Genomic DNA, 43,294 nt, shown 5'->3' with positions numbered 1-43,294 from the left:
TCCCTCTTGCGAGGCCTTTTTAACGACGCGGCAGGATTCACTTTATGTTACGGCCTGGCATGTTGCTTGCCCTGTCTCTGACAGGTACTTCCGTCGATGCGCTTCTACGTACTGCTTTCGCTATACGTAGGCATCCTAGCTACGCGGGGGCTTGGTCCCTCCCGCGACCGGACTTTCACCGGCAAGAAGATGCGTGCCTCTGGGCACGCTCAACGCAAAAAGCCCGCAGGAATGCGGGCCCAGATTGATGAGAAACCCGAATATATCGAAAAATGCAAAAGGTAGTAGGTGAGGTATCCCCTGTAGGAGCGATAGCGCCCGCCTTTGTTATCGGAAAATGACCGCTGCATAGCGAATTAATTGAAAATTTTCCGAGAACAACAGCGGCCGGAAGGGGATACCCCACCGTTGTACCAAGGCAGATTTCTCTATTTTATGGGTTTCTCTACAGCATGAGCCCGCAGGAATGCGGGCCGGGCGGCTCAAACCGGGATTATTGCGCACAAAGGTTAAATCACGTAATCCAGCGCCTGCTCATACGGAACATATTTTCGCGAGGCGGACATTCGGGGTGCATAGAGATGGAACGAGATCATCCGCTTCATGGACGGGTTCACCATTTGATGAATTTGTCCGCGGGGCGCAATAAGAAATTCCCCTTCGCGAACCTCATATTCTCCCGCCTCTTCTGGATAACCGTACCCGTCCAACCGGAAGATCCGGTTGAGCATCCGCCCCTCCAGCACCCGGGCGCAGCCGATCGAGGCGCCATGGTCATGAATATGCGTCGCCGCCCCTCCGGGCAAATGAATCAGCACCGCCTCCACGCCTTCCTCCAGGTATAGCGAGGTCCGGCCATACGGCAGCCGCTGCGGCTCGGCGACCCAGGGAGCGGCAACCTCAGCGGTAATCCTAAGCTTTCGAATCCGTTCCATCAGTTCGGCGGGAGAGTACGTCCGTAGCCCGCTTAACGTTTGCCCGACAGCATCACACAAGTTCATAAGATTTCCTCCGTTTGGTTATCAAGTTTATTGAAGAACCCGATAAGTTTTTGTTATAAAATCCGTCTACCCACTATGTATTCGCCCACCGGGCCCGGCGTGACGGATGCCTAAAAATTAGGCTTATCCCTCCATAATTAAGAATCCTTTAAGATCTGAAGCGGGGCCTTGTTAAGATTCCCCGGCTATACTGGGGTCATCGTCCACGGAAGCAGTACGTTTCCTAGGGATTCCCGAGCTTCAGACTTGGTCGTGCTGACCTCCCATGTTATGATTTTTGGAGTATGCTTTCACGAAGGAGGCCTGCCGTTATGGCCCAATATACGGTCCTTCTGGTCGACGACGAGAAGGAAATCATCGATTTGCTCGAAATTTATTTAAAAAACGAAGGATTCCGGCTCCTGCGGGCCGCGAACGGAATCGAAGCGCTTCGCCTATTGGAAAAAGAACACGTCGATCTCATCGGTCTCGACATTATGATGCCGCATATGGACGGGATCGAGGCCTGCATGAAGATCCACGAGAACAGGAACATGCCGCTTATTATGCTCTCGGCGAAGAGCCAGGACATGGACAAAATACTAGGACTCAGCACGGGGGCCGACGATTATATGAGCAAGCCGTTCAATCCGCTGGAGCTGATCGCCCGGATCAAATCGCAGCTGCGCCGCTACACCCGGCTGAACGTGCCTCAGCCGAGCAAGGAGCATGAGATCGAGGTCGACGAGCTCACCATCAATACGTCGACGCACGAGGTGAAGGTGGACGGGCGCGAGGTCAAGCTGACGCCGCGGGAGTTCGCCATTCTCGAGCTGCTGGCCCGTCATCGGGGACACGTATGGAGCATCGAGAAAATCTATGAGGCCGTCTGGAAGGAAGCTTACTTCGACGCGGACAACACCGTCATGGTGCACATCCTTAAAATCCGCGAGAAAATCGAGGAGCAGCCTCGCAAGCCGAAATTTATCAAAACCGTCTGGGGAGTGGGATATAAAGTTGAGTAAACTAGAGAAAGCGCCTCGTCCGCGGAAGCCTTTCCTGCAGCGGGTTCCATTCAGTTGGTTTCCCTTCACCCTGCTGCGCAGCATGATCCTGTTCTTCATCGACCTGTACCGCATGGGACGCCGCTCCGTCGAACGCAGCATCCGGCTGCAGTTGGTGCTCACCTTTGCGATTTGCCTGGGCGCCTCCACGATCGTATACGCCTTTTCCTCCGCGATCTTCGGCCAAATCAACAAGGGCACCCACATCGATTACTCGATGGGCGTCGAACGGATCGACGCCGACGCGCGGGAGCTCGTCCGCCTGTTGGAGCCGGTATCGAATAAGCCTCCCGTCCCGGGCAATGTCCAGGACAACGCCGATCCGTCCGGGGCTGCGACCGGCAGCGCACAAAGACGCCAGCAGGGCCTGTTTGAAGGGCATACGGTGGCGTCGGTTCCGGCCATTCCGCAGCAGCAGCGCAGACAGCAAGCAGAGGAAGGAAAGCAGCGTCAATTCAACGAAACCGTCAACCGGCTGACCGCGAATGAAAAATATAAAATTCTGATCACCGATCTCGAATGACAAGTCATTTACAAGAACGAGACCACGCCGGAGACGAACGTGGATGTGCACAATATTATCCGCAATGCCATGAACTCGCGGAACGGCATGGACTCCCGCAGGGAATTCTCGAGCTTCTACCCCGTTACCTTCAACAATCAGAAGTCATACCTCATCGTCACGGGAATTCCGCAGCCGGTCATTACGTACGTCAAAGGCCAGAGTCCGCTGTCCCTGCTGTCCGCGCTTGCCGCCTTCATCTTCCTCTTCTATTATCTGACGCAGAAAAAAATGAGCTACGTCGAGGAGCTCGCCTCCGGTCTGCGGATCATCGCCACCGGCAACCTGGATTACCGGGTGCTGGAGCGTTCCCAGGACGAACTCGGTTCGCTCGCGCGGGACATGAACCTGATGGTAAGCGATCTGCAGCGGAAGATCGAGGAGGAACGAAGGTCCGAGCGGCTCAAGAACGAGCTCGTTACCAACGTGTCGCACGATTTGCGAACGCCGCTAACCCTCATCATAGGCTATCCGCGGCTGCTGCATGACCGCAATTACGAGACGCCCGAGCAGGCCGCCGGCTACCTGAGCATCGCCTACAACAAATCGGAGAAGCTCAAATCGCTGATCGACGATCTGTTTGAGTACACCAAGCTGTCCCACCAGGACGTGCCTCTCTACAAGCGGGGCGTTATCATTAACGAGGTGCTGGAGCAGCTTCTGGAGGAATATGTAACGATCGGCGAAGAACAGAACCTGACGTTTATCCGCAGCATTCCGCCGGACAAGATCACGGTAAATATCGATGTGGACAAAATGATCCGCGTGTTCGAGAACCTGCTTGGCAACGCGGTCAAATACAGTCCGAAGCCCGGCGCCGTCTCGGTCGGCATGGCCAGGGAGCGCGGGCAGGTGATCATCCGCATCAGCAACAAGGCCGATGCGCTCACCCGCGACGAGCTCGAGCAGCTGTTCGACCGGTTCTATCGGGTCGATTCGGCCCGAACGTCCGAGACGGGGGGCTCGGGACTCGGACTCGCGATCGCGAAAAGCATCGTCGATTCGCACGGCGGCCGCATCTGGGCGGAGTCGGATAACGGGGAAATTCATTTCTACGTTCAGCTCAGGGTGGAGAACGGGAGATGACACCAGGATAAACGGCTGCGCGGTCCTTGTCTTACAAGGACCAGCGCGTTTATCAAGGTTGATTCGAAGCTATAATCTGTAAAAATTTATAAAGTTTTATCAACTGAGAAAAGCCGCGAATGCCGGTTGAATGATACCGGCATTCGCGGCTTTTTCGCTAAAGCGCAGGCTACTTCGCTCTCGAAGCGTCATGAAATTCGGCTGCCTTGTGGGCCCCGGTACAGAACGGCCTGTTGGTCGAATGACCGCACCGACACAGGAAGTACGGGTCCTTCACTTCATAGACGTTCCCGTCGGGATCGAGCAGCGGCACGCCGCCTTGAACCTAAAGCGGGCCGTTGTCGAGCTTCGTAATTTTGCCATCGGACATAAGTAACACCTCCTTCAGGTGCTAGTATATCCCCTTTTCACAGGAAAACACTTCCATCCAGCAAATCTCACGCTATAGACGTTCGGAGACCACCTTGGCTTGGGTAAACAGTAGCAAATAATCCCGGCCTCCAGCCTTGGAATCGGTGCCCGACATGTTGAAGCCGCCGAACGGATGGGCGCCGACGAGCGCTCCCGTACATTTCCGGTTGAAGTACAGGTTGCCAACGTGGAACTGCTCTCTCGCCTGCTCCAGACGGGCCCGGCTGCGCGAGATGACGGCGCCGGTCAAGCCGAATTCCGTATCGTTGGCTGTCGCCAGCGCTTCGTCGAACGAAGAGGCCTTCAGGAAGGCAACGACAGGCCCGAAGATTTCCTCCTGCGCGATTCGAGTATCCGGCCGCACGTCAGCAATAATCGTAGGCTCGATAAAATAGCCGCGCGGGTCACCTGCCTTTCCCCCGCACACAAGCCGTCCTTCGGCGGCTCCGATCCCGATGTACTCCATAATTTTGGCGTGCGCCTTCTGATCGATGACGGGTCCCATATACGTAGCCGGATCCTCCGGTGAACCTACGGTAAGCCGGCTCGCTCTCTCGGCAACCCTCCCCAGCAGCTCGTCGTACACCTTCCCAAGCGCAACGACCCGCGAGCAGGCCGAGCATTTTTGGCCGGAAAACCCGAAGGCGGATAACGTGATCGCCTCCGCCGCCAGCTCCAAGTCGGCGTCATCGTCCACGACGATCGTATCCTTGCCGCCCATCTCGGCTATTACCCGTTTGATCCATTTCTGGCCGGGCTGCGTCCTCGCCGCACGTTCATTGATGCGGAGTCCTACCTCCTTGGAGCCGGTGAAGCTGATGAAGCGCGTCAGGGGATGATCGACAAGATAGTCGCCGATTTCCGAACCGGGCCCCGGCAAAAAGTTGACGACGCCCTCCGGTACGCCGGCCTCTTCGAGAAGCGCGGCGAACCGTGCCGCGATCACCTGTGTCGGGGAGGCCGGCTTCAGCACGACCGTATTGCCGGCGACGATCGCGGAGGCCGTCATGCCGGCCATAATCGCCAGCGGGAAATTCCAAGGGGGGATAATGACGCCGACCCCCAGCGGGATATAGGTGAGCTCATTGTCTTCACCCGGGACGCTCGTCAGAGGCTGCTTGTCGCCGAGCCGTTCCATTTCTCTTCCGTAGAACTCCAGGAAGTCGATCGCTTCGGCGGTGTCGACGTCGGCCTCGGTCCAGCTCTTCCCCGCTTCCATGACCATCCATGCGGAGAATTCGTGCTTCCGCCGGCGGAGAATCGCAGCGGCCTTATACAAGCAGCGGGCCCGGGCGGAGGGCGGGACGCGCCTCCAGATCCCAAAGGCGGCGGCGGCGGTTTGGACGGCCCGTTCCGCAAGCGCCCGGTCCGCCTGGCAGACGATGCCGATAACGGACTGAGTATCCGACGGATTCAAGGACGGCTGGCGCAGCTCCGTAGCGATCCGCTCTCCTCCGATCACCGGCCCGTACTCCCGGCCGAGCTCCGATTTCACCTGCTGAAGCGCCTTGGCAAAGGCAGCCCGGCTGCCGTCCTCCGTGAAGTTCGTAAACGGTTCATTGCGGTAGGCTTCCCTCATGATCGTTTCCTCCTATTCGCCTTCAGCTGCTCTCGAATCGATTATCCGGCTTCCTGCTTTCAGTCAAACAATGTGCATGGGCATCACGGCTTTGACTATCGGCATCCTTCTACTGCAAGCCTATGAGCGCAAGCCATGAATCTTGCTTATTTCCTGGGTAATGGCAGCAACTTTCGTAAGACGGAAGCACCTTCCGCGAGACTTGAGCTTGGCCCTGGACGGCCACTTTTGCTACAATACGATAAATAACGTATGCCACTGCCCGGAGCGGCTGCGGCTTTATCGATGGAGAGGAGCAAGAGCACGAATATGACCGGATTTTTGCTTGATTTGGACGGCACGCTATATCATGGGGACCGGCCGATTCCGTATGCGGCGGACTTTATCCGAACGCTGCGCGAACGGGGCAATCCTTTTTTATTTGTGACCAACAATTCGTCCCGTACGCCTGAGCAAGTGGCGGAGCATTTGAGAAAGACGGGCATTGAAGCGTCGCCGGAGGAGGTGCTGACCTCGGCCCAGGCGGCAGCGATGTATTTGCGGGACAGCGGAATCGGGCCGGGGCCAATTTATTGCATCGGAGAGGAAGGTCTGCGGCTGGCGCTGCAGGAAGCAGACTTCGAGCTGACGGATGACGGGGACGCTGAGGTAAGCGCCGTCGTGCAGGGCATCGACCGCAGCTTCGATTACAATAAACTGCTGCTGGCCGTACGTCATATCCGCCGCGGGGCACGGTTCGTGCTGACGAACCCGGACCATCTGCTGCCTTGGAACGGAGAACTCACGCCGGCCGCCGGCTCCATCGCCGCGAGCATCGAGAGGGCTGCGGAGTGTCAGCCCGTCATTATCGGCAAGCCGTCTCCGATCATTATGAAATATGCCGTCGAGAAGCTTGGGCTTCAGGCATCCGACATTTGGGCCGTCGGAGACAACCTGGCAACGGACATCCGAGGCGGCCGGTATGCGGGGTGCCGCACGGCGCTGGTCTTGACCGGTCTTGCGATGGCGGGCAATGTACAGGAGCAGATCTCGCGCACGGGCGTGAAGCCGGACCTCATATCCGAGCACCTGATGGTGCTGGCTGAGAAGCTCGGTTAATTACGGAAACTTCGTTTCCACAGAGGTGATCTGTGGGAATAGGCCATTGGAGCTAAACGGTGATGGCTATGGAACATCCGGACGTTTCTAACGGGACCCGGAGGTTTAATGAAGTCCATATACCGGATGGCGTCCTGGAAATGACTAAGATTGCCAAATTCCAAAAATCAAAGGAGTGTGCACTCCTTGGCCAAAGATTTCTTAACCGCAATACGGGAGCGTCGATCCCTTTATGCCATCAGCAAAGAATCCCCTATTCCCGATCAGCGGATCAAGGAGATCATCGAGGAAGCCCTGAAGCATACGCCTTCGGCCTTCAACTCCCAAAGCACCCGCCTCGTGCTCCTGCTCGGGGAACAGCATAACAAGCTGTGGGATTTGACCACGCAAATTTTGAAAAGCATCGTGCCGGAGGACCGGTTCGAATCGACCCGGCAGCGGATGGAAGGCTTCCGCAGCGGCTACGGAACGATTCTGTTCTTCGAGGATCAATCCGTCATTGAGGAGTTCCAGCAGAAGTTTCCTACCTATCAGGAAAATTTCCCGATCTGGTCGCACCATACGAACGCGATGCATCAATTGGTCATTTGGACTGCGCTGGAAACGGAAGGGCTCGGCGCGAACCTGCAGCACTATAATCCGCTCATCGACGAACGGGTCAAAGCCGAGTGGAAGCTGCCGGAAACCTGGAATCTGTTGGCCCAAATGCCGTTCGGCAAGCCGACCGCCCCTGCCGGGGAGAAGCAGTTCGCCCCGCTCGGCGAGCGTTTCAAGTCGTTCGATTGGCAAGCTATCACTCCTGTGGGGGATACCCCACCCAAGGATAAACGGCTACGCCGTCCTTGTCTTACAAGGACCAGTGCGTTTACCAAGGTTGATGCGAAGCTATAAGCTACGAAAACTATAGCTTCACATCAACATCGAGTAGGAGGGGGCGACTAGCCCCCGTCCTCTCACACCACCGTACATGCGGGTCCGCATACGGCGGTTCCAAAAGGTTAACAAAGCTCCAGGTAACGAGAAAGCAAACTTTTCAGCCCATTCACTTCCCAGTAGGAAGTTGGAAGGGCGTTATTTGTGTTCCGGGACATTTCCCACGCTCCCCGCCGGGAATTCGCCATCATGAACGCGACCCAATCCGGCACTCCAAGCGCTCGGAGTTCGCGGATACGGGTACGTACCCGTTTCCACTGTTTCCAGAGACACATGCGCAGCCTTCTGCGAATCCACCCATCGAATTTCTCGCAGTGCTTCTTTGCCGAAGCCAGCCGGAAATAGCCAATCCATCCCATAAGATAGCGGTTAAGGCGTGTTATGCGGTCCTCCATCGACATCGAGCGGGTTCGGTTCGTTAGCTCCCGGATCTTCTCCTTGAACCGGGAGATTGTCTTTGGCGCCAGACGTACCGTTGCCTGCTTATTCGACAGAAAGCTGAAACCAAGGAACTTTCGGTTCCATGGCCGGTCTACCGCACTTTTATCTCGGTTCACTTTCAGTTTGAGTTTTCCTTCCACAAAGCGAATCACCGATTCCATGACTCGCTCGCCGGCGCGTCTGCTCGCGACAAAGATATTGCAATCGTCCGCATACCGGACGAACCGCAACCCTCGTTTGGTTAATTCTTTATCCAGATCGTCTAGCAAAATGTTCGCCAAGAGCGGGCTTAAAGGACCACCTTGTGGCGTACCTTCCTCCGTTCGCTCCAGCGCTCCATCTACCATCACCCCAGCATTTAGATAGCCACGTATCAGCTTCAAGACGCGCTTGTCCGTCACTTTCCGCGCTACCCTCGCCATTAGCATGTCGTGGTTTACCCGGTCAAAGAATTTCTCCAAATCCATATCCACGACCCATCTCAGGCCACTTTGGATGTTGCGCTGTGCTTGTCTCACCGCGTCATGCGCGCGTTTTCCCGGCCGAAAGCCGTAGCTGTACCAGGAGAAATGAGCATCGAAAATCGGATTCATCACTTGCAGAAGCGCTTGCTGAAGAAGGCGGTCCATTACGGTCGGGATGCCAAGCAGCCGCACGCCGCCTCCGGGTTTGGGGATTTCCACCCGTTTGACTGGCGCCGGTCTGTACGCTCCCGCGAGGAGTTCGGTTTTCACCGTTTCCCAGTGTGTTTTCAGGTAAGCTTGTAGCTCGGCTACCGTTACACCATCCACGCCGGGAGCTCCTCCGTTTTGAATCACCCGCTTGTAGGCGAGCCGAAGGTTGTTTCCTTCGAGCATCTTTTCCAGCAGGTCGTTCTCCGCTTCGCGAGAGGAAGGGGCGACTTGTGCCGGCGAAGAGCTCGGCGCTCCGGCATACCCTGACGGCTTCACCGCTTCTCTTTGCCGCAAGCTCTCTTGCGAGATATTCTGCTGTCTCTGCTCTTCGCTCGAACGCATCGGTTTCCTCTCTCCTTTCGGTTCGGCCCTTCCGCTTTCCGGCGTCCCGTACTTGTGTACTATGGCCTCTGTTGACTCCTGCGGATTCAGCGCGGCTTTCCAGCCGCGGTTACGAAGATACTTCGCATATTCCGCAGGCCTCCCCAGATAAGAACGTCATCTGTCTGCCCGCGACCACCCAAGTATACAGGACTAGCCCTTGGCGGCTCTGGATTTCGTTGTGTTTAGGCAACTCATCCGACTAGCCCTGCCTCAAATTGGGTTCGTGTACCTTGGCCCGTGCATTTGCCTCCGGCTTCCTTCAGATTCCGCCTCACGGCGGACACCCTTGCCCTTGGCTAACGGTAGGCGCTCGCCAGCCCCCGTTCGGGACTTGCACCCTAGAGATGACGCCCATGCTGGGCGTACTAAAAAAAGGCATAACGGACATGTTCTCCGTTATGCCTTTTCCTTATTTCCTTGATTTACGCTTTCGATGCCGCAGCCTTGTTGCCGCCGAACAGCGGCTTGCTCTCATACGTATCCAGCTCGTCGTCCGCATCGTTATAGAACGCTTCGCGGTCGAATTCCTTCTCCGATGCAGCGACAACCAGCGAGCTCACCGTAGTGCCCGTTGCGTTGATTGCCGTACGCGCCATATCGAGAATCGCGTCGATCCCGAGCACGAGCGCCATCCCTTCGATCGGCAGGCCTGCGCTGGTCAGCACGACCGTGGTCGAGATCGAAGCGGGGCCGGGTACGCCGGCTACGCCGACGGACGCCACGACAGCGGAGCCGACAATGAGGATATAATGCATCATCGTAAGCTCGATGCCGAATACTTTGGCCACGAAGATCGCAACGATCGCCGGGTACAGCCCGCCGCAGCCGTTCATGTTAATCGTCGCTCCGAGCGGCGCCACGAAGCTGGCGATCCGATCGGATACTTTCAATCGCTTCGTAATGACTTCAAGGTTAACCGGCAAGGTCGCATAGCTGCTTCGAGTGGTGAAGGCTACGGCGATGACCGGATAAATCTTTTTGAGAAAACGGAACGGATTCACGCGCGCTACGAAAGTGACGAGCGTACCGAAGGTCAGGACGAAATGAAGCAGGCACGCGATATATACCGCGATGATGACCTTGCCGAGCGGCAGCAGCGAGGAGAGGCCGTATTTGGCCGCCATCGTCGTCATCAGCCCGAACACGCCGTAAGGCGTCAGCCTGATGATCAGCTTCGTTACGCGGAACATGATTTGCGTGAACGAATCGATCAAATCTTTTACCGGCTTCACCCGCTCCGGCTTGCGGCTGCCTTCAATCGTAATGGCCACCCCGACGAACATGGCGAATATAATAACCGGTACGACTTTGCCCGTCGACATCTCGTTGACCGGGTTTGACGGCACGAGGTCCATCAGCACTTTCATGAAGGTCGGAATCTCGCGCGCTTTAAAGGAAGCGTCCTTCGCATAAGAAATGCCCGCGCCCGGATCCAGCACTAGAGCAACGATCAAACCGATCACCGCCGCGATACCGGTCGTTAACAAAAACAGCCCGATCGTCTTCGTTCCGACCTTCTTCAGCATGCCGGGGTCGGTGACCGACGTGATACTGGAAATGATGGTTGCAATAACGAGCGGCATGACGATCATTTTAATCAGACTGACATAAATGTTGCCTACGATGCCGACGTCCGCAGCCTGGTCCTTGAAGACCGCTCCGACTACGACGCCCAGCAGCATGGCCGCCAGGACCCGGGTACCGAAACCAACTTTCTTCTTGGCCGCAAATATTAAAGCGGCAATGACCACAATCGCTGCGGCCCAACTGACTAAGTACAAGAGATTCAAACCAATGCGCCTCCTCGTGACGTTAACGGACTGGAAAATAATAATTCCCATCTGGTTAGTTGGTATTCTAAAACCAAACCTCCTTTCTGTCAATACATTTTCAATGCTCTCCTATAAAAAACTAAGGAGCGAGGCTTCAGTTCGCCGCACTCCTCGCTATACCTTATTTCAGCGCGCTGGGCCATAGAACAAGAGACCCGCGGTCCGCTTCGGCACCGAGCTCCCGCAAGGCTTCTTCCGCCGCCGACCCGATCACCGGCTGCTTGTTCCACGCTTCGACGACCACCTTCCGTCCTCCGGACAACGAAAGAATGTGCCGCAGCCCCGTACGAAGCAGCTCTTCCAGCTCCCCGGCCCGAAGCGGCCGCTTCTCCCAGTCCGGCATCGTATAGAGTCGTTTCCCGTTGTTTTCCATCCAGAGCAGCCAGCATCCGTCCTTCACGAGCAAATAATTGCCCGCCTTTCTGGCAAACGCGATCCCTTCCGCCGCCGGCCATCGAACGGAGAGGCCGTAAGGATTGGCCGGATCCAGGGAGGGGAGAACCGTCACGCCGGTTAAACCGCTCCGGTCCGTTTCGCGCAGCCGTTCGACCGTCTCTTTCTGCGCGAACTGCAGCGCCCCAATATCCCGCACCCAGAGACCCCGGGTCAGCACGCCCCACGCTTCCAGCTGCTTCAATGCGCCGTATACCGCATCCCACGACCATGGAAGCATTTGGGACGCAATATCCTTGGTCAGCAGGCCGTACCCGTTCAGCAGCTGCTTCGCCCAAGCCATGACGGATGACGCGAGAGCGGCACCGTCCTCTGAAGGCGCGGCCGATTCCGGCTCCAGCGCATACCATCGGCCAAGTCCCGATTGGAAGCCCGCGCGGCCAGGTCTTCCCTGCTTCGGCGCGGCGGGACGTTTGCCCGAACCGTGCAGCCGCAGGGGGGCGAATTGATCGTTGGAGACGCGACCGTCCCAGGCAAGCTCCAGCAAGTCGGCGAGCACCTCCGAAGGCGCCCGGCCGCTGTCCCGGCTGAGCGCCGTCAGAAAGCTCGCCCCCTTAGCGGAGAGCAGCTCCAGCAGCCCGGTATGGCGCTGCGCCGGCTGACCGCTCAGGAACGGCCGCAGCAGCTCCTTCGACTCCGCCAGGAAGAAGGCGACCCGCCCTTCCTTCTCCTCCGGCGCTTTCCGGCCAATCCAGACAACCTCTCCTTCGGCGCAGAGACCGTCCAGCGTTTCCTTGCGGTAATCGGTCAGGCGTATCGGAAACACCTGGCTCTCCCATTGGGACAGCGGAAGGAAGGTGCCCTGCAGGACGCCGATCACCCGCAGAAGCCCGTCCGGGCCGCTCAGCCGCTCTCCCGGCACGGCGTGCTGAAGCTGCAGAAGTCTTCCTAAATAGACGGCCGGCTCCACCGCATCCCGGTTCCCCCGGAGCGCGCCTGCCGTCTGCCGCGCCCGGCGCTCCGCAAGCGCCCGGTTCAGCCACCGCTCGCGCCCCTCTGCATCCGGCGCCGGCTCCAGCTTGCCCCGGGCTTCTTCCCGGCGCAGAAAGCCGCGCGCCATACCAGGCTCGAGCGCATATCGCTGCGCCAGCTCGTCCGCTGTAACATAGAGCCGGCCGCTCGTAAAACGGCCAAGGATCAGCACCCTTGCATCCTCGACTTCCCCGGCTTTCCGATCCTCCTGCAGCCGGCCGTAGGCCGCGAGCTCATCGGCGCAGATCCAGCGGCTCGTACCGGCTAACGGCACCTGCGCAATGCGGCCTTCCGAAGCCAGCGTCTGCAGCAGCGGCGCCACCCGTTCTCCGCCCGGAAGGGCTGCAAGCTCCGCCTCCGACAGGTCCCCCTGCTCCTTCAGCAGCCGGTAAAGCTCTTCGGCGGTCCGGACCGAGCGTTCCGGCTTGACCTCAGCTTCCTCCTGCCGGGCGCTGCCGCCGAAGATCCGTCCTGCCGCCGCCCGGTTTAATCCGATGAGCTGCTGCTGAATATCCGTTCCTACCGCATCGGACTCGTAGAGCTGGGTCTGTACGTAATCGGCCAAATAAAGCGCGGCGAATGGGGATGGAAAAGCGTTCCGGAGCACGACCGTCTCGATCGCCCCGCTCTCCATCTCCCGAAGGACCCGCTTCACCTGCGGTGCATTCAGCTCCTCGTTCAGGCACAGACGCATCGCCTCCGCAATGAACGGGAAACGCTCCGCATACGGCAGCGCTTCCCGCAGCAGCTCCTGGCTGCGCAGCCGTCTCTGCCAGGCGGGCCTACGCGTAAAGCTGCGGGACAGCAGCAGCGACGTCTCCGCCAGCTGCCGGAAGGCGGCTCCGAACATCAGCGACCCGGGGACGGACTCGAGCAGCAGCGTCTCTACATTCGCGGACCTCACTCCGCGTATGAGCTCAATATAATCGGAAGCGCCCGCCTCGCCCCCGGGAAACACCAGCTCGATGCCGTTATCCTTCGCATTCGCGTAGAACCGGTACGGCAGCTTCGCCTCCAGCTGCCGTTGAATGGCCAGCAGCCAGGTCCGGTTGAACGTGCGGCCATACCAGCAGTGGATGACCACATGATGCTGCTTCTGATCGTCCTGGAACTGCTCCATGACGATACGGCGGTCCGTCGGCACCGCCGATACCGCCTTCTGGGCATGCAGCAGGGAGGCGATCTGATCCGACGCCACCGCATCCAGCAAATATTCGCTCATGAACCAATCCGTCATCTCCGCCCCGCTCCGGCTGCCCATACGCGATTCGATCTCGGCAAGAAACCCGCCGATCTCCAGCGAGCTTTCCATCGTCCGGCCTTGGCCCTCGCCGCGCCAGAACGGGATTTCGCTGAACGTATTCCCGGTTTCGACCACATACACGCGGTCGCTGCCGATGGATTGAATTTTCCAGGAGGACGTCCCCAGCTGGAATACATCTCCGACCCGGCTCTCGTGAATGTACTCCTCATCCAGCTCGCCGAGATGAATCCGGCTCTCCGCGTGATGCACCGGGTAGGCGCTGCTCTGCGGGATCGTGCCCGCCCCCATGATCGCCGCCATCATCGTGTTGGACCGGGCCGCAACCCGTTCCGCATCCCGGTCCCAATCGATGAGCGGCCGGACGAACGGATAATACCCGGACAGCACCTCCAGGACCGCGATGAACCGCTCGGAGCTCAGTCCGCGGTAAGCATAGCTTCGCTGGAATACGGCTTGCAGCTCCGGCAGCGTCCAATCGCCCGAAGCCGCCATCGCCACGATCTGCTGGCAGAGGACGCCGAGCTCGTGCCGCGGGATGAGGATCGGCTCGATCGACCGGGTGGCGATGCGCTTCGCCAGCACCGCGCACTCCGGCAGCTGCCCCCGGCTGCGCGCGATAATTAAGCCGCGGCTCTCCCCGCCGACGGCATGTCCCGCGCGGCCGATCCGCTGAATGCCGGCCGCGGCGCTCTTGGGTGAATCGATCTGGAGCACCAAATCGATCGAGCCGACGTCGATGCCGAGTTCCAGCGACGCCGTAGCGACCAGGCAGCGGAGCTCGCCGGCCTTCAGCGCCCGTTCCACCTCAAGGCGCTGCTCGCGGGCGACGCTGCCGTGGTGGGAGCGGGCGATCTCATAGCCCGCCCGTTCGTTCAGGCGCAGCGTCAGCCGTTCACATAACCGGCGATTATTGACGAATACTAAGACGGAGCGGGCTCCTTCCATCCGTTCCAATATCTGCTCCGTCAGAGGCCCCCAGACGGCTTCCTGCCGGTCCGCCGTGATGAAGCCTCCATAAGGCATTGTGACGCCGAGCCGAATTCGCTTGTCCATCCGGCTCTCGATGACGGCCACGGGCCTCGCGGGCGAGTCCGGCGCTTCCGAGCTCCAGCCGCCCAAGAAGCGGGCCACCTCGGCGATCGGATTCTGCGTGGCCGACACGCCGATCCGCTGCAACAGCCCCCCTGTCCAGGCGGCCAGCCGTTCCAGGGTAACGGACAGATGGCTGCCTCTGCGGTCTCCGGCCAGATCATGGATCTCATCTACGATGACCTGTGTTACCGTGCGAAGCGTTCTTCTGCCCTTGGCGGAGGTCAGCAGCAAATAGAGCGATTCCGGCGTCGTCACCAGCACATCCGGAGGCCGGCGCAGCATGGCGGCGCGAACGCCCGGCTTCGTATCGCCGGTCCGCACGCCAACGGTCAGCCCCTCCCAGGGCATTCCCTGCTCCGCGGCGCATTGCTCCAGCTCCTGAACATAGGCGGCGGCGTGGTGGTGAATATCGTTATTGAGCGCCTTTAACGGCGTAATGTACAGCAGCTTGACGCCTGCCGGACTTTCCGGGTCCCTTTCTTTCTCCGTCATTATCCGGTTCAAGCAGGGCAGCAGCGCGGCTAACGTTTTGCCGGAACCGGTTGGAGCTGCGACCAAGGCGTGCTTGCCGGCCAGGATCGCCTCCCATGCCTGACGCTGGACGTCCGTCGGTTCGCCGTACCGGCGCCCGAACCAGTTCGACAGCAGCGGATGATAACCAAACGCTTCCGTTAATTTCATGCAGGCAGCGCTCCTTCGCTTTAATAAGCCATCGAATAAGGGTTTCACCTTGGAATATCATACCAAAATGCAGATGCGGTCAAAAGACTTCTTGACATGCGGCGGCTCTGTAACTACAATATGATTAAATAATTTAAATTTTATATAATTTAATTACTATACTTCAAAGCAAAACGGAGGAATTCCATTGTCCCCTACTCGTGCAGAAATCGAACGATTCGAGAAAGCCTTTTTCCTGCTGTTCCGCCGTATCGGTCCCGGCCTCGGACTGCCTCCGGAGCTGCCCATAACCGGCCAGCAAATTATGATGCTGTATCAGATTGTCAGCCTGAAGCCCTGTACCGTTACTATGCTTGCCCATAAGCTGGATGTCAAACCGAGCGCGATTACCGTGATGATCGACCGGCTCGTCCAGCACGGCTATGTGTCGCGGACGCACGATGAGAAGGACCGCAGGGTCGTCCTGCTGGAGCTGACGGAGGAAGGCGTTGCCGTACTGCAGCGCGTCCGCAAGATCCGCACCGATACGCTGGAAGGATATATGTCCCGTCTGGAGCCGGAGGAATGGGATTCCTTCTTGCGTATATTCGAGAAGCTGGTGCAGGACATCGAAGATTAGACCCCATGAAGGAGGAATACCTATATGGAACACTTTCAAGAAAACCAAGCGGCCGCTCCACCGGGAGAGCGTCATGATGCTTCCCGCGGCCTGCTGATTACCGGACTCATCATTGCGATGCTCTTCGCTTCGCTGGACAATACGATTGTAGGAACCGCCATGCCGCGGATTGTCGGGGACCTCGGCGGGCTCAGCCTGATGACTTGGCTGACGACGGCTTACATGCTCAGCTCCACCTCCGTCGTGCCGATTGCCGGCAAGCTCGCCGACCTGCTGGGACGCCGAACCGTTTATTTGACGGGATTGATCGTCTTCATGATCGGCTCCGTCCTGTGCGGCATGTCCCAGACGATGGGCCAGCTCATTTGGTTCCGTGCGCTGCAGGGGATCGGCGGCGGTGTGATGATGCCGATGGCCATGATTATTATCGGTGATTTGTTCACAGGCAAAGAACGTGCCAAATGGCAGGGCGTCTTCGGTGCGGTATTCGGTCTCTCCTCGGTCATCGGACCGCAGGTCGGGGGCTGGATCGTCGATTCCATCAACTGGCATTGGGTGTTCTACATCAACCTGCCGGTCGGAATCCTTGCAACGGTGTTTATCGCTCTCGGCCTGCGGGACGGACGCCGCGAAGGCCGAGTACAGTTCGACTTCGGCGGCATGGTGACGATGATCGTCGGCGTCGTGTCTCTCCTGCTAGGCCTGACCTTCGGAGGGAAGGAATATGCCTGGACCTCGTGGCAAATCATAGGGTTGTTCGTTATTGCGGTCATTTCGCTCGTTTCCTTCGTCCTGATCGAATCGCGGACGGCCGAGCCGATTTTGCCGGTAGAACTGTTCAAGAACCGTACCTTTACGCTGATCAACGGCATCGGCTTTCTTATGAGCGTCGGGATGTTCGGGGCCATCATGTTCGTGCCGCTGTTCATGCAGGGCATCGTCGGCATCAGCGCTTCCGCATCGGGAACCGTCATGACGCCGATGATGATCGTCATGATTCTGACGAGCATTGCCGGAGGCTGGCTCGTACAGAAGCTCGGCATGCGCACTCAGATGATTGCCGGAATGATCATCATGTCCGCAGGCTTCCTGCTGCTGACCACGATGGACATTGACACCAGCCGCTGGACCGCCACAGGCTACATGATGGTCATGGGTGTCGGGATGGGCCTGGTGATGCCGCTTCTGACGCTAGCGCTGCAGGAGACGTTCCCGAAATCGGAGCTCGGCGTCGTCACCTCTTCCAGCCAGTTCTTCCGCCAGATCGGCGGCACGTTCGGCATGACCGTTCTGGGAGTTATTATGAACCACAAGTCCGACCGCCAGCTGACCGAAACGCTGGTGCCGCTCCTGAAGCAGCTCCCTGCGGGGCGACATGGTTCATAAAATTACGGATATGGTGCACACGAACCCGCAAGGCCTCTATTCCATGCTGCTGAATCCGCAGACGCTCGCGGGGTTCCCGAAGCCGCTCCTGGACCAGATGGTGCCGGTGATCAAGAGCGCGCTCGTCAGCTCGCTTCATTCAGTCTTCCTTTTCGGGCTCATCTTTGTCCTTCTCGGCGCAGTGATTGCCCCGTTCCTCGGGAACATCAAAATCACGGACAGCCGCAAGAAGCCTAGAGCATCCGAAGGCGAGGGAGCGGTCTAAATATAAAAATGCAGCTCTCGCTTCCGCGGGGCTGCATTTCTATTTTCGGGGGATCAATCTGATGCTAATCTTCCAGCGGCTTGCCGCGTTCCTTGAGCCGCCCCGCCGCCGCATCGGCGGCCAGCCGTTCGAGGAAATGCAGCTCCGTCTCGGCGTGCTCCCAGCGCCCCTTCATCATATGAAGTACGCTGCGCGGCACGATAGGAATATGCTCGTAATACACCTGCTTGAGCAGATCTACAACCTCGCGCTGCTGCCGCGCTTTCTCTTCCACAATGGCGCGAATGCGCTCCTGGTCTCCGCAGTAGGCGAATGCCAGCGCCGCATACATCGGATGATAGATCATCTTGGTATCGGCGAACTGCTCCATCAGCAGCTCCTCGAACAGAACCTTCCCGCTCGGCGTAATCCGGTAAATCGTCCGGTCCGGCCGGCCGCTGTCCTTAACCGTTTCCGCCGCTTCCACGTAGCCGTCCTTGCACAGTGTATCGATGGCATAATACAGCGAGCCTTCCTGCATCTTGATATAATGCAGCATCGAGCGTTCTTTCATCTTGTGCCGCAATTCGTAGGGATGGCTGTCGCCCTCCATGAGCAGCCCAAGAATGACAAGCTTCATGGACATTCGTCGTCACCCGCCCTAATCTTGCGGTCTGACCTGAGGCGATGGCGCCTGGGCTCCGCCCGGACGGCCCGTTCCCTGCTGTGGCCCCCTGGCTGCCGGAATTTCCAGCTTGGCCTTGCCCATCAGCAGTACGAAGATGAACGCGATAACAGCCATAATAATCGTCACTTGGAACACGAAGCCGATGGAATCGGCAAGTCCCGTAACGAGCTTCTGCATGATCTCCTTTGGAATATGCGCCTGAAATTCCGGCGAGAGCAGCGCCCGCGGATCCGCCGGCGTTTGCGCTCCTCCTCCGCCGGGCAGCAGCTCCGCGAGCCGGTTCTTCAGCGCGCTGGCCTGCACGGTCCCGAGGACCGTGACGCCGACGGTCGAGCCGATCGAACGGAAGAATGCGACCAGCGACGTAACGACACCGCGGAAGCGGGGATCGACCTGGTGCAGCGCCGACATCGAGGTAACCGGGAAGGAGGTGCCGATCCCCAGACCCATCATGATCATATAAAGCGTCACCAGCCAGCGCGGCGTATTGACGGATACCGTACCGAGCAGCGAGGTCGCTACCAGCAGCAGCAGCGCGGAGAAGATAAGTATGTTTCGGTAAGAAAGCTTGCCCAGGAAGCGCCCGCCCAGCGCGCTGCTGGCGACGACCCCGAGCATCATCGGCGTCAATACGAGGCCGGCGCTCGTCGCCGAGCCTTGGTACACCCCTTGCACGAAGAGCGGAATATACGTTGCTGCGGACAACATCAGCGCGCCGTAGAAAAAACATACGCCCATGGATGTGGTGAACAGCCGGTTGCCGAACAGCTTGAGCGGAACGATCGGCGAAGCCGCCTTGCTCTCAATGAAAACGAACAGCGCGAGAAGCACCGCAGCCGCCGCCAGCAGGCCGATAATTTGCCCGGAGCCCCAAGCGTACTCCTTGCCTCCGAGCTCCAGCCCGAACATCAAGCACAGCATGGAAGCCGCGAATACGACCGTTCCGAGCCAATCGATCTTCTGGTTCGGATTGTTCGGCAGCACCGGATGGTAGAATAAAGCGATCAGAATGAGCGACACGACGCCGAGCGGCAGGTTGATGTAAAAAATCCAGGTCCAGTTCACATGGTCCGTGAAGTAAGCCCCGGCCAGCGGCCCGAGTACGCTGGATATGCCGAATACGGCGCCGAAGAGGCCCTGCATTTTGCCCCGTTTCTCTGGAGGAAAGATATCGAAAATAATGGTGAACACGATCGGCATCAATGCACCGCCGCCGATGCCCTGAATGGCCCGGTATACGATGAGCTGCGTCATGGTCGTCGAGGTGCCGCACAGCGCGGAGCCGATCATGAACACCGCGATGCCGAGCAGGAAAAACAGCTTGCGTCCGTACATGTCTCCCAGCTTGCCGAAGACCGGCATCGATACGACGTTCGCAATCAAATAAGCGGAAAAGACCCATACATATTTATCGAGCCCTCCCAATTTACCGATGATCGTCGGCATCGCCGTAGATACGATCGTCTGGTCGAGCGAAGCCAGCAGCAGCCCGAGCATAAGTCCGACGACGGTCCACGTCGTATTGGACTTCTTTTGCGTCATGGATATTCATCTCCTTAAACAGTTGTTTAGTTCACTCTCGTTATTATACTCAAATTTGAGTAATTGACAAGACGAACAAACACAATTTTACAAACTTTATATTTATGCTCCTCAGCCAGCTCCGTTTGCCCTCCGGATTCAAGTATCATATAATGGTACTATTCAAGAAAAACCATTTATATTTTTGCCAAAAACGATAAAAATTACTTATTCTGGATAAACGGACTTAGGCTTGTTTAACCGGAAGTGACCGAGTACGCACGTTCATACCTCGGGAGAAGGAGGAACGACGTGAATTTAAATCAATTGGAAACCCTAATTACCATCTCGAAAACGATGAGCTTCCGCAAGGCGGGCGAGGTGCTGAATCTGACGCAGCCGGCGGTCTCGGCCCAGATCAAGAGTCTGGAGGACGAGTTCAAGACGACGCTGATCGACCGGAACCAGCCCGTCACGCTGACCGACAGCGGCAAGGTGTTTCTGGAGCATGCGGAAATGATCCTGCAGACGGTGGAAGACTTGAAGCAGCGGCTCGCCGACTTGAGCCAGACGCCGCAAGGCCACATTCACCTGGGCACGACGACGTCGATCGCCATCATGATCCTGCCGCGGGTGCTGTCCTACTTTCAGAATCAGTTCCCGCTGATCAAGACGACGATTCATTCGATGACGACCTCGCAAATTATGCACAGCGTCGAGAACGGCTCGATCGACATCGGCATCACTTATTTGTTCGACAAGCATCCGGCGCTTGAGAGCTCGGTGCTGTATTATGACACGTTCGAGCTGGTCGTCTCGCCGCTCCATCCGCTGGCCCGCTACGGACATGTGCCGATCGAGCGGCTGCAGAATCTGCCGCTCATCATGCTCTCGCCGGAGACGGCCGGACGGCGGTTCGTCGATCAAATTTTCAAGCAGCTGTCGATTATGCCGAATGTCGTGATGGAGCTGTCCAGCAGCGAGGAAGTGAAGCGGATGGTCGAGCTCAACCTCGGCGCGGCGATCATCTCCAAGCTGTCGATTCAAAACGAGCTGAAGCTCGGAACGCTGAAGATGGTCAAAGTCAACGAGCTGGAGATCAGCCACCCCGTCGGCGTCGTATACAAATCGGGACGCTATTTAAGCTCGGCGCTGCATCAGTTTTTGCAGGATCTCAAGGGCATGCAGGAAACGCAGTTCATCGGTTCGGAATGAGACCGGCGGACCCTGGACGCCTAGCGGCGATTCTAAGGGCAAGCTGCCGGGGACATCTGCTGAAAGGAAGGGATCTCGCATGAAATTCGATTTGCATACCCATCATGAGCGGTGCGGCCACGCGATCGGCACGATCCGCGATTATGTGGAGGCCGGCATCCGGCACGGGCTGCAGGTGATCGGGATCTCCGATCATTCGCCTTATTTTGCAAGCAGCAAGGACCGGGAGCAGCCCGGCATCGCGATGGCGAAGAGCGAGTTTGCGCGTTATGTAGAAGAAGTGCTGAAGCTCAAGGAGGAATACCGGGACCGCATCGATGTCCTGCTCGGCGTGGAGTCGGATTTCTTCCCCGAGCATGCGGAGGTATACCGCAAGGTGTACGAGAACTATCCGTTCGACTATATTATCGGCTCCGTTCATTTGTCGGGCGGCGTCAGCATCTTTAACCGGAAGCGCTGGAACGGACTAACCGAGAAGCAGAAGGTCGAGCAGAAGGAAATCTATTACGACCTGATCTCCCAGTCCGCCCGCAGCGGCATGTTTCAAATTCTCGGGCATATCGACGCCATGCGCGGCTTCTACCCGGCATTCTCGGATATTCAGACGGAAGCGGTCGACCATACCCTGAAGCTGATCGGGGAGCAGGGCGTTGCGATCGAGATCAATACTTCGGGCAAAACGAAGGACTGCGGCGGCTGGTATCCGATCGACGCAATTCTCGAGCGGGCGCTGCATTACGGCGTGAAGGTGACCTTCGGCTCCGACGCCCACAAGCCCGAGCGGGTCGGGGACGACTGGGAGCTCGTCGCGAAGCGGCTGAAGGAAATCGGTTTCCGCGAGTGGGTTTATTTTAAGGAGAAGCGTCCGCAGACGGTTCCGCTGTAAGACGAAAGCCGCAAGGTGAGACCCGGATCGCGCCCGGAGCAACAAAAAACCGGAAAAGCTTAAACCGCTTTTCCGGTTTTTTTGCCGCTTGCGCTGCGCCGCAGCTGCGGCGCCCGCCCGCCTGACGCGCTCGCCGTGCGCGCCTTCGGCGCCGCCGCGCTGCTGCGGCTGCGTGCGCTTGCTCCGGCCGCCGGGGCCGTTCGCTTGCGTCCCCTCGCGCCGCCGGCCTTGCGGCTCGGCAAGCTGGCCGTGGCCGCCTTCGCGCCTCCGCCTCCGCCTCCGAAGCCGAAGCCTCCGAAGCTGCCGAACATTTTGAAGATCGGTCCGAACTGGCGGATGATCGTGAACATCTTCTGGACCTTCCCCATCGTCGAAATGATGCCATCCAGTCCGCCTACCTTGTTGTACAAGGCGCCGAAACCTAGGCCTGCCCCTCCGGAGCCCGCAGCCGCTTCGGTCGCTGCAACTCCCGGACCGGCTGCGGCTGCGGCTCCGCCTGCCGTCGTGCTGAAGCCAAACGGACTGAAGCCTCCGAACGGATTGAACAACCCTCGAATCTCCGCCGTATTCAGATGCGGCGGATAGGCACCCCCCTGTGCGGAACGGCGCGGAGCCTTCCTGGTGGCTGCTTGGCGTCTCGTCTTCATTCGCACCCTATCCTTCCCGCCGGTTTCCCTGCCGACCACCCGAGCCTGTTCCTATCGCTTTAGGAGAATGAACCGTACTCTCACAGACCCGAGCCCATGCAGTGAAACGGACACTGTCCATTATTTGTTAATTTAAGCTATGTCGATTTCACACAAACGGATTGGGTGGATGAACCGTCAGGACATAAATTGGGTCTTAGCACGTCTTTTAATCCTTCCGGGTTCAAATTTAGTTGAGCAACAATTTTGTTTATGTCCAATTGGATCGGTCCGGAACTTTTCTTCAGCATGATGCCCTCCGTTTCTCCATTATCGCATATGTCAGCTCTCGGCTCCGCCCTTGTTTCCATCCGGGGTGAGACGCCGAAGCCTGTTACGCTGCAGACGTAATTCTATAAAATATAGTTCCATATACCTATCACCTTGTTTAATTCTACCATAAGATCCAAAATCCAAGCTATGAAAAGTAAACATAAATCAAATAAAATTAAATTTAGATTCCTATTATTTGGTATTGGAGACCTATATGCCTTCCATCCCTGCCTATATAATGGAATCATGAAACCGGACGGCTTCGGAAGGGCGTTCGGGAAAAGGAGGCTCGTTCATGCGAATGGCGTATACGCTGACCGACAGCGGGAACAGCGGCAAGGCGCGCTGCGAGATCGGCTGGAATTGGCGGCCCGCGCCGCTCGCGGATTACGATTTATGGTGCGTGCTGTCGGGCAGCGGGAAGATGGTTCTCGGCGGCCGGACGTATCCGCTTCGTCCCGGAGCCTGCTTCGTGTTGCATCCGGGAGACCAGCCGGCGGCGGAGCAGGATGCCGAAGACCGGCTGACGGTCGTCTATATTCATTTTGGACTCATTCCCCTGCCCGGCTGTGCGGCGGAACCCAAGGGAGACCTGCTGCCGGAGCGCGTCGTTTACGTCGAGGAACGCGGCGAGCTGGAACGGCTGCTGCATCAGGCGCTCGGGATCCGCTTCAGGCAAGATGCATGGACGGAGCAGGAATTCGACGGCGTGCTGAAGCAAATCCTGATCCGGCTGTACCGCTGCCGGGAGGAGCCGGAACCGGCTTCGGCGCTGTCGCGGAAGCAGCGGCAGGCGGTTGCGCGTGTGCTGCACCGCCTCCATGAGGAGGCCGGAAGAAGGCTGCCTCACGAGGAGCTGGCCGAGCTGGTCGGCCTGACGCCCGCTTATTTGAATCGGCTCTTCAAGAAGGCGACGGGCTCGCCGCTCAAAGAAAATGTCACGCGCATTCGTCTGCAGCGGGCCAAGCATTTACTGAGCGAAACGACGATGAACGTATCCCAGGTGGCGGATGCGCTCGGTTATGCGTCCGTGTTCCTTTTCAGCAAGCAGTTCAAGAAGCATTACGGCGTACCGCCGTCGGCCTACCTGCTGGAGACGGACCCGCCGAAGCCGCACGGCTGACGGATAAGAGCATCCTCCATTCCGGGCGGAGGATCGCCGGGTAAGTACAAATCCTCGCAGCCTCAGGCCATGTTCACGAAACCTTCCCATCCCGTATGATAGAGGCAAGCAAACGAACTCGTGAGGAGGGTGAACAACCGTCATGCCGGAGGAAAAGAAGACGCTGTACGCTTACGAGAACGAGGACGAATGGGAGCTCGCGCAATCGGTTGCCTCCCGGTTATACCGCTATGATCGGCTGGCTCAAGCCAGCGCGGCTAGTCTGGAAGAGATCACGGAAGCCCACGTGAAGCAGTTCTGGGAGCAAGGTTACCTGGTGGTGGAGCAGGCATTGATTGAATCGGAGGTGCGCTCGTCCCTGGAGGCTATCATGGATATCTTGTCCGGAGCTTCGACCGGTGCGAAAATCCAATTCGTGAAGCCGCGAAGCGAGCTCCGTACGATGGAGGAGATCGAACTTGCTGCCCGGAAGGTAAGCGATTACATCGAACATGAGCCGCGGCTGCATGCGATCGCGCACCATCCGTCCATTGCCGCAGCTTTGGAGAAGCTGTTCGGCGAAAAAGCCAAGGTCGCCCAGGACCAGGCTATCCTGAAGCCGCCGACGGGCGGCGCGGAGAAGCCGTGGCACCAGGACATGGCGTATGGTCCGCTGGCGTTCGACAAGTCCGTTATCGGCTTCTGGATCGCGCTGGACCCGGCGGAGCTCGACAATGGCTGCATGCATGTGATCCCCTGCTCCCACCGGGAGGGTGCGGTACCGCACTATGCCGAGCGGGACTGGCAGCTCTGCGACGCGGCCGTGCAGGTGGAGCGCGATGTCGCCGTTCCGCTCAAGCCGGGTGGTCTGCTGATCTTCTCAGGCTTGCTCCATCACGGGACGCCGCCGAACTTTTCCGCCAAGCGCCGCCGTGCCCTTCAGATTCACTACGCCCCGGTATCCGCGAAGAAACTGACGCCGCAGGAATACAAGCGGATGTTTACGAACGAAATGACCGGTGCGGAATGCTAGATTCCGCAAAAAGGGTCTTATCCGCAGGATGGCGATGCCATCCTCGAATAAGACCCTGTTGTCCGTTAAACGGCGGAATGCGTTTCACAGCACGTCACTAGCCTTAAGCGGCTCAAAGGGCTTCCGCCGCCGCCGACAGGTTCCATCCCCCGCCTCAGGAGGTCGCCTCATCGAAGATCCGGTAGCCTACGCCTCTGACGGTAGCGATATAGCGCGGTACCTTCGGATTATCGCCAAGCTTCTGGCGCAAGCTCTTCAAATGGACGTCCACCGTATTGCTCCCGCCAAAGTAATGCTCGCCCCACACATGATCCATCAGCTCCTGCCGAGTAAGCACCGTCCCGGACGCATCCAGCAGGTGGCGCAGCAGCTCGAACTCCGTCTTCGTCAGCTCGATCCGCGAGCCGCCGCGGTATACGGCCATCCGCTTGACGTCGACGGTCAGATCCTTGAGCCGCTTCTGTCCGTCGACCCGGCTGGCACTGCCCGGATTCAGCTGCGTCAGGCGGCGGATGTGTCCGACCATCTCGGCCACCGGAACCGGCCAGTTCAAATAAAAATCGTTATACGCATCCGGCCGTCTCCCCGCGTTCTCGGCTAGAAGATGCAGCGTCGGCAGGAAGGACGAAGCCCCCGCCGGGTCCTCCGGCGCTTCCCCGTCATGCGTCCGGTCAACGATAACCAGCTCGGTCCTCAGGCTGCGGATCGTCTCCGGATCCGGGCGGTGCAGCACCAACACGTCGTAGCATCGGGCCGTCAGCTCGCGGATGAGCTCATGCAGGGCAGCCGGCGTTGGGCTGATGATGACGACACGCTGCGTCAGACGGCAGCAGCTGGGACCTTCCTGCTCTTCATGCAGCATCCCGTTCAGCGCCGGTCCGCTGCTTAATTCACCGGCCGACCCGTAGCTCTGCATGAGGCGCACACTCCTTTGAACAAGAATTGTTCTTTATGGATCGAATAGCCCGTCTCTTCGGCTACGGATTGAATCCATGAAGCGGGGGCCTCGGTGAATACCTCATCCACCCGGCCGCACTCCACGCACACGATGTGCTGGTGCTCCTCGGTCCGCGCATCGTAACGCGCGGCGTCCCCCTCAAGCTTCAGCTCCTGCACCATGCCCGTATCCGTCAAATACCGGAGCGAGTTGTACACGGTGCCGTAAGCGAAGCTGAGCCCCTGTTCCTTCAGCCGTTCGATCACATCCGCCGCAGTCGGATGGTCCGGCGAGTTCACGATGATATCGTAGATCGTTTTCCGTTGAACGGTCAGCTGTCCTTTCTTTTTCATAGATGACCCTCCAATTTTTATATTTAGATTAAGTCTAAACCTAAATCGACCATTCGTCAAGGCAACCCTGACCGCCCGCAGGCCGATCGCAAGTGCCTTCACTGATATCGTGCTTTGCAAATAAATTTAGATAAGGTTACCTCCAAACGGTCATTTCCGATTCGTATAGTACCTGATCCTAAATGTCACAAGATTGTCACCTGATTTTGCTTTGAAAACGTTCTACGAAAGGAATAATCATGAAACGATTTTCATAAATTAAATCATTACAGTAAACGACAAAACCTCTTATTTTACCCCCGTAGTTTTCCCGTCGTTTCTGATGTAAAATAATTCCTCATAAGACAAACTATAGCGACTGAAGGGAAGATCAAAACCGTCTATGAATGTCTTAACGCGTGAAAAACTGCTCTTTATCGAAAGCCAATGCGTCAACCCGCAAGATGCCATCATCATTCGTCTGCTTATGGAAGGAATCGAGGTTCACGAGCTGGTCTACTTAACGCAGGACGCCCTTAATGAAACGACCCGGATACTGACCATTGAATCTCCGTTCGGAACCTCGAGGAAAATTCAGGTCAGCAAACGGTGCGCGGAGCTGTTCCAGCATGCGGCGGAACAAACGAAGTATATTCTGGAGAACGGCTATAATCCGACCAAGCAGAATTCGGTCAATCTCCGGCACAGCCCCTTCCTCATCAAAGTGAGCATCCACGATTACATCGCCAACGAAAGCATGATTATGGAGCTCGATTCCGTCATCCTGAGGACCATTTATATGCGGCTGAAAAAGCTGGCGGCCTTCTTTTCCCTGCCGGAGCTTGTCCACCTGACTACCGTCCGATTGGAACCGGAAGAGAAAGCTTACGCCTGAAGTGCCTGTTCCGAACCTGACCCTAACCCCAAGATAAACGGCTGCGCCTTCCTTGTCTTACAAGATCCAGCGCGTATATCAAGGCCCAAGCGAAAAGCCGTCCGCCCCAATCGGGGCGAACGGCTTTGACCGCTTCTTCCGGGAAGCAGGCCCCGGTCCTGTTATTCCGGCAGCGGGGCATATTCGAACCAATCGAAATCCGCCGCGTTGCCGCTTGCCCCGCCGTTGCTGCTGGCGAACAAGCCGATATAGGCGCCGACAAAGCCTCCGGCCACATCGCTGCTCAGCAGCGTCCCGTCCGCTCCGCCGTGCAGCAAGCTCCAAGCTTCGGCTTGACGCCCGTAATAGAAATCGATCGACTGACCGACCGCCTCCACCTTAAAGTATACTTTCCCCGCATCCAGCGCTTCCTCCGCCAGCACCGCTTCAACCCCGGCCCGCCGCTCGACAAGACGGATCCGCTTGCCCCGGAGTCCGAATCCGACTTCGCAGCGGAGCTGAAAGTCATGATTCTGCAGCAGCGCCAGCCCCGCCTCTTCGCCTTCCCTTTCCGGTTCGAACTCCATGACCGTGCGTACGGTAAAGCTCTGATGCTGCTGCCGCCGTCCAAGAAAGCTCGGGTTGACCGGCTCGCTGAGCGCCTCCGGCTTGAGCCGCAGACGAAGGTGGCCCGGCCGTTCGGTCAAGCTCCAGAATTCGCGACGCGGCGTCCGGATGAAATTCCACCGGAGATCCAGCTCCGCCCGCTCGAAGTGCTCGCAAGCCGGCAGTGTCGGCCAGCGGTGCTCCGGCAGCGCGGGACGCCGCATCTCCAGCTCCACGATTCCTTTCCCGGGATTCACGACCGGCCATCCCTGCTCCCAACGGAAAGGAACGAGGAAGGTCTCCCTGCCCATATTGCGGTAATGTCCTCCATACGGCCGCGAGCCGAGACAGACCATCCACCATTCGCCGTCCGGCGTATCCACGATATCCGCATGACCGACGTTCACGATCTCATAATCGCGCCCCAAGTGGCGGTGGGTCAGAATCGGATTCGTCAGGCATACCTCATAAGGGCCCGTAATCCGCTTGCTGCGCGCTATGGTGGCCGAATGGGTGTGGCCTGTACCGCCTTCGGCGATCAACAGGTAGTAATACCCGTCGATTTTGTACAAATGAGGCCCTTCCTGGGCGTGCACCTGCTTGAGCGCTCCGTCCCAGAGGCTGAATTTCGGCCCTACCAGCTGCTTCGTCTCCAAATCCAGCTCCTGCATATAAATTTCCATATGCTTCGGATACTGCTGACCGGCCGGAGGCCTGCGGTTCGCCGTGAAATACACCTTGCCGTCGTCGTCGAAGAAGAGGGACGAATCGATACCCGGCGCATCCTTCAGCCAGTACGGATCGGACCAGGGCCCCGCCGGGTTCTCGGCCGTCACATAGAAGTTGCGCCGCTCGCCTTCCGCGCTGACGACAAACGTCGTGATCATGTAGAACAAGCCGTCGTGATAGCGCAGAGTGGCGGCGTAAATGCCTTTGGAGCACGGCGTGCCGTCCAGGTTCAGCTGCGACGGGCGGTCCAGCACGTGGCCGAGCTGGCGCCAATTCACGAGATCCCTGCTGTGAAAGATGGGCACCCCGGGGTAATATTCAAACGTCGAGGTGACCATATAATAGTCATTCCCTACGCGGCAGATGGAAGGATCCGGATAAAATCCAGGCAATATCGGATTGCGAAACGTATTCATTGCGGAGTCTCCTTTATGTCGAAAATAGATTAGGGCTGTAAACCGGCCATGCCCCCTATCTTCCTCCTCCGCCTCATAACAGTCTATAGTCCGAATTTAACCGCTTCGATCCAGGATAAACGGCTACGCCGTCCTTGTCTTACAAGGACCAGCGCGTTTATCAAGGTTGATGCGAAGCTATAAGTTGCGAAAACTTATAAAGTCTTATCAACCGCGCAAAAGCCCGCAAGCCCCCGATCGCCCGGGCTTGCGGGCCTTACGCAATGTGCTTCAGTTAACTCCGTGTGCCGCCTATACCGCGTTCTGAGCGGCAGCTATTTCCTTTCGATCATTTGATCCCTCCGCGGCCCTACGGAGATGCGGCGAATCGGCACGCCGATCCGTTCTTCCAAGAAGAGGACATAGCGCCGGGCTTGCTCAGGCAGCTCGTCGAACTCGCGGATGCCGGACACGTCGCACTTCCAGCCCGGGAGCATCTCCAGCAGGGGAACGGCTTCATCCAGCTCCGCCGAGACGGGAAACGCCTCCGTTGCCGTACCGTTCAACAGATAGGCCGTGCACACCGGAATTTCATCCAAATAACCGAGCACGTCAAGATTGGTGAGCGCGGCCTCGGTAGCACCTTGAAGGCTGCATCCGTACCTCGCGGCTACCGCGTCGAACCAGCCCATCCGGCGGGGACGGCCCGTCGTGGCCCCGTATTCTCCGGCGTCTCCGCCTCTCTCCCTCAGCTTTGCTGCAGCATCGCCGTGAATTTCCGTAACGAACGGCCCCGCTCCGACGCAGCTGGAATAAGCCTTGACGACGGCGATGACGTTCCGGATGGCGTAAGGCGGAATGCCCGCACCGACGGGAGCGAACCCGGCCAATGTGGAGGCTGAGGTCGTAAAAGGATAAATCCCGTGATCCGGATCCCTCAGCGCTCCCAGCTGCCCTTCCAGCAGAATCGGCTGGCCGTCCGCAACCGCTTGCTGCAGCAGAGCCGACGTATCGCACACGAACGGTTTCAAGGCTTCCGCCTGCCCGAGCAGCTCATGAACCAGCTCTTCTTCCCGTAGTCCGGGCATACCGTACAGATGCTGAAGCAGCACGTTCTTTGTCTCAAGCGAAGCGCCGATCCTCTCCCTCAATCTTCGTTCATGAAATAAATCCGCTACCTGCACGCCCAGCTTCAAATATTTATCGGCATAGAAGGGCGCGATGCCGCTCCGGGTCGATCCGAACCTCCGTGCCCCGAGCCGCTCTTCTTCCAAGGCGTCAAACTGCTTATGGTACGGCATGACGACCTGGGCCCGGTCCGACACGCGAAGAACCGGTTCAGGAACGCCCCGGGCCAGCAGACTCTCCCGCTCGCGCAGGAAATCACCCGGGTGGAAGGCAACGCCCGGACCGATGACATTGACGACACCGGGATAAAACACACCCGACGGAAGCAAATGCAGCGCGAATTTCCCGTAATCGTTGATGATCGTATGCCCCGCGTTGCTGCCGCCCTGATACCTCACTACATATCGCGATTCCGCCGCCAGTGCGTCTGTCAGCTTCCCTTTGCCCTCGTCTCCCCAGTTTGCCCCTACTATCGCCGTTACCGTCATATTCCCTCTCCTTTACGATCCGTCTTGCTTTCAGTATAATCGGATCAATGGCATAAAAATAATTAATATTAATAATACCTGATATAAGGTGAGATAATATGCAACCGGGTAATTTAGAGGCATACCGGGTATTCTACGTCATCGCGAAGACGGGCAGTCTGACCAAAGCCGCAGAGGAGCTATACATTACGCAGCCCGCAGTAACCCAGTCGCTGAAGCAGCTGGAAGCAAGGCTCGGAGGGGCCTTATTTTTCCGTACCTCCAAGGGCGTCAAGCTGACGGCGGAAGGGGAGGTGCTGTTCAAATATATCGAGCAGGCGTACCAGTTTATCGTGAACGGAGAGCGCAAGCTTGCCGAGATGCATCAGTTCCTCAGCGGCGATATCAAGATCGGCGCCGGTGACACGCTGTGCAAGCATTTTTTGCTGCCCTATCTCAAGCGCTTCCATGAAGCTTATCCTAACATTAAAATCGGCGTCACCAACCGGACGACTCCCGAAACGGTGAAGCTGCTCAAGGAAGGCGCCATCGATCTCGGCATCGTGAATCTGCCCGTTCCACAGGACAAGCAGCTTCACGTGCGGGAAAGCCTGACAATCCGGGACGGCTTCGTGGCCGGCGCGAAATACGGCTTCCTTGCGGAGAAGCCGGTCTCCTTGGAGGAGCTCAGCGGCTATCCGCTCATTCTGCTGGAGAAGGGAAGCAGCAGCCGGGCCTACTTCGACGCCGTCGCCCTCGAACGCGGCGTGGCCGTTAAGCCCGAGATCGAGCTGGGCAGCCTGGACCTGCTCGTCGAATTTGCCCGGAACGGACTCGGCATCGCTTGCGTCATCCGAAGCTTTGTCGAGAACGAGCTTGCTTCTTCCGATCTGGTAGAGGTCCGGCTCGAGCCCCCGCTCCCGCCGCGCAGCATCGGGATCGTCACCTTGAAGGACGTCCCGCTGTCCGCTTCCTCCAAGAAATTTCTGGAGCTGCTCCCCTAGCCTCTCTCTGCCTCCGAGCAAGTGTAAAAAAGCCGCCCCCGCTGAAGCGGGAACGGCTTGATACCTCATTTTATCGATTCTCCATCTCGGCGCAGGCCAGGATGAAAGCCCCGACGCCCTTCTGATCGTTCGTAACAATAGGCTCGCTGATGTAATATTCGAACGTGCCGTCACGCTTCGTCTTGCCGCCGAGTCCGGCTACCGCGCATACCTTGTTCAGGTTCACAAGCCCCTCGGCCGTTACGGTAACGAACTCCCCGATGATGCCGTCGTACGTTTTCCTGGCGGTATCCTGCAGCGATGCAGGCAAGTAGCCCTTGCGAATGCCTTTGGCCAAGGCGTAGAGGATCATGCAGGAAGCGGAGGCCTCCAGGTAATTACCCTTGCGCTGCGGAAGATCCAACACTTGATACCATAAGCCTGTCGCAGGGTCCTGCACTTTCAGCAGCGCGTCGATGGTTTCATTCAGGATTCGGATGATCTGCGGGCGGTCCTTGTGCTCAGCCGGAATATAATCCAGCACGTCCACAAGCGCCATCACGAACCAGCCGACGGAGCGTCCCCAGAAGTTCTGCGAGAAGCCGGTTTCTTTGTCCGCCCAGTGCATCGACTTGGTCTCGTCCCAGGCGTGATACAGAAGACCGGTCTTCGCATCCTTCGTATGCTTCTCGCAGATCAAGAACTGCTTCGTCACATCGTCGAACTCGCTTGCTTCGCCGAATTCCCGAATGAACTCCGCATAGAACGGCGAGCCCATGTACAGCCCGTCCAACCAAATTTGATACGGATAAATTTGCTTGTGCCAGAACGCCCCTTCGCTCGTCCGAGGATGATTCCGGAGCTGCTCCCGCAGCAAGTACGCCGCTTTCTTATATCGCTCGTCCCCGGTTTCACGGTACAGCGGGAACAGCAGCTTGCCGTTGTTGACATGGTCGATATTGTACTCGGTCACGGAATACCGCTGAATGTTGCCGGTTTCGTCGACGAAGAAATCGAGATTTTTCTTGATATAGTCAACATATTTCCGGTCCCCGGTATGCTTCCATACGAGCTCCATCCCTTTATAGATGACCCCGTTGTCATATTCCCACTTTTCCTTAAACTCCGGCGTGCGCTTCATCACCGAGTCCGACATGCGGACAGCCCAATTTGACATGATCGTTCCCCCATTCGCTTGAACCATTGCCTTCTAATCATAACAACGGCGATGCGGAAGCAGCAATAATCCCAAGCTCATATGTTTGCGGACATCCGGAGGTGAGCTGCCGATTCGGCACGCGTCGATTACTTGGGGAATACTTCCTTTTCCAATGCTCCATGAAGTGATTTCCTATTAAATGTTGTTGTTTTTCCGTTATTTGTGTTGACTTTTGTGTGTTTTTGTTGCAAATTAGTATTAGACATCTGGAGAGGACGGAGTGCGCAATGTCTAATATAAAAGCTATCATTTTTGATCTGGACAATACTTTACTATGGGATGAAAAAAGTATTAACGAAGCGTTTCAAGCCACTTGCCGAATGGCCGCGGATAAGGCATCTCTCCAACCCGCCGTTTTGGAAAAAAACGTACGTGAAGCGGCTCAAGAGCTGTTCGCCTCCATGGAAATCTATGAATGGGCCAATATGATTGAAGTGACTTACTTGGAGGCGCTTTGGGGGCGGTTTAACTCCGGGCATCATCCCGCTTTTCACAAGCTGGAACAATGGGCTCCCGTTTATCAGAAGGAATCCTGGACCTGTGGATTGCAAAAGACGGGCATCGACGATCCGGCATTCGGACAACGGCTTGCCGAACGTTTTGCCGAAGAACGAAGAAATCACCCATTGGTATACGATGATACTTTCCATGTGTTGGACCATCTGCATAAGCAATACCCGCTCCTCCTTCTGACCAACGGAGCACCTGACCTGCAGCAAGAAAAAATCGACAGCATTCTCGGCTTGGCGGACTACTTCGATCATATTATCATTTCAGGTACGTTCGGCGCCGGAAAGCCGGCTCCTTCCATTTTTCAACATGCGATGGAGCTGCTTGGAATTTCTCCCGAGGAAGGAATGATGGTCGGCGACAATTTGGACACCGATATTAAGGGAGCCGGCGGAATCGGCATGCGAAGCGTTTGGATTAACCACGAAGGAAGAACCGCGCCTGCCGGTAATCTGCCTACTTATGAAATTGGGCGGCTCTCGGAACTGCTGGACATCTTGCAGCCTGCACTCCTGCAGCAAAAAAGGTTCGGATAGGGTTATCGCCCTACTCGAACCTTTATTTGTTGATAAGAATTTATAAGTTTTTCGCGGGCTTATAGCTTCGCATCAACCTTGATAAACGCGCTGGTCCTTGTAAGACAAGGACAGCGTAGCCGTTTATCCTGGATTATTCGCAAGTTATCCAATAAATGCCTTTTTTCTCAAGCAGATCTTTCCAATCCTTCGGATGCTCCTGATCCGACACTACAATGTCGACATCGTCCAGAGGTATGATCTGAGTAAACGCTTGTACCCCTATTTTGGATTGGTCTGCAAGAACAATGACTTCCCGCGCCGACTTCGCAAACAGCTTGGAAATATACGTTTCGTTCAAATCATAATCCGTCACGCCGCCCGCCAAGGATAGACCTCCGATGGACAAGTACGCCTTGTTCAGAAAAAATTGTCCCATCATTTGCTCGCAAAGCGGTCCCGTCATGGACTGCTGCTCCGGATTCAGTTGCCCTCAGAGCACAAATACTTTGCCTGTAAAGCGATTGTTATTTAATGCTTCGGAAAGGTACGAGGCGATCGGCAGCGAGTTGGTAAGGACAGTAATATTCCGTTTTCCGTGAATCGATTTGGCCAGTTCCATCATGGTAGTACCTACATCCAATGCGATGGTGTCGCCGTCCTCGATCAGCTGTGCCGCCCGTTCTCCGATTTTCTTTTTGGCGTCGGCATACAATTGGGTGCGCTGCTGAAAAGAAGGTTCCCCATGCTCGTATCCGGAACGCACTGCGCCTCCATATACCCTATGAAGTTTGCCCTCCGCCTCGAGCGCATCCAAGTCCCGGCGTATCGTTTCCGAGGAACCCCCCAGCTGTTCAGCCATCGGAAGCACCTTCACTTTACCTTCACGAAGCAGCGTTTGTAAAATGATATCTTTTCTTTCCTGAGCCAAGAGCGACAACCCAAACACCACCGTCAATTGAAATGGACATTAGTTTAGTATAGCGGATTTGGAATCGAATTCAAAGACAGCATGAGGCTCTAGTTGTGGACATCGGTAAACAAAAAATTATGAATCACTTGTGCGGCCTCCGCTCTTGTTGCCGTTCCTTCAGGTACAAAAACGCGATCCGCCCGACCGTTCAGCAAATGCAGCGCCGCTGCAGACAATACGGATTCTTTAGCCCAATCGCAAATTTGCCCTTGATCCGAGAATGTAACGTCATCATCGGATGCCGCCGCTTTATTTCCGAATTTGACTTTCTAAGCCCGCATCAGCATCGCGGCCATTTGCTCGCGTGTGATGACCGAATCCGGTCTAAACTCGCGGTCGTTGACTCCTTCTACGATTCCCGCTTTTAAAGCAGCTGTGACTTCGTTCGCATACTATTTATCCCATCGCAATTCACATCTTTATCAAGCGTAAAAAAAGAAAAACCATACAGCATGAGCGCCATATGGTTGTTACGGATAGGTATTGTGAAACTTCGTTCCGCACGGAATGACCGTTCCGTCGTTTACAGGAAGAGACCGTCGTAACGGCTCGAAAACGGCCGTTTTTGCCGATATTATAAGCTTTTCCACTTTGTTTGCCGAACACTGACTACCTTTGTCACCCTTGCAGGGGAAAGCAAACTCTCATCGAATACCTCTAGTAAAAGGAGTTGATCAAGGATGAAAATGTGGACCACGAAGGAAGCCGCTGAAGCTTTGAATGTCAGCCCCACCACGATCAAGCGTTGGGCGTCTCATTTTGTAGGACGCTTTACGAAGGATGAATGGGGGCACTATGTGTTCAGTGAGAACGACTTGGAGAAACTATCTTTCATCAAGAAGCAGCTGGATCAACGGCTTCAATTGAATCAAATCGAATTTGACGCGCAGGCAGCTTCCATGAAGCAAGCGGTCCTTGAAACGGCCGCAGCCTCCGCGGACGCCGCCGGCTTCCAGGCCGAGCAGCTCGCCGAATATTGCCATGAGATGAAGCGCCGATGCGACTCGCTGGAGTACAAGCTGTCGACGAAAGCCGACGAGGTCGTCTCCATTCAGCTGCTGGAGCACCGCAGGGAGCTCGACGACCTGACACGTTCGGTGAAGCTGTTGCTTCAGAACACGGAGAATTTGAACCAATCGATCAACCTGCTGCAGAAGCGCTCGGAAGCCTTCTTTTCCGTGCCGCAGACTGCCAAGAAGAAGACGCTTCTCGCCAGCCTCTTTCAGCTGTAAGCTGAATTCCTGTCGCCCGCCGTCCGTGTCCCCGTCCGTCCCTTTCCGTTCCTGTCTGAATCATACGCTGCGCCTGCAACCGCAAGCTTCGCACGGCTGACGCCGGGAGGACTTGCGGTTTGTTTGGCTTCGGACGGATTTGGGAATCTTCCGGACTTTCTGGTATCATTTGGCTTGGAGGGTTGATTAATGCGCTACGTAACCATAGAACATTGGGATGAAGCCTTATGGAAGTTAGCCGAGGTCATATATGAAGAGGCGTTTCCCGAGCATGGACGGAAGAAGCGGAGCTTGATTCGCTCCATGCTGGAACGGGGTCTCTGTTTTCTCCATGTCGCACTGGATGGAGAAAGTGCCGCAGCTATGGCAATCACCGGCCGGCTCGAACAGTTGAACGCGCTGCTCATCGATTACATCGCGGTGCGGGAAGCGCTTCGCGGCCAAGGGCTCGGGCAAGATTTCATGGCGCACCTCAGGCGATGGGCCAGTGAGGAAGAGCGCCTCGACGGCATCGTGATCGAGATTGAGGCGGAGCCAAGCCCGGAGAACCTGAAGCGTCTCCGTTTCTGGGAGAATTGCGGTTTCCGGCCGACCGCTTATGTGCACCGCTACATTTGGGTTCCGGAGCCATACCGCGCTCTAATCCTACCGCTGCGGCCGGAGATCCGGCTGCCGGAGGACGGAGAGACGCTGTTCCGATCCATTACCGCATTTCACAAGAGAGCCTACAGTGGAAAATAATATGGGTGCGCAATGTCGCCCAGAGAGGAGTACTGCCCATGGAAAATTTGGAAAGATTAGATCCGAAGCTGCTCGGGCAGCTGCGCCATTTCCGTCAAGAGCACGTGCTTCGCTTCTATGACGTCTTGCCCAAGGATTCAAGAGAGCGGCTGCTCGAGCAGCTGAAGAAGCTGGATTTCACCGCGATCGACGAGCTCTATCGTACTGCACGGCGGAAAGCCGCCGTTCCACGTCGGATATCCCCCCTTGCGGCCATCGACTGGGATGCCTACTCGAAGGAGGAGCAGGCGCAATTCGCCGAGACCGGCTGGGAGCTGCTGCGTCAAGGAAAGATCGGTGCGCTTGTGGTGGCCGGAGGTCAAGGAAGCCGGTTAGGCCATGACGGTCCCAAAGGAACCTATGATATCGGGCTGCCATCCGGCAAATCGCTGTTCCAGCTTCAGGCCGAGCGGCTGCTGCGATTGTCCCGGCTATCCGGGCGTTCCCTTCCCTGGTACATCATGACAAGTCCGGACAATCACCGGGAGACGGAGCGATTCTTCAAGAATTACGGCTATTTCGGGTATCCGGAGGACGAGGTCATCTTGTTCCAACAGGCTGATCTGCCTGCTTTGGATATGGAGGGCCGCCTGCTTCTGGCGGAGAAGGACGAGCTGAGGCTTGCCCCTAGCGGTAACGGAGAGGTCTTCACCTCTATGAAGCGGACCGGCGCATTGGACGATCTCAAGCGGCGCGGCATCCGGTGGCTGTTCTACTATAACGTCGACAACGCCCTGATCAAGATCGCCGATCCTCTCTTCCTCGGCGTAGTTGCCAGCTTCGGCCATCCGATCGCCACGAAGGCTGTGGACAAGGCATCCCCGGACGAGAAGGTCGGCACGCTGTGCCTGCAAGACGGCAGACCGGCCGTTGTGGAATACACGGACATTCCGGAGGAGTTGAAGTACGAAAGAGACGCCACAGGCAGGCTTGCCTATGGGCTTGGCAGCATCTCCATTCATCTGTTCCGGACTGATTTCATCGAACGCTACGCGGATACGCCGATTCCTTACCATGCCGCGCACAAAAAAATCAGCTTTTTCGACGACCAAGGAAGCCTCCACGCCCCCGCCCAGCCGAACGCCTACAAATTCGAGCGGTTTATATTCGATTATTTTCCACTGGCGGAAGCGATGACCGTACTGAAGATGAGAAGAGAGGACGAATTCGCGCCCGTCAAAAATAAAGAAGGCGAGGACAGCCCCGCCACCGCACGCCGCCTCGTACTGGAGCAGCATCGCCGCTGGCTGCTGCAAGCCGGTGTACCTTCCCGAGAGCTGGAAGGCCGCGAGGCAGAGATTTCACCGCTGCTCTCCTACGCCGGCGAAGGCTTGACGCCGGAGGCGCTCGGGCAGATGGGCCTGTCCCCGTAAGCGCAGCTTTGCGCTTACGGAAGCATTTTCCACAGAGTGCCTATGACTCTACAGTTGTGTCGGCGTCGGCAAATGAAGTCGGCCAGGTTGGACATAATCTCTATATTTATTCAATTTTATTTTGAATGCTTATATTCCTAAGCTCTCGTTTACCTTTTTTTGTATAAATAATTTGAATTATTATTAAAACAAGGTTTTTCTGAAGCAACGGCCGCTACATTTATAAACATCTCATTTTTTATAATCCTGAAAAAAACTGTAAAGGAATCCTCCGTATCACCACCATCAGGTAGCAAAATATAGCAGAGTAAATACGTACCATAGACAGAACTATTGACAAGTTTCATAGAATTTGAAATTTTATTTTTATTGCGATGAAATGAGCTATTAGAAAAATAAAAAAGAATTGCATGGAATATCATTGGTATCATAAATATAATTCGGATCCATCCAAGATTCATAAACCAAGATACACCAACAATTAAAATAAACAAAATAGACAAAATATTACCCATACCTAAATCACCCTTTGTAGTGGATTCCTTTAAGCTACGGCTTTCCAATCTTGGATAAAAAACTCCATTATTCTTCCAAATAGCTTAACGAAGCTGCCGATTGATCCCGCGGCAGCCTTGTCATAGTATTCTTGCGCCTTGTTCCTATTAATACACTTTGTTCCTTCCGCCACAAAAATCCCCCAAACCGCATTTTCGAGCATAAAATTCACCCATATTCTATTGTTTTAATCATTTTACCACATTCTGGATTATTTAAGATTAGTCATAACGAATCCCCATAAATTGTACAAATCGAAGATAATTTATATTTGTGATTTTAATCACATAACCAAACTTTAGTACATGGTACATTATAGGTGTAGAGAGGAAGTAAACATTGTAATCGAAAGGAAGATATAACATGAAAACACAAAAACGATCCCGATCTTGGCTGAAATAGATAAAGCTTATTTTTTAGCACACTATGTGAAAAAAATCACTAATAAAATTTTAGGAGATGATTATCATGTTAGGAAAATGGCTTAGAGAAAATAAATATGCAGCAGGTATCCTGCTTTTTGTACGGTTGTATTTTGGATATGAATGGCTCACTCACGGATGGCAAAAGTTAACCGGCGGATTTACTGCCGAAGGATTCTTAAATAACGCGGTCACTAAACCGGTGATCGACAAAGCAACCAATGAACTTGTTTATCCGACCTTCACCGCATTCATACAACTTTTTGCTCTGCCGAATGTTAAATTAATTAACTTCGTAATTCCGCTCGGCGAATTCTTAGTTGGTCTTGGTTTGATTCTCGGTGCTTTGACTACCGCTGCAGCTTTCTTCGGACTTCTCATGAACTTCATGTTCATGTTCGCGGGTACCGTAAACACGAACCCTTGGTTCATTCTTATCGGCGGGATCTTGTTCATGGCAGGTGCAAACACCGGCAGATTCGGTTTAGACTACTTCCTGATGCCGTACCTGCGCAAGCTGTTCACACATAAAAAAGACGACACTAACCGCACAGCAGGAACGGGTACAAATCACACGCCAGCACATGCCTAACCACAACAAAACATCCCAAAAAGGATCCGCAGTTGCGGATCCTTTTGTTTTAGATGGGTGGATATTTGCATACAAGTAGGTGTTGTATTCATATGCCCTTTATTGAGCTCTCGTTACCGGAGTTGAACGAGCTAACCGATTATCAATTTTCAATACACATTAAACAACCATACCAATATAATAAAAATCCATGCTTCTCACATTTCGGAAAGCCTTTGAAAAAAACAAGGTAGTTAAAGGTAGTTATTAGAAGTTCGATTCTATACAAGTTAATTTTCAAATAACTCCCCTGACCCCATCCTAATACACAGAACGTCAAGATCAATAACGAGTATTCTCATGGGCAACTTGCTCATTTTGGAGGGAGATTAAATAAAAGAACAAAAAAAGCAGCCCTATCGTGATAAATTTATATTTTTCATTAATAACGGAACTATGAAAGGGTTTTAGTTACATTGTCCTAGTCGGACACAAAAAAAGGCTCAGTCGTAAAGACTGGCCTCTCAGATCTTCTCTTTCAATATCGCTGAGGGAGTTTAGGATGGCTTCTATAATAATTAAATCTTGAACTTCTCCACAATCATATAGAGATCTTCTGCCATTTTAGATAAAGATTGGGCTGACGCAGAGATTTCTTCCATTGAAGCTAATTGTTCTTGAGAAGAAGCCGATACTTGTTGTGTTCCAGAGGCGGTTTCAGAGGCCACTTCTGAAATCTGTTGAATAGATCGAACGACCTGTTGAGTTCCTGCGGCCATTTGCTCTGAAGCGGCAGACACTTCGTAAATTTGACTAGCAACCTGTTCTACGGAGTATTTAATATCATTAAACGAAACACCAGCCGTTTGCACCACATCAAGACCAGATTTTACTTCTTTGGTCACCTGTTCCATAGCGATGATTGCATTGTCTATTTTCCCTTGAATCTGTTGAATTAACTCAAATATTTTTTGAGAGGATTGAGAGGATTGTTCAGCCAATTTACGAACTTCGCCAGCTACTACCGCAAAACCACGACCATGTTCCCCTGCGCGGGCGGCCTCAATCGCGGCATTTAAAGCTAATAAATTGGTTTGGGCTGAAATTCCTGTAATGACGTTCAGTATCTCTCCAATCTCCTTTGAACGTTCTCCAAGCTCTTTTACAACTTGAGCCAATCCATTGACCGTTTGATTAACAGAATTCATTTGGTTCACTACAATATCAATGGCTTTACCCCCATCCGAAGATTGAACAAGGGCTTGCTTTGCCATGTCCGCGACTTGTGTTGAACTTGCGGCAATTTGCCCAATACCTGCGGCCATTTCACTGATCGTTTTTGCACTCTCATCCACACTCCGTACTTGTTGGTCCGTCCCGGCAGCCATTTCTTGCATGGATTTGGCAATATGTTCAGTGGCCTTCGAGGTCTGATGAGCACTCGCGGTTAATACTTCGGATGAAGCGGCCACTTGTTCGGAGTTACTTGCAACTTGACGAATCACATCTTTTAAGTTAATTGTCATTGTATTTATATCGCGTGCCAAACGTCCAATTTCGTCTTTATTTCTGATTGTCATGGGCTCCATGGTTAAATCACCATTGGATATCTTTTCGACTTGTCCTGCCATGAGGATGATCGGTTTTGTGATGGAGTTGATAAAAAACCATACAATAACAGCTCCTAGTAAAATAGAAACTCCAAGGGTAATGAGAAGAATATATAGAACCTGATTCGCTCCTTTATTGAATTCACTTAGATAAGCACCGGCTCCAATAATCCAGCCCCAGTTTGGATCCAATTCTTCATATGCTATTTTAGTTTCTACTTTCTTTGTAAATGGGTTTTCCCACATATAGCTAAAAGATCCGCCACTACTTGTTCCTTTTTCAACCATCAGCTTACCAAGCATAATTCCATCTTTGGTTTTTACATTCGTCAGATCTTGCCCTTCATTTGACGGGTTCATCACAGATATTGCATTTTTATTGATCGCAAAAACATAACCACTTTTACCGACTATATAACGTGGATTAATGGGGCGCTTATTATCAGATCCCTTCTTACCAAGGATTTCTTGGCGAACTCTTTCTTGAGCTTCTTCAAGCGTTAAATGTCCCGACTTAACTTCTTTGTCCATGGTATTGATCATTCCAATTGTCATTTGGACACTGTTTTTCAATTGCGCTTCACCCGATTGGCTTAATTGCTGTTTTGAAATTTGGTATCCTACAATACCAATAGTAAGAGATGGAACAGCCAATATAAGAAAGCAAATGAAAATAAATTTAGTACGTAATGAACTCAAACGAAAAAATTTCAATGATATCCGCTCCAATTTCTTTTAATTTATTATGGAAAATTTCACTGTTGAAGATTTTTTTGTGGCCCTTCCTAATCTTCCTTCTAAATTGACAAGGTATTAAAGTAAATAATGTTAATCGGGCTATATAAAAATGATCTCACCTCTTCATTTTTGCTAAGTCGTACTTTTTAGTAGTCTTGATTTGAGAACCTATGTAACTTGTCGTATTATGTAATAAAATGACGAACTATGCATAATTATAACAATGGATTATTTATTTTATTGTAAATATATCGTAAAAATTAGTTGCAGTTTCAGATAGTAGATATTTTGTTTCATTAATTTGCCCGAAACGAGGTATATCTTGATCGTTCCTTATGCACCAAAAACCTTAATTTACGGTACTTAGACTGCGATTTTGTTATTCAAGTAAACTGCCCGGTACTTCAGCGCTTCGTTAATGTCTAAAACTTCATTATCATCAAACAAATATAACAAAAAGAAGCTGGATCATTGATCTCAGCTTCTTCATTCTTGCGTCTTATCCGAAAGGAGAATTAAACATGTTGCAGGCAATACTTCATTCAATTTTCTTTCCAATATGGATACAATTTTTTAATACGAATATTATCCGGTAAACAAGTTTACTTCTTTTTTCAATTTTAACGCAATAAAGAATATTATTGCCCAAGAAAAATCAAAGTATACATAGACCCTAAATTATCGCTGATTTTTCAACTAACGTACTCCGTTAGCGTAAGAACATTGTTTTCAAACATCCATCGCCTTATGGTGCTACAAGATGTCAAGACAGTTTTTTTAGATTTTTAAGGTGTGAAATCTTGCACAATGTTTGTTGTAATTGCCCCGAAGGGGCAAGCAGTTAATCGATCAGTGATGGAAATATTGAAAGATATTACCACTGAAGAAGATGTTCATAGGTTGAGGACGTAGCCCAAGCGAAGGCGCGGGAGAAAGGCTTTCTCTTTTGTCATTCACATGTGGATAATAGAATAACGTCACGGTTATACACAGCAGCCGGCGTATGGTTTTGCAGAGACTGATGCGGCAGATAGTGATTGTGCAGATGAATGTAGCTATCCACACCATGCCTCGTCTCGCGCGGACTGTTGTAATCGTTGATATAGATCTCATTGTATTTCAGGCTGCGCCAGAAACGCTCAATGACGATGTTATCCTTGGCACGACCCTTGCCGTCCATGCTGAT

General features: G+C 54.9%; 33 protein-coding genes and 5 pseudogenes. 18 read left to right on the top strand and 20 right to left on the bottom strand.

From position 1 onward, the window contains the following. Positions 1–509: 509 nt before the first annotated feature. Entirely contained in the window at positions 510–1,001 is a 492-nt protein-coding gene (locus O9H85_RS34755; RefSeq protein ID WP_269885943.1) for a cysteine dioxygenase, read from the bottom strand. 311 nt (positions 1,002–1,312) lie between these two features. Here O9H85_RS34755 and O9H85_RS34750 point away from each other — a divergent pair, with 311 nt between their 5' ends. Genes O9H85_RS34750 through O9H85_RS34740 form a run of 3 tightly spaced genes read left to right on the top strand, consistent with a single transcriptional unit; the run spans position 1,313 to position 3,692 of the window. After that, a complete protein-coding gene (locus tag O9H85_RS34750) occupies positions 1,313–2,005 on the top strand; it encodes a response regulator transcription factor (RefSeq protein ID WP_269885942.1) in 693 nt (230 codons plus the stop codon). After that, positions 1,998–2,567, top strand: a complete 570-nt coding sequence (locus tag O9H85_RS34745) for a hypothetical protein (RefSeq protein WP_269885941.1) — start codon at positions 1,998–2,000, stop codon at positions 2,565–2,567. The genes O9H85_RS34750 and O9H85_RS34745 overlap by 8 nt, the downstream gene beginning before the upstream one ends. 39 nt (positions 2,568–2,606) lie before the next feature. Next, positions 2,607–3,692, top strand: a complete 1,086-nt coding sequence (locus O9H85_RS34740) for a sensor histidine kinase (protein WP_269885940.1) — start codon at positions 2,607–2,609, stop codon at positions 3,690–3,692. A 169-nt stretch (positions 3,693–3,861) separates the two neighbouring features. Here the strand turns inward: O9H85_RS34740 and O9H85_RS34735 are convergent, their stop codons facing one another. Then, on the bottom strand, positions 3,862–4,005 hold the full coding sequence (locus tag O9H85_RS34735) for a CDGSH iron-sulfur domain-containing protein (protein ID WP_333474308.1): 144 nt from the start codon (positions 4,003–4,005) through the stop codon (positions 3,862–3,864). A 129-nt stretch (positions 4,006–4,134) separates the two neighbouring features. Beyond that, the gene (pruA, locus tag O9H85_RS34730; RefSeq protein ID WP_269885939.1) at positions 4,135–5,682 is read right to left on the bottom strand and encodes an L-glutamate gamma-semialdehyde dehydrogenase; all 1,548 of its coding nucleotides are present in this window, start codon (positions 5,680–5,682) and stop codon (positions 4,135–4,137) included. 309 nt (positions 5,683–5,991) lie between these two features. Here pruA and O9H85_RS34725 point away from each other — a divergent pair, with 309 nt between their 5' ends. Beyond that, entirely contained in the window at positions 5,992–6,780 is a 789-nt protein-coding gene (locus O9H85_RS34725; protein ID WP_269885946.1) for an HAD-IIA family hydrolase, read from the top strand. Between the two features lie 186 nt (positions 6,781–6,966). Then, a pseudogene (locus tag O9H85_RS34720) lies at positions 6,967–7,560 on the top strand (nitroreductase family protein); the annotation flags it as partial. A gap of 218 nt (positions 7,561–7,778) precedes the next feature. Here the strand turns inward: O9H85_RS34720 and ltrA are convergent. From ltrA to O9H85_RS34705, 3 genes are all read right to left on the bottom strand, one after another. Continuing rightward, positions 7,779–9,170, bottom strand: a complete 1,392-nt coding sequence (gene ltrA / locus O9H85_RS34715) for a group II intron reverse transcriptase/maturase (protein ID WP_269885938.1) — start codon at positions 9,168–9,170, stop codon at positions 7,779–7,781. A gap of 464 nt (positions 9,171–9,634) precedes the next feature. Continuing rightward, complete coding sequence (locus O9H85_RS34710; protein ID WP_409348253.1) at positions 9,635–11,002, bottom strand: dicarboxylate/amino acid:cation symporter; 1,368 nt, start codon at positions 11,000–11,002, stop codon at positions 9,635–9,637. A gap of 163 nt (positions 11,003–11,165) precedes the next feature. Next, positions 11,166–15,506 (bottom strand): DEAD/DEAH box helicase, encoded by a 4,341-nt coding sequence (locus tag O9H85_RS34705; RefSeq protein WP_269885937.1) that lies wholly within the window; start codon positions 15,504–15,506, stop codon positions 11,166–11,168. A gap of 187 nt (positions 15,507–15,693) precedes the next feature. On the opposite strand from O9H85_RS34705, the gene O9H85_RS34700 reads away from it, so the two are divergent. Further along, positions 15,694–16,125: a MarR family winged helix-turn-helix transcriptional regulator gene (locus tag O9H85_RS34700; RefSeq protein ID WP_269885936.1), complete on the top strand. Its 432-nt coding sequence runs from the start codon at positions 15,694–15,696 to the stop codon at positions 16,123–16,125. A 24-nt stretch (positions 16,126–16,149) separates the two neighbouring features. Continuing rightward, a pseudogene (locus tag O9H85_RS34695) lies at positions 16,150–17,776 on the top strand (MDR family MFS transporter). Positions 17,777–17,840: 64 nt separating this feature from the next. On the opposite strand, the gene O9H85_RS34690 reads toward O9H85_RS34695, so the two are convergent. Next, positions 17,841–18,401, bottom strand: a complete 561-nt coding sequence (locus O9H85_RS34690) for a PadR family transcriptional regulator (RefSeq protein ID WP_269885935.1) — start codon at positions 18,399–18,401, stop codon at positions 17,841–17,843. A 15-nt stretch (positions 18,402–18,416) separates the two neighbouring features. Further along, entirely contained in the window at positions 18,417–19,985 is a 1,569-nt protein-coding gene (locus O9H85_RS34685) for an MDR family MFS transporter (RefSeq protein ID WP_269885934.1), read from the bottom strand. Between the two features lie 291 nt (positions 19,986–20,276). Here O9H85_RS34685 and O9H85_RS34680 point away from each other — a divergent pair, with 291 nt between their 5' ends. After that, positions 20,277–21,179 (top strand): LysR family transcriptional regulator, encoded by a 903-nt coding sequence (locus O9H85_RS34680; RefSeq protein WP_269885933.1) that lies wholly within the window; start codon positions 20,277–20,279, stop codon positions 21,177–21,179. Positions 21,180–21,258: 79 nt separating this feature from the next. After that, the gene (locus O9H85_RS34675; RefSeq protein WP_269885932.1) at positions 21,259–22,065 is read left to right on the top strand and encodes a histidinol-phosphatase; all 807 of its coding nucleotides are present in this window, start codon (positions 21,259–21,261) and stop codon (positions 22,063–22,065) included. Between the two features lie 59 nt (positions 22,066–22,124). Here the strand turns inward: O9H85_RS34675 and O9H85_RS34670 are convergent, their stop codons facing one another. After that, positions 22,125–22,712 (bottom strand): hypothetical protein, encoded by a 588-nt coding sequence (locus O9H85_RS34670; RefSeq protein ID WP_269885931.1) that lies wholly within the window; start codon positions 22,710–22,712, stop codon positions 22,125–22,127. A 607-nt stretch (positions 22,713–23,319) separates the two neighbouring features. Between O9H85_RS34670 and O9H85_RS34665 the strand changes: the two genes are divergently transcribed. Both O9H85_RS34665 and O9H85_RS34660 read left to right on the top strand, forming a co-directional pair. Next, positions 23,320–24,147 (top strand): AraC family transcriptional regulator, encoded by an 828-nt coding sequence (locus tag O9H85_RS34665; RefSeq protein WP_269885930.1) that lies wholly within the window; start codon positions 23,320–23,322, stop codon positions 24,145–24,147. Positions 24,148–24,289: 142 nt separating this feature from the next. Further along, on the top strand, positions 24,290–25,159 hold the full coding sequence (locus O9H85_RS34660; RefSeq protein ID WP_269885929.1) for a phytanoyl-CoA dioxygenase family protein: 870 nt from the start codon (positions 24,290–24,292) through the stop codon (positions 25,157–25,159). A gap of 154 nt (positions 25,160–25,313) precedes the next feature. On the opposite strand, the gene O9H85_RS34655 is transcribed toward O9H85_RS34660, so the two are convergent. Further along, on the bottom strand, positions 25,314–26,075 hold the full coding sequence (locus tag O9H85_RS34655) for a winged helix-turn-helix domain-containing protein (RefSeq protein WP_269885928.1): 762 nt from the start codon (positions 26,073–26,075) through the stop codon (positions 25,314–25,316). Next, complete coding sequence (locus O9H85_RS34650; RefSeq protein ID WP_269885927.1) at positions 26,045–26,449, bottom strand: Fur family transcriptional regulator; 405 nt, start codon at positions 26,447–26,449, stop codon at positions 26,045–26,047. Before O9H85_RS34650 ends, O9H85_RS34655 begins: the two co-directional genes overlap by 31 nt. A 382-nt stretch (positions 26,450–26,831) precedes the next feature. Here O9H85_RS34650 and O9H85_RS34645 point away from each other — a divergent pair, with 382 nt between their 5' ends. After that, positions 26,832–27,323, top strand: coding sequence for a phage lytic cycle repressor MrpR family protein (locus O9H85_RS34645; RefSeq protein WP_269885926.1), 492 nt, complete (start codon positions 26,832–26,834; stop codon positions 27,321–27,323). Between the two features lie 161 nt (positions 27,324–27,484). On the opposite strand, the gene O9H85_RS34640 is transcribed toward O9H85_RS34645, so the two are convergent. Together O9H85_RS34640 and O9H85_RS34635 are read right to left on the bottom strand one after the other, a co-directional pair. Next, complete coding sequence (locus tag O9H85_RS34640) at positions 27,485–29,053, bottom strand: glycoside hydrolase family 43 protein (protein ID WP_269885925.1); 1,569 nt, start codon at positions 29,051–29,053, stop codon at positions 27,485–27,487. Positions 29,054–29,367: 314 nt separating this feature from the next. Next, a complete protein-coding gene (locus tag O9H85_RS34635; RefSeq protein ID WP_269885924.1) occupies positions 29,368–30,648 on the bottom strand; it encodes an adenylosuccinate synthase in 1,281 nt (426 codons plus the stop codon). Positions 30,649–30,746: 98 nt separating this feature from the next. On the opposite strand from O9H85_RS34635, the gene O9H85_RS34630 reads away from it, so the two are divergent. After that, a complete protein-coding gene (locus tag O9H85_RS34630) occupies positions 30,747–31,631 on the top strand; it encodes a LysR family transcriptional regulator (RefSeq protein ID WP_269885923.1) in 885 nt (294 codons plus the stop codon). Between the two features lie 70 nt (positions 31,632–31,701). On the opposite strand, the gene O9H85_RS34625 is transcribed toward O9H85_RS34630, so the two are convergent. Next, positions 31,702–32,787, bottom strand: coding sequence for a glycoside hydrolase family 88/105 protein (locus tag O9H85_RS34625; protein ID WP_269885922.1), 1,086 nt, complete (start codon positions 32,785–32,787; stop codon positions 31,702–31,704). 269 nt (positions 32,788–33,056) lie between these two features. Between O9H85_RS34625 and O9H85_RS34620 the strand changes: the two genes are divergently transcribed. Then, positions 33,057–33,875, top strand: coding sequence for an HAD family hydrolase (locus O9H85_RS34620; RefSeq protein ID WP_269885921.1), 819 nt, complete (start codon positions 33,057–33,059; stop codon positions 33,873–33,875). Positions 33,876–34,008: 133 nt separating this feature from the next. On the opposite strand, the pseudogene O9H85_RS34615 reads toward O9H85_RS34620, so the two are convergent. The 3 pseudogenes from O9H85_RS34615 to O9H85_RS38100 all read right to left on the bottom strand — a co-directional run. Next, positions 34,009–34,785: pseudogene (locus tag O9H85_RS34615) on the bottom strand (DeoR/GlpR family DNA-binding transcription regulator). Between the two features lie 89 nt (positions 34,786–34,874). Then, a pseudogene (locus O9H85_RS38105) lies at positions 34,875–35,039 on the bottom strand (S-layer homology domain-containing protein); the annotation flags it as partial. 57 nt (positions 35,040–35,096) lie between these two features. Next, a pseudogene (locus O9H85_RS38100) lies at positions 35,097–35,207 on the bottom strand (S-layer homology domain-containing protein); the annotation flags it as partial. A gap of 300 nt (positions 35,208–35,507) precedes the next feature. Here O9H85_RS38100 and O9H85_RS34610 point away from each other — a divergent pair. The 3 genes from O9H85_RS34610 (at position 35,508) to O9H85_RS34600 (ending at position 38,212) form a co-directional block, all read left to right on the top strand. Further along, complete coding sequence (locus O9H85_RS34610) at positions 35,508–36,059, top strand: MerR family transcriptional regulator (RefSeq protein ID WP_269885920.1); 552 nt, start codon at positions 35,508–35,510, stop codon at positions 36,057–36,059. Between the two features lie 189 nt (positions 36,060–36,248). Next, positions 36,249–36,800 (top strand): GNAT family N-acetyltransferase, encoded by a 552-nt coding sequence (locus O9H85_RS34605; RefSeq protein ID WP_269885919.1) that lies wholly within the window; start codon positions 36,249–36,251, stop codon positions 36,798–36,800. A gap of 38 nt (positions 36,801–36,838) precedes the next feature. Beyond that, the gene (locus O9H85_RS34600; RefSeq protein WP_269885918.1) at positions 36,839–38,212 is read left to right on the top strand and encodes a UDPGP type 1 family protein; all 1,374 of its coding nucleotides are present in this window, start codon (positions 36,839–36,841) and stop codon (positions 38,210–38,212) included. A gap of 149 nt (positions 38,213–38,361) precedes the next feature. Here O9H85_RS34600 and O9H85_RS34595 read toward each other — a convergent pair whose 3' ends face one another. After that, positions 38,362–38,775, bottom strand: a complete 414-nt coding sequence (locus O9H85_RS34595) for a hypothetical protein (protein ID WP_269885917.1) — start codon at positions 38,773–38,775, stop codon at positions 38,362–38,364. A gap of 460 nt (positions 38,776–39,235) precedes the next feature. Between O9H85_RS34595 and O9H85_RS34590 the strand changes: the two genes are divergently transcribed. Continuing rightward, entirely contained in the window at positions 39,236–39,781 is a 546-nt protein-coding gene (locus tag O9H85_RS34590) for a DoxX family protein (protein WP_269885916.1), read from the top strand. 557 nt (positions 39,782–40,338) lie between these two features. Here O9H85_RS34590 and O9H85_RS34585 read toward each other — a convergent pair. After that, entirely contained in the window at positions 40,339–42,084 is a 1,746-nt protein-coding gene (locus tag O9H85_RS34585; protein WP_269885915.1) for a methyl-accepting chemotaxis protein, read from the bottom strand. A 973-nt stretch (positions 42,085–43,057) separates the two neighbouring features. Next, a partial coding sequence (locus tag O9H85_RS34580) for an integrase core domain-containing protein (protein ID WP_409348252.1) occupies positions 43,058–43,294 on the bottom strand: 237 nt, incomplete at its 5' end.

The organism is Paenibacillus gyeongsangnamensis, from assembly GCF_027533625.1.
Taxonomy (GTDB): Bacteria; Bacillota; Bacilli; order Paenibacillales; family NBRC-103111; genus Paenibacillus_G; species Paenibacillus_G gyeongsangnamensis.
Note: the sequence above shows the minus strand (reverse complement) of the source record. Positions and strands in the feature narration are given on the sequence as shown.

Excerpts from the sequence above, each read along its gene's own strand:
- O9H85_RS34665 (WP_269885930.1), top strand. The coding sequence starts at position 23,320 with ATGCGAATGGCGTATACGCTGACCGACAGCGGGAACAGCGGCAAGGCG.
- O9H85_RS34590 (WP_269885916.1), top strand. The coding sequence starts at position 39,236 with ATGTTAGGAAAATGGCTTAGAGAAAATAAATATGCAGCAGGTATCCTG.
- O9H85_RS34630 (WP_269885923.1), top strand. The coding sequence starts at position 30,747 with ATGCAACCGGGTAATTTAGAGGCATACCGGGTATTCTACGTCATCGCG.
- O9H85_RS34600 (WP_269885918.1), top strand. The coding sequence starts at position 36,839 with ATGGAAAATTTGGAAAGATTAGATCCGAAGCTGCTCGGGCAGCTGCGC.
- O9H85_RS34625 (WP_269885922.1), bottom strand. The coding sequence starts at position 32,787 with ATGTCAAATTGGGCTGTCCGCATGTCGGACTCGGTGATGAAGCGCACG.
- O9H85_RS34620 (WP_269885921.1), top strand. The coding sequence starts at position 33,057 with ATGTCTAATATAAAAGCTATCATTTTTGATCTGGACAATACTTTACTA.
- O9H85_RS34640 (WP_269885925.1), bottom strand. The coding sequence starts at position 29,053 with ATGAATACGTTTCGCAATCCGATATTGCCTGGATTTTATCCGGATCCT.
- O9H85_RS34750 (WP_269885942.1), top strand. The coding sequence starts at position 1,313 with ATGGCCCAATATACGGTCCTTCTGGTCGACGACGAGAAGGAAATCATC.
- O9H85_RS34645 (WP_269885926.1), top strand. The coding sequence starts at position 26,832 with ATGAATGTCTTAACGCGTGAAAAACTGCTCTTTATCGAAAGCCAATGC.
- O9H85_RS34725 (WP_269885946.1), top strand. The coding sequence starts at position 5,992 with ATGACCGGATTTTTGCTTGATTTGGACGGCACGCTATATCATGGGGAC.
- O9H85_RS34685 (WP_269885934.1), bottom strand. The coding sequence starts at position 19,985 with ATGACGCAAAAGAAGTCCAATACGACGTGGACCGTCGTCGGACTTATG.
- O9H85_RS34655 (WP_269885928.1), bottom strand. The coding sequence starts at position 26,075 with ATGCAGAGCTACGGGTCGGCCGGTGAATTAAGCAGCGGACCGGCGCTG.
- O9H85_RS34635 (WP_269885924.1), bottom strand. The coding sequence starts at position 30,648 with ATGACGGTAACGGCGATAGTAGGGGCAAACTGGGGAGACGAGGGCAAA.
- O9H85_RS34650 (WP_269885927.1), bottom strand. The coding sequence starts at position 26,449 with ATGAAAAAGAAAGGACAGCTGACCGTTCAACGGAAAACGATCTACGAT.
- ltrA (WP_269885938.1), bottom strand. The coding sequence starts at position 9,170 with ATGCGTTCGAGCGAAGAGCAGAGACAGCAGAATATCTCGCAAGAGAGC.
- pruA (WP_269885939.1), bottom strand. The coding sequence starts at position 5,682 with ATGAGGGAAGCCTACCGCAATGAACCGTTTACGAACTTCACGGAGGAC.
- O9H85_RS34675 (WP_269885932.1), top strand. The coding sequence starts at position 21,259 with ATGAAATTCGATTTGCATACCCATCATGAGCGGTGCGGCCACGCGATC.
- O9H85_RS34755 (WP_269885943.1), bottom strand. The coding sequence starts at position 1,001 with ATGAACTTGTGTGATGCTGTCGGGCAAACGTTAAGCGGGCTACGGACG.
- O9H85_RS34605 (WP_269885919.1), top strand. The coding sequence starts at position 36,249 with ATGCGCTACGTAACCATAGAACATTGGGATGAAGCCTTATGGAAGTTA.
- O9H85_RS34690 (WP_269885935.1), bottom strand. The coding sequence starts at position 18,401 with ATGTCCATGAAGCTTGTCATTCTTGGGCTGCTCATGGAGGGCGACAGC.
- O9H85_RS34670 (WP_269885931.1), bottom strand. The coding sequence starts at position 22,712 with ATGAAGACGAGACGCCAAGCAGCCACCAGGAAGGCTCCGCGCCGTTCC.
- O9H85_RS34705 (WP_269885937.1), bottom strand. The coding sequence starts at position 15,506 with ATGAAATTAACGGAAGCGTTTGGTTATCATCCGCTGCTGTCGAACTGG.
- O9H85_RS34660 (WP_269885929.1), top strand. The coding sequence starts at position 24,290 with ATGCCGGAGGAAAAGAAGACGCTGTACGCTTACGAGAACGAGGACGAA.
- O9H85_RS34610 (WP_269885920.1), top strand. The coding sequence starts at position 35,508 with ATGAAAATGTGGACCACGAAGGAAGCCGCTGAAGCTTTGAATGTCAGC.